50 protein-coding genes are annotated in these 57,671 nt (G+C 72.7%); 37 read left to right on the forward strand and 13 right to left on the reverse strand.

Features of this window, described 5'->3' with window-relative positions:
• Window positions 1-260 precede the first annotated feature (260 nt).
• Window positions 261-698, forward strand: a complete 438-nt coding sequence (locus tag ACGF13_RS17945; protein ID WP_392875811.1) for an ATP-binding protein — start codon at window positions 261-263, stop codon at window positions 696-698.
• Window positions 699-763: 65 nt separating this feature from the next.
• On the opposite strand, the gene idi is transcribed toward ACGF13_RS17945, so the two are convergent.
• Window positions 764-1,417 carry an isopentenyl-diphosphate Delta-isomerase gene (gene idi / locus ACGF13_RS17950; protein ID WP_392875581.1) on the reverse strand — a complete coding sequence of 218 codons (654 nt, stop codon included), beginning with the start codon at window positions 1,415-1,417 and terminating at the stop codon, window positions 764-766.
• A gap of 562 nt (window positions 1,418-1,979) precedes the next feature.
• Between idi and ACGF13_RS17955 the strand changes: the two genes are divergently transcribed.
• The 15 genes from ACGF13_RS17955 (at window position 1,980) to ACGF13_RS18025 (ending at window position 19,708) form a co-directional block, all read left to right on the forward strand.
• Window positions 1,980-2,735, forward strand: a complete 756-nt coding sequence (locus tag ACGF13_RS17955; RefSeq protein WP_392875584.1) for a sugar phosphate nucleotidyltransferase — start codon at window positions 1,980-1,982, stop codon at window positions 2,733-2,735.
• The gene (locus ACGF13_RS17960; RefSeq protein WP_392875587.1) at window positions 2,723-3,784 is read left to right on the forward strand and encodes an iron-containing alcohol dehydrogenase family protein; all 1,062 of its coding nucleotides are present in this window, start codon (window positions 2,723-2,725) and stop codon (window positions 3,782-3,784) included. Before ACGF13_RS17955 ends, ACGF13_RS17960 begins: the two co-directional genes overlap by 13 nt.
• Window positions 3,785-3,875: 91 nt before the next feature.
• On the forward strand, window positions 3,876-4,613 hold the full coding sequence (locus tag ACGF13_RS17965; RefSeq protein WP_392875814.1) for a CDP-alcohol phosphatidyltransferase family protein: 738 nt from the start codon (window positions 3,876-3,878) through the stop codon (window positions 4,611-4,613).
• 50 nt (window positions 4,614-4,663) lie between these two features.
• A complete protein-coding gene (locus tag ACGF13_RS17970; RefSeq protein ID WP_392875817.1) occupies window positions 4,664-5,509 on the forward strand; it encodes a glycosyltransferase family 2 protein in 846 nt (281 codons plus the stop codon).
• Between the two features lie 154 nt (window positions 5,510-5,663).
• Window positions 5,664-6,605, forward strand: coding sequence for an ABC transporter permease (locus ACGF13_RS17975; protein WP_392875590.1), 942 nt, complete (start codon window positions 5,664-5,666; stop codon window positions 6,603-6,605).
• Window positions 6,598-7,407 carry an ABC transporter ATP-binding protein gene (locus ACGF13_RS17980; RefSeq protein ID WP_392875593.1) on the forward strand — a complete coding sequence of 270 codons (810 nt, stop codon included), beginning with the start codon at window positions 6,598-6,600 and terminating at the stop codon, window positions 7,405-7,407. Before ACGF13_RS17975 ends, ACGF13_RS17980 begins: the two co-directional genes overlap by 8 nt.
• Before the next feature lie 291 nt (window positions 7,408-7,698).
• Complete coding sequence (gene hpnC, locus ACGF13_RS17985) at window positions 7,699-8,661, forward strand: squalene synthase HpnC (protein ID WP_392875596.1); 963 nt, start codon at window positions 7,699-7,701, stop codon at window positions 8,659-8,661.
• Window positions 8,662-8,702: 41 nt separating this feature from the next.
• Window positions 8,703-9,560 carry a presqualene diphosphate synthase HpnD gene (hpnD, locus tag ACGF13_RS17990; RefSeq protein WP_392875820.1) on the forward strand — a complete coding sequence of 286 codons (858 nt, stop codon included), beginning with the start codon at window positions 8,703-8,705 and terminating at the stop codon, window positions 9,558-9,560.
• 127 nt (window positions 9,561-9,687) lie between these two features.
• Entirely contained in the window at window positions 9,688-11,121 is a 1,434-nt protein-coding gene (gene hpnE, locus ACGF13_RS17995) for a hydroxysqualene dehydroxylase HpnE (RefSeq protein WP_392875599.1), read from the forward strand.
• A gap of 191 nt (window positions 11,122-11,312) precedes the next feature.
• A complete protein-coding gene (locus ACGF13_RS18000) occupies window positions 11,313-12,401 on the forward strand; it encodes a polyprenyl synthetase family protein (RefSeq protein WP_392875602.1) in 1,089 nt (362 codons plus the stop codon).
• Between the two features lie 7 nt (window positions 12,402-12,408).
• Entirely contained in the window at window positions 12,409-14,490 is a 2,082-nt protein-coding gene (gene shc / locus ACGF13_RS18005; protein WP_392875605.1) for a squalene--hopene cyclase, read from the forward strand.
• A complete protein-coding gene (locus tag ACGF13_RS18010) occupies window positions 14,487-15,239 on the forward strand; it encodes a 1-hydroxy-2-methyl-2-butenyl 4-diphosphate reductase (RefSeq protein ID WP_392875608.1) in 753 nt (250 codons plus the stop codon). Before shc ends, ACGF13_RS18010 begins: the two co-directional genes overlap by 4 nt.
• A 2-nt stretch (window positions 15,240-15,241) precedes the next feature.
• Complete coding sequence (gene hpnH / locus ACGF13_RS18015) at window positions 15,242-16,270, forward strand: adenosyl-hopene transferase HpnH (protein WP_392875611.1); 1,029 nt, start codon at window positions 15,242-15,244, stop codon at window positions 16,268-16,270.
• 137 nt (window positions 16,271-16,407) lie between these two features.
• The gene (dxs, locus tag ACGF13_RS18020) at window positions 16,408-18,318 is read left to right on the forward strand and encodes a 1-deoxy-D-xylulose-5-phosphate synthase (protein ID WP_392875614.1); all 1,911 of its coding nucleotides are present in this window, start codon (window positions 16,408-16,410) and stop codon (window positions 18,316-18,318) included.
• A complete protein-coding gene (locus tag ACGF13_RS18025) occupies window positions 18,308-19,708 on the forward strand; it encodes an aspartate aminotransferase family protein (protein WP_392875617.1) in 1,401 nt (466 codons plus the stop codon). The genes dxs and ACGF13_RS18025 overlap by 11 nt, the downstream gene beginning before the upstream one ends.
• 71 nt (window positions 19,709-19,779) lie before the next feature.
• On the opposite strand, the gene ACGF13_RS18030 is transcribed toward ACGF13_RS18025, so the two are convergent.
• Complete coding sequence (locus ACGF13_RS18030; RefSeq protein WP_392875620.1) at window positions 19,780-20,052, reverse strand: DUF6343 family protein; 273 nt, start codon at window positions 20,050-20,052, stop codon at window positions 19,780-19,782.
• A gap of 72 nt (window positions 20,053-20,124) precedes the next feature.
• Between ACGF13_RS18030 and ACGF13_RS18035 the strand changes: the two genes are divergently transcribed.
• Window positions 20,125-20,391, forward strand: a complete 267-nt coding sequence (locus ACGF13_RS18035) for an I78 family peptidase inhibitor (RefSeq protein WP_392875623.1) — start codon at window positions 20,125-20,127, stop codon at window positions 20,389-20,391.
• A 100-nt stretch (window positions 20,392-20,491) separates the two neighbouring features.
• Here ACGF13_RS18035 and ACGF13_RS18040 read toward each other — a convergent pair whose 3' ends face one another.
• On the reverse strand, window positions 20,492-21,154 hold the full coding sequence (locus tag ACGF13_RS18040) for a phosphatase PAP2 family protein (protein WP_392875626.1): 663 nt from the start codon (window positions 21,152-21,154) through the stop codon (window positions 20,492-20,494).
• Window positions 21,155-21,532: 378 nt separating this feature from the next.
• Window positions 21,533-22,300, reverse strand: a complete 768-nt coding sequence (gene fabG / locus ACGF13_RS18045) for a 3-oxoacyl-ACP reductase FabG (RefSeq protein ID WP_392875629.1) — start codon at window positions 22,298-22,300, stop codon at window positions 21,533-21,535.
• A 446-nt stretch (window positions 22,301-22,746) separates the two neighbouring features.
• Here fabG and ACGF13_RS18050 point away from each other — a divergent pair, with 446 nt between their 5' ends.
• On the forward strand, window positions 22,747-23,571 hold the full coding sequence (locus ACGF13_RS18050; protein ID WP_392875632.1) for a MarR family winged helix-turn-helix transcriptional regulator: 825 nt from the start codon (window positions 22,747-22,749) through the stop codon (window positions 23,569-23,571).
• Window positions 23,572-23,750: 179 nt separating this feature from the next.
• On the opposite strand, the gene ACGF13_RS18055 is transcribed toward ACGF13_RS18050, so the two are convergent.
• Window positions 23,751-24,617, reverse strand: a complete 867-nt coding sequence (locus tag ACGF13_RS18055) for an aldo/keto reductase (protein ID WP_392875635.1) — start codon at window positions 24,615-24,617, stop codon at window positions 23,751-23,753.
• A 695-nt stretch (window positions 24,618-25,312) separates the two neighbouring features.
• Here ACGF13_RS18055 and ACGF13_RS18060 point away from each other — a divergent pair.
• The 11 genes from ACGF13_RS18060 (at window position 25,313) to ACGF13_RS18110 (ending at window position 36,532) form a co-directional block, all read left to right on the forward strand.
• Complete coding sequence (locus tag ACGF13_RS18060) at window positions 25,313-27,088, forward strand: ABC transporter transmembrane domain-containing protein (protein ID WP_392875638.1); 1,776 nt, start codon at window positions 25,313-25,315, stop codon at window positions 27,086-27,088.
• Between the two features lie 43 nt (window positions 27,089-27,131).
• Window positions 27,132-28,904, forward strand: a complete 1,773-nt coding sequence (locus tag ACGF13_RS18065) for an ABC transporter ATP-binding protein (protein ID WP_392875641.1) — start codon at window positions 27,132-27,134, stop codon at window positions 28,902-28,904.
• A 168-nt stretch (window positions 28,905-29,072) separates the two neighbouring features.
• Entirely contained in the window at window positions 29,073-29,318 is a 246-nt protein-coding gene (locus tag ACGF13_RS18070) for a LapA family protein (protein ID WP_392875644.1), read from the forward strand.
• On the forward strand, window positions 29,315-30,094 hold the full coding sequence (locus ACGF13_RS18075; RefSeq protein ID WP_392875647.1) for an amino acid ABC transporter ATP-binding protein: 780 nt from the start codon (window positions 29,315-29,317) through the stop codon (window positions 30,092-30,094). Before ACGF13_RS18070 ends, ACGF13_RS18075 begins: the two co-directional genes overlap by 4 nt.
• Before the next feature lie 123 nt (window positions 30,095-30,217).
• A complete protein-coding gene (locus ACGF13_RS18080; RefSeq protein ID WP_392875650.1) occupies window positions 30,218-31,132 on the forward strand; it encodes a glutamate ABC transporter substrate-binding protein in 915 nt (304 codons plus the stop codon).
• A gap of 11 nt (window positions 31,133-31,143) precedes the next feature.
• The gene (locus ACGF13_RS18085) at window positions 31,144-31,788 is read left to right on the forward strand and encodes an amino acid ABC transporter permease (RefSeq protein WP_392875653.1); all 645 of its coding nucleotides are present in this window, start codon (window positions 31,144-31,146) and stop codon (window positions 31,786-31,788) included.
• The gene (locus ACGF13_RS18090; RefSeq protein ID WP_392875656.1) at window positions 31,785-32,654 is read left to right on the forward strand and encodes an amino acid ABC transporter permease; all 870 of its coding nucleotides are present in this window, start codon (window positions 31,785-31,787) and stop codon (window positions 32,652-32,654) included. Before ACGF13_RS18085 ends, ACGF13_RS18090 begins: the two co-directional genes overlap by 4 nt.
• A gap of 283 nt (window positions 32,655-32,937) precedes the next feature.
• On the forward strand, window positions 32,938-33,843 hold the full coding sequence (locus ACGF13_RS18095) for a LysR family transcriptional regulator (RefSeq protein WP_392875659.1): 906 nt from the start codon (window positions 32,938-32,940) through the stop codon (window positions 33,841-33,843).
• A gap of 89 nt (window positions 33,844-33,932) precedes the next feature.
• Window positions 33,933-34,514 carry a cysteine dioxygenase gene (locus ACGF13_RS18100; protein WP_392875662.1) on the forward strand — a complete coding sequence of 194 codons (582 nt, stop codon included), beginning with the start codon at window positions 33,933-33,935 and terminating at the stop codon, window positions 34,512-34,514.
• Between the two features lie 70 nt (window positions 34,515-34,584).
• Window positions 34,585-35,718, forward strand: a complete 1,134-nt coding sequence (locus tag ACGF13_RS18105; RefSeq protein WP_392875823.1) for a YeiH family protein — start codon at window positions 34,585-34,587, stop codon at window positions 35,716-35,718.
• Between the two features lie 103 nt (window positions 35,719-35,821).
• Complete coding sequence (locus tag ACGF13_RS18110; protein ID WP_392875665.1) at window positions 35,822-36,532, forward strand: spermidine synthase; 711 nt, start codon at window positions 35,822-35,824, stop codon at window positions 36,530-36,532.
• 183 nt (window positions 36,533-36,715) lie between these two features.
• Here the strand turns inward: ACGF13_RS18110 and ACGF13_RS18115 are convergent, their stop codons facing one another.
• The 3 genes from ACGF13_RS18115 to ACGF13_RS18125 all read right to left on the reverse strand — a co-directional run bounded on the left by ACGF13_RS18115 (window position 36,716) and on the right by ACGF13_RS18125 (window position 40,275).
• Complete coding sequence (locus ACGF13_RS18115; protein ID WP_392875668.1) at window positions 36,716-38,572, reverse strand: hypothetical protein; 1,857 nt, start codon at window positions 38,570-38,572, stop codon at window positions 36,716-36,718.
• A gap of 207 nt (window positions 38,573-38,779) precedes the next feature.
• Complete coding sequence (locus tag ACGF13_RS18120) at window positions 38,780-39,640, reverse strand: TetR/AcrR family transcriptional regulator (protein ID WP_392875671.1); 861 nt, start codon at window positions 39,638-39,640, stop codon at window positions 38,780-38,782.
• Window positions 39,641-39,735: 95 nt separating this feature from the next.
• Window positions 39,736-40,275 carry an NUDIX hydrolase gene (locus tag ACGF13_RS18125; protein ID WP_392875674.1) on the reverse strand — a complete coding sequence of 180 codons (540 nt, stop codon included), beginning with the start codon at window positions 40,273-40,275 and terminating at the stop codon, window positions 39,736-39,738.
• Window positions 40,276-40,396: 121 nt separating this feature from the next.
• Between ACGF13_RS18125 and ACGF13_RS18130 the strand changes: the two genes are divergently transcribed.
• Window positions 40,397-41,620, forward strand: a complete 1,224-nt coding sequence (locus ACGF13_RS18130) for a serine hydrolase (protein WP_392875677.1) — start codon at window positions 40,397-40,399, stop codon at window positions 41,618-41,620.
• A 72-nt stretch (window positions 41,621-41,692) separates the two neighbouring features.
• Here ACGF13_RS18130 and ACGF13_RS18135 read toward each other — a convergent pair whose 3' ends face one another.
• The 3 genes from ACGF13_RS18135 to ACGF13_RS18145 form a co-directional block, all read right to left on the reverse strand.
• A complete protein-coding gene (locus tag ACGF13_RS18135; RefSeq protein WP_392875680.1) occupies window positions 41,693-42,016 on the reverse strand; it encodes a nuclear transport factor 2 family protein in 324 nt (107 codons plus the stop codon).
• A gap of 292 nt (window positions 42,017-42,308) precedes the next feature.
• On the reverse strand, window positions 42,309-43,832 hold the full coding sequence (locus ACGF13_RS18140; protein WP_392875681.1) for an aldehyde dehydrogenase family protein: 1,524 nt from the start codon (window positions 43,830-43,832) through the stop codon (window positions 42,309-42,311).
• A 544-nt stretch (window positions 43,833-44,376) separates the two neighbouring features.
• Window positions 44,377-45,324: a terpene cyclase gene (locus ACGF13_RS18145; protein ID WP_392875684.1), complete on the reverse strand. Its 948-nt coding sequence runs from the start codon at window positions 45,322-45,324 to the stop codon at window positions 44,377-44,379.
• A gap of 310 nt (window positions 45,325-45,634) precedes the next feature.
• Between ACGF13_RS18145 and ACGF13_RS18150 the strand changes: the two genes are divergently transcribed.
• Together ACGF13_RS18150 and ACGF13_RS18155 are read left to right on the forward strand one after the other, a co-directional pair.
• Window positions 45,635-48,649 carry an ATP-binding protein gene (locus ACGF13_RS18150; protein WP_392875687.1) on the forward strand — a complete coding sequence of 1,005 codons (3,015 nt, stop codon included), beginning with the start codon at window positions 45,635-45,637 and terminating at the stop codon, window positions 48,647-48,649.
• A 310-nt stretch (window positions 48,650-48,959) separates the two neighbouring features.
• On the forward strand, window positions 48,960-50,027 hold the full coding sequence (locus ACGF13_RS18155; RefSeq protein WP_392875690.1) for an aldose epimerase family protein: 1,068 nt from the start codon (window positions 48,960-48,962) through the stop codon (window positions 50,025-50,027).
• Between the two features lie 74 nt (window positions 50,028-50,101).
• Here the strand turns inward: ACGF13_RS18155 and ACGF13_RS18160 are convergent, their stop codons facing one another.
• The gene (locus ACGF13_RS18160; RefSeq protein WP_392875693.1) at window positions 50,102-50,605 is read right to left on the reverse strand and encodes a GNAT family N-acetyltransferase; all 504 of its coding nucleotides are present in this window, start codon (window positions 50,603-50,605) and stop codon (window positions 50,102-50,104) included.
• Between the two features lie 312 nt (window positions 50,606-50,917).
• Here ACGF13_RS18160 and ACGF13_RS18165 point away from each other — a divergent pair, with 312 nt between their 5' ends.
• The 5 genes from ACGF13_RS18165 (at window position 50,918) to ACGF13_RS18185 (ending at window position 57,175) form a co-directional block, all read left to right on the forward strand.
• Entirely contained in the window at window positions 50,918-52,195 is a 1,278-nt protein-coding gene (locus ACGF13_RS18165) for an extracellular solute-binding protein (RefSeq protein ID WP_392875696.1), read from the forward strand.
• A 223-nt stretch (window positions 52,196-52,418) separates the two neighbouring features.
• Window positions 52,419-53,420, forward strand: coding sequence for a carbohydrate ABC transporter permease (locus tag ACGF13_RS18170; RefSeq protein ID WP_392875699.1), 1,002 nt, complete (start codon window positions 52,419-52,421; stop codon window positions 53,418-53,420).
• Between the two features lie 39 nt (window positions 53,421-53,459).
• Complete coding sequence (locus ACGF13_RS18175) at window positions 53,460-54,359, forward strand: sugar ABC transporter permease (protein ID WP_392875702.1); 900 nt, start codon at window positions 53,460-53,462, stop codon at window positions 54,357-54,359.
• Between the two features lie 73 nt (window positions 54,360-54,432).
• Complete coding sequence (locus tag ACGF13_RS18180; protein WP_392875705.1) at window positions 54,433-56,130, forward strand: glycoside hydrolase family 13 protein; 1,698 nt, start codon at window positions 54,433-54,435, stop codon at window positions 56,128-56,130.
• Window positions 56,131-56,155: 25 nt separating this feature from the next.
• The gene (locus ACGF13_RS18185) at window positions 56,156-57,175 is read left to right on the forward strand and encodes a LacI family DNA-binding transcriptional regulator (RefSeq protein WP_392875707.1); all 1,020 of its coding nucleotides are present in this window, start codon (window positions 56,156-56,158) and stop codon (window positions 57,173-57,175) included.
• A gap of 97 nt (window positions 57,176-57,272) precedes the next feature.
• Here ACGF13_RS18185 and ACGF13_RS18190 read toward each other — a convergent pair whose 3' ends face one another.
• Window positions 57,273-57,473: a hypothetical protein gene (locus tag ACGF13_RS18190; RefSeq protein WP_392875710.1), complete on the reverse strand. Its 201-nt coding sequence runs from the start codon at window positions 57,471-57,473 to the stop codon at window positions 57,273-57,275.
• Window positions 57,474-57,671 lie beyond the last annotated feature (198 nt).

Here is a 57,671-nt window from a genome sequence, read left to right on the forward strand (position 1 = left end):
GCGAAGGAACCGGTCGACTCCCGTCCCGTCCGCGGTCGGTTGAGGCCGGAACCGATCCGACACGGGCAACTTGTCGACGGTGCCACGGCCGTGGCGGCGGCTCTCCTAGCCTCTGTGGACCGAGGGCGCCATGAAGCGGATCGCCTGATTCCCGGGTCGCGGACGAAGGGCGGCTGGACGTGGAGCAGATCAGCGGAGCGGCGAAGGCCGAACCGAGACGCGGTGGGCGGGCGGAGGGCTCCGGCGTAGCCCGGGCCTCTGTGGGCCCCGCCGAGGGCGTGTGGCGCTTCCCTGCGCCCGCCACCGAGGCCTCGGTGCCGGTGACCCGGCACGCGGTGCGCGACCGCCTGCTGGCGCAGGGCCTGAACGGGGTGCGCTACCAGGAGCTGGTGGACGACCTGCTGCTGATCGTCTCGGAGCTGGTGAGCAACGCGGTGACGCACGCCGCCGAGCTGTCGCCCGAGGTGGTCACCGAGCTGTCGGTGCACCGGGCCTGGGTGCGCGTGTCGGTCGAGGACGGTGATCCGTACCGGCCGAAGGCGCTGGAGAACGACACCGGAAGTACCGGCGGGCGCGGCCTGCTGCTGGTGAAGAGCGTCACCCTGCAGGCCGGCGGGGTGTGCGACGTCGAACACACGGGGGAGGGCGGCAAGGTCATCTGGGCCTCGCTGCCCGTCCCCCCGGAGCCCGGACGCTGACCGGCCGACCGTCCGGCCAGGCCGCCGACCGCGTCGGCCCCAGCCGCCGGTCGGCTACCGGTCGGCTACCAGTCCCGCCCGGCGATCTCCCGGATGCCCGGCAGCGCGGCCTCGAAGACCGTCTCGAACCAGACCGAGAACGGCCGCTCCTCCCGCAGCTCCCGCAGTTCCTGTGCGGTCACGAAGGCGAAGTCGTCCACCTCCTCCGGGGCCGGCTGGACCGGAGCGGTGACCAGTCCCACGAACAGGTGGTTCCACTCCCGCTCGATCAGCCCGGACGCCTCGTCCGGCAGGTCGTAGCGGACGGTGCCCGCCTCGCACAGCAGCGCCGGTGCGACGCCCAGTTCCTCGGCGGTGCGCCGGGCGGCGGCGACGAACGGCGGTTCGTCCGGGTACGGGTGGCCGCAGCAGGTGTTCGACCAGACGCCGGGGGAGTGGTACTTGCCCAGTGCCCGGCGCTGGAGCAGCAGCCGGCCCTGGCGGTCGAACAGGAAGACCGAGAAGGCCCGGTGCAGCCGGCCCGGCTGCTGGTGGGCCCAGAGCTTCTCGCCGGTGCCGATGGTGACGCCCTCGTCGTCGACCAGTTCCAGCAGGATCTCGGCGCCGGGGTGGGCGGAGCCGGTGGCCCGGGCGTCGACCGTCACATCGGTCTCCACGTCGAGACCGGTGTCGATGTCGGCGGCGAAGTGCGTCGGGTCGGTCGGCAGACTCTGGGGCATGGGGCCTCTTTCGGGAACGGGAGCAACGGGAGCATCGGGCGTCTCCGACGCACCGGGTGGTGTGCGGCGGACACAGCTTGGGCACCGGCGCCGGCGTCGGGGTCCAGTCTGCCGTATGGGTGGCACTCGGCAGGGGTACCACGCACAACCGGACGGATCATGACCTGGAGGCGTCGGAAACCGGCCAGAGAAGGGCCCGGGAAGTCTCTGTAAGGGTCAGGAATTCGCAGAACCGTTCTACGTGCGTTCGGAGCCCGTTCGACCGCTCCGAGGCGTCCCCCGGCGAGGCCCGGGCGGGGCGCAGCGGTCCCACGGCCGCCCCGCCACCGCTCCGCCCGCCGCGCCGTCCACCCTCCTGCGGGCCGCCCCGCCTGCGGTCCGGGCCCGCGGGCGCGTTCTGGCCGGTCGCCCTGGTCGCCTACCATCACATACGACACGGTGCCCGGATCTGTGCCGGCACCGGCGCGCCGCCGCCCGGCCCGGTCGAACACCGGCCCGAGGACCGGTGGCGCCGCCCTCCGGCACGGCCTCCGGGCACAGCACGACGGATCAGGAGACCCGCATGATCGGCCTCGTTCTGGCAGCCGGCGCCGGCCGCCGACTGCGCCCGTACACCGACACCCTGCCCAAGGCGCTGGTGCCGGTCGACGGGGAGCGGACCGTCCTGGACCTCACGCTCGGCAACTTCGCCGAGGTCGGACTGCGTGACGCCGCGATCGTCGTCGGCTACCGCAAGGAGGCGGTGTACGACCGCAAGGACGCCCTGGAGAGCAAGTACGGCGTCAAGCTCCACCTGGTCGAGAACGACAAGGCCGAGGAGTGGAACAACGCGTACTCGCTCTGGTGCGCCCGCGAGCTGTTCGCCGAGGGCCTGCTGCTCGCCAACGGCGACACCGTCCACCCGGCCTCCGTCCAGCGCACCATGCTGGAGGGCAACCGGCGACTGACCGAGGCCGGCACCGCCCCCGGCATCCTGCTCGCCCTCGACACGGTGAAGAAGCTCGCCGACGAGGAGATGAAGGTCGTCGTCGACCCGGCCTCCGGGATGCGCCGGATCACCAAGCTGATGGAGCCGGCCGAGGCGACCGGCGAGTACATCGGCGTCACCGTGATCAACCCGTCCGCCGCCGCCGACCTCACCGACGCGCTGCGCGCCACCTACGAGCGCGACCCTCAGCTGTACTACGAGGACGGCTACCAGGAGATGGTGAACCGCGGCCTGCGGATCGACGTGCAGCCGATCGGCGAGGTCTCCTGGGTCGAGGTGGACAACCACGACGACCTGGCGAAGGCGCGGGAGATCGCGTGCCGGTACTGACCCGACTGGTCCCGTCGCCGCTGTTCGTCGAGATCCGCCCGGGCGCGCTGGACGCGCTCGGCGGCATTCTCGCGGACCAGCGGCTGTCGGCCTCGGGCCGGATCGCGGTCGCGATCAGCAACGGCTCCGGCTCGGCCATGCGCCGCCGCCTGGAGCCGGCCCTGCCCGGCGCCGACTGGTACAACGTGGACGACGGCAGCCTGGACAGCGCGGTGCGGCTGGCGGAGGCGATGCGCGGCGGGCACTACGACGCGATCGTCGGCCTCGGCGGCGGCAAGATCATCGACGCCGCCAAGTACGCCGCGGCCCGGGTCGGCCTGCCGCTGGTCGCGGTGGCCACCAACCTGGCCCACGACGGCATCTGCTCGCCGGTCTCCACCCTGGACAACGACGCGGGCCGCGGCTCCTACGGGGTGCCCAGCCCGATCGGCATCGTGGTCGACCTGGACGTGATCCGGCAGGCCCCGCAGCGCTTCGTGGCGGCCGGCGTGGGCGACGTCGTCTCCAACATCTCCGCGTGCGCGGACTGGGAGCTGTCACACGCGGTGACCGGCGAGCCGATGGACGGGCTGGCCGTGGCGATGGCCCGCTCGGCGGGCGAGAACCTGCTGCGGCACCCGGGGAGGACCCGGGACCAGGACCTCCTGACAGCGCTGGCCGAGGCCCTGGTACTGTCCGGCATCGCGATGAACATCGCGGGCAGCACCCGGCCCTCGTCGGGTGCCTGCCACGAGATCTCGCACGCCCTGGACGTGCTGTACCCCAAGCGGTCCGCCCAGCACGGCGAGCAGGTCGGCCTCGGCGCCGCCTTCGCCAGCTTCCTGCGGGGCGAGCGCGAGCTGACCGGTCTGATCGTGGAGCGCCTGGCGAGCCACGGACTGCCGGTGACCGCCGCCCAGATCGGCTTCAGCGAGGCGGAGTTCACCGAAGCGGTGCACTACGCTCCGAACACCCGACCGGGGCGCTTCACGATCCTCGAACACCTCGACCTCTCCCCTTCCGCAATCAGGGACGCGTACGCCGACTATGTCCAAGCCGTCAACAGCTGACCCCTCCACCGCGGGCGCCGGGCGTCCCCCGGTGGACCTGACCCGCCGGCCCTCGATCGAGGAGCTGCGCGCGGTGATCCACCCGGAGGGCATGCTCCAGCGCCGCAGCGCCGAGCACTGGGCCGGACGCCTGTACATGCGGAAGATCTCGCTGCGGATCACCCGCGTGCTGTCCACCATGACGGCGATCACGCCCAACGGCCTGACGTACCTGATGATGTTCACCGGCATCCTGGCCGGTGCCGCGCTGGTCGTGCCGGGCGTCGCGGGCGCTGTCCTGGGCGCTCTGCTGATCCAGGTCTACCTGCTGCTGGACTGCGTGGACGGCGAGGTGGCCCGCTGGCGCCGGCAGACCTCGCTCACCGGCGTCTACCTGGACCGGGTCGGCCACTACATGTCCGAGGCGGCGCTGCTGACCGGCCTCGGCCTGCGTGCCACCGACCTGCTGCACCGCGAGGGAGCCGGCTCGCACTGGGAGTGGGCCTTCCTCGGCACGCTGGCCGCGCTCGGCGCGATCCTGATCAAGTCCGAGACCGACCTGGTGGACGTGGCCCGGGCCCGCAGCGGCCTGACGGCCGTCGAGGACAGCGCCTCGGTGCCGCGCTCGTCCTCCGTCGCCAAGGCCCGCCGGGCGGCCTCCTTCCTGAAGTTCCACCGCCTGGTCGGCGCGGTCGAGGCCTCGCTGTTCATCCTGGCCGCCGGCGTCGCCGACGCCGTGCACGGCGGACTCCTCTTCACCCGGCTCGCGGTGGTCGTCCTGGCGGCGATCGCGATGCTCCAGACCGTGCTGCACCTGCTGAGCATCGTCCTCTCCAGCAGGCTCCGGTGAACGCGCGGACGGCCGCGGACGACTTCCGCCTCGGCGCCGTGATCATCACCATGGGCAACCGGCCCGCCGAGCTCAACGCCCTGATCGAAGCCGTCCGCGCCCAGGAGGGCCCGGCGGTCGAGCTGGCCGTGGTCGGCCAGGGCGCGAAGCTGCCCCCGCTGCCGGAGGGCGTGCGCAGCGTCGAGCTGCCGGAGAACCTCGGCATCCCGGGCGGGCGCAACGTCGGCATCGAGCTGTTCGGCCGGGACGGCGCGGAGGTCGACGCCGTCCTCTTCCTGGACGACGACGGGAACCTGCCGCGCACCGACTCGGCCCGGCTGCTGCGCGAGGCCTTCACCGCCGATCCGGAGCTGGGCATCGTCTCCTTCCGGATCGCCGACCCGGACACCGGGGTCACCCAGCGCCGCCACGTCCCGCGGCTGCGCGCCAGCGACCCGCTGCGCTCGTCCCGGGTGACGACGTTCCTGGGCGGCGCGAGCGCGGTGCGCTGCAAGGTGTTCGAGCAGGCCGGGCAGCTGCCCGCCGAGTTCTTCTACGCCCACGAGGAGACCGACCTCGCGTGGCGCGCGCTGGACGCCGGCTGGGCCATCGACTACCGGGCGGACGTGGTGCTGCACCACCCCACGACCTCGCCCGCCCGTCACGCGAGCTACTTCCACAACGTGGCCCGCAACCGGGTCTGGCTCGCGAGGCGGAACCTTCCGGCCCTGTTGGTGCCTCTCTATCTGGGAACCTGGTTCCTGCTGACCCTGGCCCGCCGCCCCTCCCCGGAGGCGCTGAAGGCCTGGTGGGGCGGATTCCGGGCGGGCTGGCGCGAACCCTGTGGTCCGCGGCGGCCCATGCGGTGGCGTACCGTCTGGCGACTGACCAGGCTGGGCCGACCACCGATCATCTGATCGCATCTGATGACATATGCATCGAATGATCGATCGCTGCGGCCGGTGTCCCCACACCGGTCGGCTCTCCCGAGACCCCAGTGGATCCCCATCGGCGCAGACCGGCGGACCCCGCCGACCGGCCGCCCCGACCGATCCCGCGTGAAGGACGAATGTGTCGACAGTGAGTGAACCCGTCAGCCTCTCGGCCCCCAGGGGGGCGGACGCGGGCCTGACCCCCAAGCAGCTTGCGGACAAGTACGGTCTGAAGGTGAGCGGCGCCCGTCCCGGCCTGTTCGCCTACTCCAAGCAGCTCTGGGCCCGGCGCCACTTCATCTGGGCCTTCGCCACCGCCCGCCTGGTGGCCCAGTACACCAACGCCAAGCTCGGCCAGCTGTGGCAGGTGGTGACCCCGCTGCTCAACTGCGCGGTGTTCTACCTGGTCTTCGGCGTGATCCTGGCGGGCAAGCAGGGCTTCCCGGACAACACCTACATCGCCTGGCTCTGCATCGGCGTGTTCGTCTTCCAGTTCACCCAGAACGCGGTGCAGACCGGCACCCGGGCGATCTCCGACAGCCTCGGGCTGATCCGGGCGCTGCACTTCCCCCGGGCCAGCCTCCCGATCGCGTTCACCGTGATCCAGCTCCAGCAGCTGCTGATCTCCATGGTGGTCCTGGTCGTCACCGTGATCGCCGCCGGCGTCACCCCGGGCCGGACCTGGCTGCTGATCATCCCGGCGCTGCTCCTGCAGACGCTCTTCAACACCGGCATCTCCCTGGTGATGGCCCGGATCGGCTCCAGGACCAGCGACATCTCCCAGCTGATCCCGTTCGTGATGCGTGCCTGGATGTTCCTGTCCGGTGTGATGTTCAGCATCCAGGACAAGATCACCCACTGGCCGCACTACGTCCAGACGCTGATGGCGGCGAACCCGGCGTCGGTCTACATGGACCTGCTGCGGCACGCCTTCGCGCCGGTCATCTACAACCCGCACCAGCCGGTGCACCAGACCCTCCCGCCGCACCTGTGGGTGTACGGCATCGCCTGGGGCGTGGGCATGTTCGTCGTCGGATACGTCTTCTTCTGGAAGGCAGAGGAGGAGTACGGCCGTGGCTGACATCGACCTGAGCACGAGCGCCGCCGTCCCGGACGCGGACGTGGCCCGCGAGCCCACCGTCGTCGTCGACGACGTGCACATCGTCTACAAGGTGCACGGCGCCGGCTCCGGCAAGGGCAGCGCCACCTCGGCGCTGAGCCGCATCATCAGCCGCAAGCGCGCCTCCGGCGTGCGCGAGGTGCACGCGGTCAGGGGCATCAGCTTCACCGCGTACAAGGGCGAGGCGATCGGCCTGATCGGCTCCAACGGCTCCGGCAAGTCGACCATGCTGGCCGCCATCGCGGGCCTGCTGCCGACCGAGAAGGGCGGCATCTACACCAACGGCCAGCCCTCGCTGCTGGGCGTCAACGCCGCGCTGATGAACGAGCTCACCGGTGAGCGCAACGTCATCCTCGGCTGCCTGGCGATGGGCATGACCCCGGCCCAGGTGAAGGCGCGCTACCAGGACATCGTCGACTTCTCGGGCATCAACGACAAGGGCGACTTCATCTCCCTGCCGATGCGCACCTACTCCTCCGGCATGGGCGCCCGGCTGCGCTTCTCGATCGCCGCCGCCAAGACCCACGACGTGCTGCTGATCGACGAGGCCCTCGCCACCGGCGACCAGGCCTTCCAGCAGCGCAGCAAGCGGCGGATCGACGAGCTGCGGGCGTCCGCCGGTACGGTCTTCCTGGTCAGCCACGACAACAACTCGATCCGCGAGGTCTGCGAGCGGACCATCTGGATCGAGGCCGGCGAGCTGGTCATGGACGGGCCGACCGAGGAGGTCGTCCAGCGCTACGAGCGCGGCGAGCGGCCGTAGCCTCCGGTACTTCCGCAGGGGCCGGTCCCGGATCCTCCGGGGCCGGCCCTTCGTCCTGCGCGCCCTCGCGCGCGCCGGGCGGCCCGCCGCCGCGGCGCGAGCGCCCCGTGCCCCGGGCGGGGCGGTCTTCTCCCGCGCGGCCCGGCGTGTCAGCCTGGTGGTGTCGGGGACGGTGTGCCCTGCGTGACGCCCGCGCTCGGACGCGTGTCCGAGTCGGGCCGGTCCTGCCACGCGGTGTAGAACGGGGGAGTGACAGCAGTGTCGGCTTCGGCCCAGCTCAGAGATACGCCGGTGAACGGTTCCGCGGGAGACACCCTCGACAAGGCGGGCGCGGAGAACTTCCCCGTCGCCCCGTTCTTCCTGCCCGCGGCCTGGCGCGACGACCTGATGGCGGTGTACGGCTTCGCCCGCCTGGTCGACGACGCCGGCGACGGCGACCTGGCCGACCCGGCCGCCACCGCCCGTCTGCTCGGGGTCGAGCAGACGCCCCCGGCCACCCCTTCGGACCACTCCGCCCCGCCCACCGCGCAGGAGACCGCCTTCCGGCTCGCCCTGCTCGACGGACTGGAGCAGGACCTCGACCGGGTGTTCGAGGCGGCCCTGCGCGCCGCCGGCGGCTCCGTGGCCGCCACGGACCGCCCCCGTCACCCGCTGCTGAGCGCGCTCGTCCCGCTGGTCGACCGGCACGGCCTGACCCCCGAGCCGTTCCGCCGTCTGATCGAGGCCAACCGGGTGGACCAGACCACCTCCCGCTACGCCACCTTCGAGGACCTGCTCGGCTACTGCACCCTGTCCGCCGACCCGGTCGGCCGCCTCGTGCTGGCCATCGCCGGCGTCTCCACCCCCGAGCGGACCGAGCTGTCGGACGCCGTGTGCAGCGGCCTCCAGGTGGTCGAACACATCCAGGACGTGGCCGAGGACCTGGCCCACGGCCGGATCTACCTGCCCGCCGAGGACCTGGCCCGCTTCGGAGTGACCGAGGCGGACCTGGCCGCCCCCCGCGCCGACGGCGCGGTCCGCGAGCTGATCGCCTTCGAGGTCGAGCGGGCCCGCACCCTGCTCGACCGCGGCGCACCATTGGTAGGTACGGTTCGGGGGAGGCTTCGACTGCTCCTCGCGGGATTCACCGCAGGCGGCTACGCGGCCCTGGCGGCCGTCGAGGACGCCGGGTACGACGTACTCGCCCGGCAGGCGAGGCCGGACAAGCGCCGCCTCGCAGCGAAGGCGGCGGCCATCTTCGCGAAGGGAAGGTGAACGCCCGCGTGGCGGCATCACCACTGGCGTCGGCCCAGGTCATGGCGGCGTACCGGTACTGCGAGGCAGTCACCGGACTGCAGGCGCGCAACTTCAGCTACGGCATCCGGCTGCTGCCCGAACCCAAGCGGCTGGCCATGTCGGCCCTGTACGCCCTGGCCCGCCGGGTGGACGACATCGGCGACGGCGACCTTCCGGACGACCGCAAGGCCGAGGCGCTGCTGCGCACCCGGGAACTGGTGGACGAGGTCCGCTCCGGGGTGGTCGCCGAGGACGACACCGACCCGATCAAGGTCGCCCTGGCCGACGCGGCCCGGCGCTTCCCGATCCCGCTCGGCGGCTTCGACGAGCTGATCGACGGCGTCGAGATGGACCTCAAGGGCGCCGAGTACCAGACCTACGAGGAGCTGAAGGTCTACTGCCGCTGCGTGGCGGGCGCGATCGGCCGGCTCTCGCTGGGCGTCTACGGCTGCGACGACCCCGAGCTCGGGGCGCGCCACGCGGACACCCTGGGCCTGGCGCTGCAGCTCACCAACATCCTGCGCGACCTGCGCGAGGACGCCCTCAACGGCCGGACCTACCTGCCGAGCGAGGACCTGGTCCGGTTCGGCTGCGAGCAGGGCTTCACCCTGCCCGAGCCGCCGGTCGGCGCGGACTTCACCGGCCTGGTGGCCTTCGAGGCCGCCCGCGCCCAGGCCGCGTTCGAGGAGGGCCTGCGGCTGCTGCCGATGCTCGACCGCCGCAGCCGCGCCTGCACCGCCGCGATGGCCGGGATCTACCACCGCCTGCTCGGCCGGATCGCCGCCGATCCGGAGTCCGTGCTGCGCGGCCGGGTCTCGCTGCCGGGCTGGGAGAAGGCGTACGTGGCGCTTTCCGGGCTCGCCGGGGGGCGTTCTTGATTCTCGCGAGAGTTCTGTCACGCTGTGTCAGCGCGGATCCACGTGCGGATAGTTTTGTGTTGAACGAACGAGGACCGGCTTCAGCGACCGCCCGCGGGCGGTCCACCGACTGCGAGGGGGAGGGCCGATGACCGGGCGAGCCGATGCCGCGCGCCCGGCCGCGGTCGTGGTCGGCGGCGGGCTGGCCGGGATCACCACCGCACTGCGCCTCGCCGAGGCGGGCCACCGGGTCACCCTCGCCGAGGCGCGGCCCCGGCTCGGCGGACTGGCCTTCTCCTTCCGGCGCGGCGAGCTGACCGTCGACAACGGCCAGCACGTCTACCTGCGCTGCTGCACCGCCTACCGCGGCCTGCTGGAGCGCCTCGGCGCCACCCGGCTGGTCCACCTCCAGGACCGCCTCGACATCCCGGTGCTCTCCGTCACCGGGCCGCCGGCCGCCCCCGTGCGCACCCTCGGCCGGCTGCGCCGGGCCGGCCTGCCCGTCCCGCTGCACCTGGCCGGCAGCCTGGCCCGCTACCCGCACCTGTCCCCGGCCGACCGCGCCCGGGTGGTCCGCGGCGCGCTCGCCCTGCGGGGCCTGGACCTCGCCGACCCGGCGCTGGACGAGGTCTCCTTCGGCGAGTGGCTGCGCCGCAACGGGCAGAACGCCGCCACCCAGGCCGCCCTGTGGGACCTGGTCGGCGTCGCCACCCTGAACGCCCGGGCCGACCGGGTGTCGCTGGCGCTCGCCGGGATGGTCTTCAAGACCGGCCTGCTCTCCGACCCGGGCGCCTCGGACATCGGCACCGCCGCCGTCCCGCTCGGCACGATCCACCACGACCGGGCGCTCGCCGAGCTGGAGCGGGCCGGCGTCCGGGTGCTGCTGCGGGCCCGGGTGGCCGAGCTGAAGCCGGCCGTCCCGCAGCACGCCGTCCGGCTGGAGGGCGGGGAACTGCTCACCGCCGACACCGTCGTGCTGGCCGGCGCCCAGGACAGCGCGGCCGCGCTGCTGCCGCCGGACGCGGTCCCCGGGCAGGAGCGGCTGGCCGGCTTCGGCACCACGCCGATCCTCAACGTGCACGTGATCTACGACCGCAAGGTGCTGCGCCGGCCGTTCTTCGCCGCGCTCGGCTCCCCGGTCCAGTGGGTCTTCGACCGCACCGCGCACTCCGGCCTGGCCGCCACCGCGCTGGGCCACGCCCACCCGGGCGCCCAGTACCTGGCGCTGTCCCAGTCCGCCGCGCAGGACGAGATCGACCTGCCGGTCGCCGAACTGCGCCGGCGCTACCTGCCCGAGCTGGGCCGGCTGCTGCCGGCCGCGGCCCGTGCCGAGGTGCTGGACTTCTTCGTCACCCGGGAACGCACCGCGACCTTCGACCCGGCCCCGGGCAACGGGGCGCTGCGCCCCTCCGCCCGCACCGACGTCCCCGGCCTGCTGCTGGCCGGCTCGTGGACGGCCACCGGCTGGCCCGCGACCATGGAGGGGGCCGTGCGCAGCGGCCACGCCGCGGCCGACGCCGCGCTCGCCGCGGCCGGCACCCGGGTGCCGGTGGACCGCGGCGACGGGAGGTGGCCCAGGTGACGGCGGGCCCCGACACCGGAGAGCCCGCCAGAGCCGACGGGCGTACCGTCGAGCGCATCGGCGCAACCACCGGCAACGGCCCGTACGGCCGCCCCGGTACCACTGGCACTGGCACTCGGTTCGACACCAGCCGCACCGACAGCACCCGGCCGCCCCGTGCGGTCCGGCACCACGAGGGAGAGGGAACGCACGTGGAGTCACGCACCGGCTTCGCCGTCGGAGGCACGGCGCACGCCGAACCGGTCTCGGTGCCGGAGCTGCTCGCCCGCAGCCGTACGCTCTGCACCCCGCCGCTACGGGCCGCCGTCGCCCGTTTGGCCGCACCCATGGACACCGTCGCCGCCTACCACTTCGGCTGGATCGACCGCGACGGCACCCCGGTGACGGGGGACGGCGGCAAGGCCGTGCGCCCGGCGCTGGCGCTGCTGTCCGCCCGGGCCGCGGGCGCGCCGGCCGAGGTGGGGGTGCCCGGCGGGGTCGCGGTTGAACTGGTGCACAACTTCTCCCTCCTCCATGATGATCTGATGGACGGTGACGAGACCCGACGGCACCGGGCCACCGCCTGGACGGTCTTCGGGCCGGCCCAGGCGATCCTGGTCGGCGACGCCCTGGCGACGCTCGGCACGGAGGTGCTGCTCGACGCCGCGGTGACCGGCGGCACGAGCGCCACCGACGCCGTGCGGGCCGTGCGGCTGCTCACCACGGCGACCCGCCGGCTGATCGACGGCCAGGCCATGGACGTCGCCTTCGAACAGCGCGACAGCGTCACGGTCGCCGAGTGCCTGGAGATGGAGGGCGGCAAGACGGCGGCACTGCTGGCCGCCGCCTCGGCGATCGGCGCCGTCCTGGCCGGCGCCGACGACAAGGTCTCCGACGCGCTCCAGCGCTACGGCCACCACCTGGGCCTGGCCTTCCAGGCGGTGGACGACCTGCTCGGCATCTGGGGCGCCACCGAGGTCACCGGCAAGCCGCACTGGGGCGACCTGCGCCAGCGCAAGAAGTCCCTGCCGGTGGCCGCCGCGCTGGCCGAGGGCGGAGCGGCCTCGCGCCGGCTCGCCGAGCAGCTGGCCGACCCGAAGGGACGTGGGGAGGAGAGCGAGCCCGAGCTCGCCGCCCGGGCCGCGCTGATCGAGGAGGCCGGCGGCCGTGCCTGGACCCAGGAGGAGGCCCGCCGCCAGCACACGACTGCCCTCGCCGCCCTGGACGAGGTGCCCATGACCGACGAGGTGCGGGAGCACTTCGTCGCACTCGCCGAATTCGTGGTGGTACGAGAGAGGTGACGTTACGTTGACAGCAACCGCGGACGGCCGGCTCGACCCTGAGTACGATTCCGAGCCGGTCGCGGTGGGCGACCGCCCCCCGACCCTGCTGGGTACGGGGCGGTGGCAGCCCGAGGACACCGACCAGCTACGGCCGGCCGGTGAGGCGGAGCTCCGACCGGCCGACGCGCGGGAGGCCCTGGCCCGCGCCACCACCCACCTGCTCTCCCTGCAGTCGTCCGAGGGCTGGTGGAAGGGTGACCTGGAGACCAACGTCACCATGGACGCCGAGGACTTACTGCTCCGCCAGTTCCTGGGGATCCGCACCGAGGAGCAGACCCGCGCCACCGCCGAGTGGATCCGCTCCCAGCAGCGCGAGGACGGCACCTGGTCCACCTTCCACGGCGGGCCGCCCGAACTGTCCACCACCGTCGAGGCCTACGTCGCCCTCAAACTGGCCGGCGACGACCCGGACGCCCCTCACATGCTGGCCGCCGCGCGCTACGTCCGCTCCGCCGGGGGCATCGCGGCCTCCCGGGTGTTCACCCGGATCTGGCTCGCCCTGTTCGGCTGGTGGCCCTGGGAGCGGCTGCCCGAGATGCCGCCCGAGATCATCTTCCTGCCCAAGTGGCTGCCGCTGAACATCTACGCCTTCGGCTGCTGGGCCCGCCAGACGATCGTCCCGCTGACCGTCGTCTCCTCCCACCGCCCGGTCCGTCCGGCCCCCTTCGCGCTCACCGAGCTGCACACCGACCCGGACGACCCGTACCCCCACCGGCCGCTCGCACCCGCCACCACCTGGGACGGCCTCTTCGAACGCCTCGACAAGGTGCTGCACGCCTACCACCGCCGGGCCTTCCGCCCGCTGCGCCGACTGGCCGTCTCGCAGGCCTGCCGCTGGATCGTCGAACGCCAGGAGGCCGACGGCTGCTGGGGCGGCATCCAGCCGCCCGCCGTCTACTCGCTGATCGCCCTGCACCTGGAGGGCTACGAGCTGGAGCACCCGGTGATGAAGGCCGGGCTCTCCTCCTTCGACCGCTTCACCGTGCACACCGAGGACGGCAAGCGCTGGCTGGAGGCCTGCCAGTCCCCGGTCTGGGACACCTGCCTGGCCACCATCGCCCTGGTCGACGGAGGGGTGCCGGCCGACCACCCGGCGCTGGTCTCCGCCGTCGACTGGATGCTCGGCGAGGAGATCCGCAAACCCGGCGACTGGGCCGTCCAGCGGCCCGCGCTCGCCCCCGGCGGCTGGGCCTTCGAGTTCGAGAACGACACCTACCCCGACATCGACGACACCGCCGAGGTGGTGCTCGCGCTGCGCCGGGTCGCCCACCCCGACCAGGGCAAGGTCGACGCGGCGATGGACCGGGGCGTGCTGTGGAACCTCGGCATGCAGTCCAAGAACGGCGCCTGGGGCGCCTTCGACGTGGACAACACCAGCACGCTGCCCAACAAGCTGCCGTTCTGCGACTTCGGCGAGGTGGTCGACCCGCCGTCCGCCGACGTCACCGCGCACGTGGTGGAGATGCTCGCCGAGACCGGCCGCGCCCGCGACCCCCGGACCAGGCGCGGCATCGAGTGGCTGCTGCGCAACCAGGAGGCGGACGGCTCCTGGTTCGGCCGCTGGGGCACCAACTACATCTACGGCACCGGCTCGGTGCTGCCCGCCCTGGTCGCGGCCGGCGTCCCCGACGAGCACCCGGCGATCCGCCGGGCGGTGCGCTGGCTGGAGGACCGGCAGAACACCGACGGCGGCTGGGGCGAGGACATGCGCTCCTACGACGACCCGGCGCGCTGGGCCGGGCGCGGCGACTCCACCGCCTCGCAGACCGCGTGGGCGCTGATGGCGCTGCTCGCGGCCGGCGAGGGGCCGCGGGAGCGGGCCAACCCGGCGGTGGAGCGCGGCGTGGAGTGGCTGGTGCGCACCCAGCTGCCCGAGGGCACCTGGGACGAACCGCAGTTCACCGGCACCGGCTTCCCGTGGGACTTCTCCATCAACTACCACCTGTACCGGCTGGTGTTCCCGGTCACCGCGCTCGGCCGCTACCTCCACGGCACCCCGGGCACGAGCCGGGCCGACGGGGCCCCGGCGATCGGAGCGGCGCGGTGACCACCGCGCCCCTGCTGGTGCTCTGCGCCCTGGGCCCCGAGGTCTGGGCCCTGCGCGGCGGTGACTGGCGGGGCGCGCCCGGCGGGCCCCCGGTGCTGGTGCGCACCGGGGTCGGCCGGCGGCGTGCCGGGCTGGCCGTCCGGCGGCTGCTCGGCTCCGCCCCCACCGGCTACGGCGCCGTGGTGGTGGCCGGCTTCGGTGCGGCGGTCGGCCCCGGCGTGCTGCCCGGCGACGTGGTCGCCGCCGACGGCGTGCGCGACGCCGAGGGCCACCTGTACCCGCTCGACTCCGGGGCGGAGCTCACCCGGGCGCTGAAGGAGCGCGGGCTGAGCGTGCACACCGGGGTCCACCACACCGCCGACCACGTGGTGCGCGGCATCGAGCGGCGGGCGCTGCACGTCCAGGGCGCGCTCGCGGTCGACATGGAGGCCGCCGCCGTCCTGGCCGCGCTGTGCGAGGTGCGGCCCGCTCTGCCGACGGCCGTCCTGCGGGTGGTGGTGGACACGCCCGAGCACGAACTGCTGCGGCCCGGCACCCTCCCGGCCGGGGTGCGCGCCTGGCGGACCCTGCGCGCGACGGTACCCGCCCTCGTCGACTGGTACCGGCACGAGCGCGCGCCGGGCCCCGTACGCCTGAACGGCTCCACAGATTCGAACGGCTCAATGGGTTCGAACGGTTCGACAGATCTGAACGGCTCCACAGACCTGAACCACCCCACATCCTCGACGCTCCCCCAGGAGGCGAGCTAGCCATGGCCATGCCGTTGCGCCAGACCGTGCGGGTCGGCACCTACCTCATGCAGCAGAAGCTGCTCAAGCGCCGGGACAAGTTCCCGCTGATCGTGGAGCTGGAGCCGCTCTTCGCCTGCAACCTCGCCTGCGAGGGCTGCGGCAAGATCCAGCACCCGGCGGGCGTGCTGAAGCAGCGGATGCCCGTCGCCCAGGCGGTCGGCGCGGTCCTGGAGTCGGGTGCCCCGATGGTCTCGATCGCCGGCGGCGAGCCGCTGATGCACCCGCAGATCGACGAGATCGTCCGGCAGCTGGTCGAACGCCGCAAGTACGTGTTCCTCTGCACCAACGCGCTGCTGCTGCGCAAGAAGATCGACAAGTTCAAGCCGTCGCCGTACTTCACGTTCGCCGTGCACATCGACGGCATGCGCGAACGGCACGACGAGTCGGTGGCCAAGGAGGGCACCTTCGACGAGGCGGTGGCCGCGATCAAGGAGGCCAAGCGGCGGGGCTTCCGGGTCACCACCAACAGCACCTTCTTCAACACCGACACCCCGCAGACCGTCATCGAGGTGCTGGACTACCTCAACGACGAGCTCAAGGTGGACGAGATGATGATCTCGCCCGCCTACGCCTACGAGAAGGCCCCCGACCAGGAGCACTTCCTCGGCGTCGAGCAGACCAGGGAGCTCTTCCGCAAGGCCTTCGCCGGCGGCAACCGCAACCGCTGGCGGCTCAACCACAGCCCGCTCTTCCTGGACTTCCTGGAGGGCAAGGCCGACTTCGAGTGCACCCCCTGGGGCATCCCCAACTACTCGCTGTTCGGCTGGCAGCGGCCCTGCTACCTGATGGCCGACGGCTACGTGCCGACCTACCGCGAGCTGGTCGAGAAGACCGACTGGAGCAAGTACGGCCGCGGCAGGGACCCGCGCTGCGAGAACTGCATGGCCCACTGCGGCTACGAGCCGACCGCCGTCCTCGCGACGATGGGCTCGCTCCAGCAGTCGCTGCGTGCCATCACCGAGACCGTCAGCGGCAACAAGGGCCGCTGAGCAGGGAGTTGACCCCAAGGTCGGCGCTCCGGCCCGGGCCCCGCGCCCGGGCCGGCTCCGCCCCCGAACCAGGTCCGGCCCCGAGCCCGGGCCGGGTGGAGGCACCACCGCACCGCTCCGAGTCGTGAGGTGTACCCATGTCACTGCTCTCCCGCGTCACGTCCCCGGCCGAGCTGCGCAAGCTCCCGGCGGTCGAACTCCCGCTGCTCGCCGACGAGATCCGCGACTTCCTGATCGACGCCGTCACCCGCACGGGCGGCCACCTCGGGCCCAACCTCGGCGTGGTGGAGCTCACCATCGCGCTGCACCGGGTCTTCGACTCGCCGTACGACCGGATCGTCTTCGACACCGGCCACCAGAGCTACGTCCACAAACTGCTCACCGGCCGCCAGGACTTCAGCCGGCTGCGGATGCGCGGCGGGCTCTCCGGGTACCCCTCGCGGGGCGAGTCCGAGCACGACCTGGTCGAGAACTCGCACGCCTCCACCGCGCTCTCCTACGCCGACGGCCTGGCCAAGGCCGCCCGACTGCTCGGCCAGCACGACCGGCACACCGTCGCCGTGATCGGCGACGGCGCGCTCACCGGCGGACTCGCCTGGGAGGCGCTCAACAACATCGCCGAGGCGCGCGACCGGCCGCTGGTCATCGTCGTCAACGACAACGAGCGCTCCTACGCCAGGACCATCGGCGGCCTCGCCAACCACCTGGCCACCCTGCGCACCACCCAGGGCTACGAGCGCTTCCTCGCCCTCGGCAAGGAGGCCCTGCAGCGCACCCCGCTGGTCGGCCAGCCGATCTTCGACGCGCTGCACGGCGCCAAGAAGGGCTTCAAGGACGCCTTCGCCCCACAGGGCATGTTCGAGGACCTCGGCCTCAAGTACCTCGGGCCGATCGACGGCCACGACCTGGGCGCGGTCGAACAGGCGCTGCGCCAGGCCCGCAACTTCGGCGGGCCGGTCATCGTGCACTGCCTGACCGTCAAGGGGCGCGGCTACCGGCCGGCCGAGCAGGACGAGGCCGACCGCTTCCACGCCGTCAACCCGATCGACCCGTACACCTGCCTGCCGATCTCGCCCAGCGGCGGCGTCTCCTGGACCTCGGTGTTCGGGGACGAGCTGCTCACCCTCGGCGCCGAGCGGCCGGACCTGGTGGCGATCACCGCGGCCATGCTCCAGCCGGTGGGCCTGGCCCCGTTCGCCAAGGCCTACCCGGAGCGGACCTTCGACGTCGGGATCGCCGAGCAGCACGCCGTCACCAGCGCGGCGGGGCTGGCCACCGGTGGGCTGCACCCGGTGGTCGCGGTGTACGCGACCTTCCTGAACCGGGCCTTCGACCAGGTGCTGATGGACGTCGCCCTGCACAGGCTGGGCGTCACCTTCGTCCTCGACCGCTCCGGGGTGACCGGGCCGGACGGCGCCTCCCACAACGGCATGTGGGACATGTCGATCCTCCAGGTCGTCCCCGGCCTGCGGCTCGCCGCGCCGCGCGACGCCGAACAGCTGCGCGCCCAGCTGCGCGAGGCCGTCGAGGTCAAGGACGCCCCGACCGTGGTGCGCTTCCCCAAGGGGAACATCGGGCCCGCGGTGCCGGCCGTCGAACGGATCGGAGCAGTGGACGTGCTGCTGCGCACCGGGCGGGCGCCGGAGATCCTGCTGGTCGCGGTCGGCACCACCGCCCCCGCCTGCCTGGACGCGGCCCGGCTGCTGCTCGCCGAGGGCTTCACCGCGACCGTGGTCGACCCGCGCTGGGTCAAACCCGTCGACCCGGTGCTGCCCGAACTGGCCGCCGCCCACCGGCTGGTGGTCACCGTCGAGGACAACGGCCGTACCGGGGGCGTCGGTTCGGCCGTCGCCCAGGCGCTGCGCGACGCCGACGTGGACGTGCCGGTGCGGGTACTCGGCCTGCCCCAGGAGTTCCTCGACCACGCCTCGCGCGGAGAGATCCTGGAGGAGGCCGGGCTGACCGGGACCGGGGTCGCCGCCCAGACCGCCGTCTTCGCCAAGAACCTGCTACCGACCCGAGGAGCGAACCCGCGCCATGCCGGCTGAACCAGACCGCCCCGCCTTCGACCTCGCCGCGCTGATCGCCGAACGCGGCGGCGAACGCTACGAGCTGCACGGCCGCTACCTCAACCCGCAGCTGCCGCGGATGCTGCACACCATCGGCTTCGACAAGTACTACGAGCGCGCCCGGGGCCAGTACTTCTACGACGCCGAGGGCAACGAGTACCTCGACATGCTGGCCGGCTTCGGCATCTTCGCGCTCGGCCGCCACCATCCCGTGGTGCGCTCGGCGGTCCAGCAGGTGATGGACCTCGACCTGCCCGACCTGGTCCGCTTCGACTGCTCGCCGCTGCCCGGGCTGCTGGCCGAGCGGCTGCTGTCGTACGCGCCCGGGCTGGACCGGGTGTTCTTCGGCAACAGCGGCACCGAGGCGGTGGAGACCGCGCTCAAGTTCGCCCGCTACGCCACCGGACGCCGGCGGATCCTCTACGCCGACCACGCCTTCCACGGGCTGACCACCGGCTCGCTCTCGGTCAACGGGGAGAGCGGCTTCCGCAAGGGCTTCGACCCGCTGCTGCCGGACACCGCCATCCCGCTCGGCGATCTCCGCGCGCTGGCCAAGGAGCTGAAGCGCGGCGACGTCGCGGGGCTGATCGTCGAGCCGATCCAGGGCAAGGGCGTCCAGGCGCCGCCGCCCGGCTGGCTGCGGGCCGCCCAGGCGCTGCTGCACGAGCACCGGGCACTGCTGATCTGCGACGAGGTGCAGACCGGCATCGGCCGCACCGGCGAGTTCTTCGCCTACCAGCACGAGGACGGCGTGCTGCCCGACCTGGTCTGCGCGGCCAAGGCGCTGTCCGGCGGGTACGTGCCGATCGGGGCCACGCTCGGCAAGAGCTGGATCTTCGAGAAGGTGTACTCCTCGATGGACCGGGTGCTGGTGCACTCGGCCAGCTTCGGGTCCAACGCCCAGGCCATGGCGGCCGGGCTGGCGACCCTGGAGGTGATGCGCGACGAGCAGGTGGTGGAGAACGCCCGCAAGGTCGGTGACCACTTCCGCGAACGGCTGGCCGCACTGGTCGACGAGTACGAGCTGCTCGCCGAGGTGCGCGGGCGCGGGCTGATGATCGGGATCGAGTTCGGCCGGCCCAAGTCGCTCAAGCTGCGCACCGGTTGGACCGCGCTCCAGGCGGCACGCAAGGGGCTGTTCGCGCAGATGGTGGTGGTGCCGCTGCTGCAGCGGCACCGCATCCTGACCCAGGTCTCCGGGGACCACCTGGAAGTGATCAAACTGATCCCGCCGCTGATCATCACCGAGCACGACGTGGACCGGTTCGTGGACGCATTCACCGCGATCATGGACGAGGCCCACCGGGGGAGCGGACTGATGTGGGACTTCGGGCGCACCCTGGTCAAGCAGGCCGTCGCCGGCCGCTGAGGCGGGGGCCGCGGGTGGCGCGGAGTGGGAAGCCGGCCCGGCCGGCTTCCCACTCCGTGGGAGACACCGCCTCAGAGCTCGGTCCGGCGGCGCCGGATAACCACCACGAGATCGACGACGGCGAACAGGGTGAGCAGGCCGCAGGCCACCGCGAACCCGGTGAGGGTGCCCCGGCTGGGTGCGCCGGAGGCGGGCGAGGCCGCCGCCCAGAGCGCGAAGCCCACCGTGGCCAGTGCGAACAGCGGCGTGAAGGTGAGCGAGAGCAGGTAGCGGAGCTTGAGGTCGCTGCGGGCGGTGGCCGGCTCGGTGCCGCTGCGCCACCGGCGCGGGGTGGTGGTGCGCATCCCTTCACCTCCGGACCGCACGGTCGGGCTACGATTCCAGCGTACGTCCGAGGGACCAGCCGGGGAGGCGCGATGTCGGGTTCGGACGCGGGTTCGGGAGCGGGTTCGGACGCGGCGGGCTCGGGCCCGGGCGCGGGTTCCGGCTCGGGTGAGATGGGTCCGGACGGCGAGGGGTACGCGGGGCTGCGGATCGAGCGGGCCCGGGAGCTGGCCCGGCGGCACGGTTGGGCGTCGGTCCGGGTGCTGGAGCCGGGGGACCTGATGACCATGGAGTACCGGTACGGGCGGCTCAACCTCGCGGTGCGCGACGGGGTGGTCGAGCGCAGCTGGGAGGGGTAGGTCCGGGGGCGCCGGGCCGGCTGCCGTCCGGGTCGGTGCGGGCCGGTTCGGGCGCAGGTCGGTGTGGGTTCGGGCGGCTCGGGTTCGGGATGGCCGGGGTTCAGCAGGGCAGGTGGCGGCGGGCGAAGCGCCGGTGGAGCCGCTGTTCGGCGGCGGCGACCAGGGGTTCCAGCAGCGGCAGGGAGAGCAGGACGAGCAGTCCGGCGGCCCAGCCGGCCAGGACGTCGGTGACCCAGTGGGTACCCAGGTAGACCGTGGTCAGGCCGATCGAGCAGGCGGTGGCGGCGGCGATCAGCGCGCCGGTGCGCCGCCAGCGGACGGCGAGGTAGGCGAGCACCCCCCAGGTGACCACCGCGTTGGCGGTGTGGCCGGAGGGGAAGATGGTGCCGCCGGAGAAGAGCTCGGGTGAGCCGACGTACTGGGCGTAGTGCGGGCCGAGCCGGCCGGTGACGATCTTGACCGCGCCGACGGTGACGTTGAGCAACAGCAGCGCGATGCCCATGACCAGCAGCGGGCGCACCCGGCCGAGGCGGCGGGCCCGCCAGCCGAGCCAGATGAAGGCGGCGATCGCCGAGGGGCCGCGCTGCCCGGCGACCACCCAGGTGTCGAGCAGCGGCTCCAGCCGGGGCCACCGCTCGTAGGGGCGCAGCAGCCGGACCGACCAGTCGAGGTCGACCAGCGCGGTGTTGAGCAGGACCCCGGCCAGCACCAGCAGGTAGCCGGCGAGGGTGACGGCGAGCAGGGCGGCCCGGCGCCGGCTCATCGGGGGCCAGCCGGGTTCGCGGGGATCGGGGCCGACCGGGGCGAGGGGCCGCGCGGGGGTGGTGGGGCGTTCCCGGCGGCCGGTTTCCGCGGTGGGACGCCCCGGCCCCTGGCGCGGAATGGGAGCGGGGGTACTTCTGGATTGCACGGGGTGACCTTACCCAGCCGGACAGGGCTATTCCGGTGGTAATTGTCATTTTCCCGGGAAATCGACAATCGGGTCGAATCGGGGCGGCTCGGGGGGTGATTTCCGCTATTCCGGGATCGAATGTCAGTGTGGTCATCGAATGCTTCTGCAAAAGCCCCGGTAAAGCAAGCGGAGCGGGAGGCCGGTGCGCCCGGCTTCCCACTCCGTGGTAACCCTGTGTAGGTTCCGTGCTCAGTCGAGGGGGCCGCCCGCGACGTAGATCACCTGGCCGGAGACGAAGCCGGCGTCCTCGCTCGCGAGGAACGAGATGGTGTGGGCGACGTCCTCAGGCAGACCGACCCGCTGGACCGGGATCTGGGAGGCCGCAGCCCGCTTGAAGTCTTCGAAGTCCATGCCGACCCGGGCGGCGGTGGCTGCTGTCATGTCCGTGGCAATGAAGCCCGGGGCGACCGCGTTGGCCGTGATGCCGAACTTGCCCAGCTCGATGGCCAAAGTCTTGGTGAAGCCCTGGAGACCGGCCTTGGCGGCCGAGTAGTTGGCCTGGCCGCGGTTGCCCTGGGCCGAGGAGGAGGACAGGTTGACGATGCGGCCGAAACCGGCGTCGACCATGTGCTTCTGCACTGCGCGGGTCATCAGGAAGGCGCCGCGGAGGTGAACGTTCATGACCGTGTCCCAGTCGGACTCGGACATCTTGAAGAGCAGGTTGTCGCGGAGCACGCCCGCGTTGTTCACCAGGACGACCGGGGCGCCGAGCTCGGCGGCCACCCGGTCGACGGCGGCCTGGACCTGCTCGGCGTCCGAGACGTCGGCGCCGACGGCCAGCGCCCGGCCGCCGGCGGCGGTGATCCGGTCGACGGTCTCCTTGCCCGCCGCCTCGTCCAGGTCCAGGACGGCGACCGCGTAGCCGTCGGCGGCCAGCCGGACGGCGGTGGCGGCGCCCAGACCGCGGGCGGCGCCGGTGACGACGGCGACCCGGGGGGCGGTGCTCTGCTCGGTCATGCTCGCTCTCGTCTCTCTCGGGGTTGCCTCCCGGGGAGAGCCCCCGGAGAGGGGTGGCCACACCCTACCGGCGGGTAGGGGGCACGGCCAGGGTGGAGAGACGCAGGTGACGGTGGGTAAGGACCGACCGGTCGGCTTTCTGCTGAGAACGGGTTACTGCAAGGCCTTCGCAGCCCGTAAATATGCCAATGTTGCCGAACCTGCGTCTACTATCCGCCCCTGCCTGCCAGCAAGGGCCCGCCGTTTGTATAGTGTCCGCCAGCAGCCACCGGCTGCACGGCTGGAGCGCCCTCCCTCATAGCTGGACGCCCACTCGCCGTTACTGCCCCACCCGGGTGTCCCACACACACCGGGTGTGACATCGGGACGGATACATGGTGCTGGGGGAGATCCCGACAACCCGCGTGTCTGCGCGACTTCAGCAGTCGCCCGGACACCTCATTCGCGTGGCACAGCAGGTTCACACCCGCTTGTGGTCCGAACACGTCGGAGCCGATCTCACGGCTCCGCAGTTCGCCGTGCTGCTGGTCCTGGCCCTGGAGCCGGGTGCGGACCAGCGGACGGTCGGCGAGCGTGCCTCGCTGGACAAGGCCACGATGGCCGAGATGGTCGCGCGGCTGGTCCGCCGCGGCCTGGTGCTGCGCAGGCGCGACCCGGCCGACGGCCGGCGCAAGCTGCTGGCGCTCTCGCAGAGCGGAGCCCAGGCGGTGCGCGAGGCCACCGGTGGTGTGGTCCGCGTGCAGCGCGTCCTGTTCGAGCCGCTCACGGCGGAGGAACAGGTCGAGATCGTCCGGGTGATGGCCAAGATAGCCAGGCTGGAGCCCGCGGCGGTCGCCGTCATCACCGACGCGCGGCCGATACTGGACGCCCAACGGGCGATCGGCTACCTGATCAGGGTGAGCCAGCAGGTGCACACCAAGCTCTGGTCGGAGCACGTGGGCGTCGAGCTCACGGCTCCGCAGTACGCGGTGCTGGACGCGCTGGAGCTGGAACCGGGCGCCGACCAGCGCACGGTCGGCGAGCTCGCCTCGCTGGACAAGGCCACGATGGCCGAGATGGTCAGCCGGCTGGTGCGCCGCGGTCTGGTGCAGCGTCGGCGCGACCCCTCGGACGGACGGCGCAACCTGCTCTCGCTCTCACCGGCGGGACAGGACCTGCTGCACCGCTCGGCCGCCGGGGTGGCCGAGGTCCAGCGGCTGCTGCTGGCGCCGCTGGAGGAGGGCGAGCACGAAGCCGCGCTCGCGCTCGTCGCGAAGGCGGCCAGGCTCTAGGTCAAATCTTCGCCGCAGTAGCCAAAACGATTCGCCAAAACGCTGAGGGTCCATGTCATGGGCTTTGGCGGATCGGGGCACACCGAAGGCCGCCCGCTCCCGTAGGGGTGCGGGCGGCCTTCGCGTGACCGGGCGTCAGGCGGTTCGGGGGCCCGGCTGCCGGGCCCCCGGGCCGGGCGTCAGTTCCAGTCGAACTCCTGCGGGTCCGGGCCGATCCGCTTGCCGGTGGCCACGGCGGCGATCGCCGTGAGGTCCTCGGCGTCCAGCTCGAAGCCGGCGACGTCCAGGTTCTCGCGGATCCGGGACGGGGTGACCGACTTCGGGATGGCGATCACGCCGCTCTGGAGGTGCCAGCGCAGCACCACCTGGGCGACGGTGCGGCCGTGCTTCTCGGCGATCTTCACCAGCGCGGGCTCGGCGAGGAGCTCCTTGCCCTGGCCCAGCGGGCTCCACGCCTCGGTGGCGATGCCGTGCTCGGCGTGGAAGGCGCGCAGCTCCGTCTGGGGGAAGTACGGGTGCAGCTCGACCTGGTTCAGGACCGGGGCGACGGTGGCCTCGTCGAGCAGGCGGGTCAGCTGCTCGGTGCCGAAGTTGGAGACGCCGATCGACCTGACCCGGCCGTCCGCCTTCAGCTGCTCGAACGCCTTCCAGATGTTCAGGTAGCTGTCGCCGTGCATCGGGCGCGGCCAGTGGATCAGGTAGAGGTCGAGCTGCTCGAGGCCGAGCTTGGCCAGCGAGGCGTCGAACTCGCGCAGCACCGCGTCGCGGCCCTGCTCGCCGGACCAGTCGCGGGTGCCCGAGTTCCACAGCTTGGTGGTGACGTAGAGGTCCTCGCGGGACACGCCGCCCGCCAGTGCCTCGGCGATCGCCGCGCCGGTGCCGGCCTCGTTCTCGTAGATGGCCGCCGTGTCGATGGAGCGGTAGCCCGCCTCGATCGCGGCGCGGACGGCCGGCGTGGCCTCGTCGTCCGGGACCTGCCACACGCCGAAGCCGAGCTGCGGGATCTGCGCGCCGTCGTTGAGGGTGACGGTGGGGATGGTGCTCACGGGAAGGGGTGCCCTCCTGATTGTCCTGTGGTTCCAGTGGGGGCAACTGGTGCCCCGGTGTGATTGTTCCCGCCGAACGGGCGAATCTTGAGTGAAGCTTTGCGAGGGTTTGCCCGGGGTGGCGGCCCCGCCGGTGGCGGGGCGGAGACCGCCCTGGTGGGGGACCGTCGGGGGGCCGTGAGGACCTCCGGCGGCGTGTGGGGGCTTGCGGACTCGCGTGCGGGGAGCGTGCGGAGGCTGTGCGCGGGGGCGTGCGGCCCGGCGCGCAGGGGGTGTGCGGGCCGTGGGGTGCGGCGGTGTGTGGGGTGCGGCGGTGTGCGGGGTGTGGCGTGCGGGGGTTGCGCGGGCCGTGGGGTGCGGGGGTGCGGGGGTGGGCGGCCGCGGTGGAAAAACCTGTTGCGCGGATCACACGAAGCTTGGCAGGCTCGCGGCCATGACCTCCTGACTTCCGGGCCCTTCGTGCCCATTCCATCTCCGTCCGGTGTCTCCTCCGGGCGCATCGCCGATGCCGCGCCGCCGCCGTGCCGCCGCGCCGCGCATCATCCGTCCGTCGGCTCCGGCCGCCTGCCGTTCGGCCGCCGCCCGCGCTGCGCGCACGCCATCGAGGCGTTCCGTGCGCCCTGTTCCCCCCGAACTCCCCGTACCCCGTGCGCCCGTGCACATCCGCACCCGCGCACCGCCCGCATCGGAGTGTCATGCTGCTCACCCCTCTGCCGCTGGCCGACCCCGGCAGTCCCGACCTCTCCTCACCCCTGGCCTTCCTGCGCTGGCTGCAGCGCAGCCAGCGACGCGGGCAACTGCTCGCCACCCTCTGGGCGCTGATCGAGATGGGGTGCCAGGCCGCCCTGCCGGTACCGCTCGGGATCGGCGTGCAGGCCGCCGTGGACGGCGACGCCGGCGGGATCTGGCGGTCCGGCGGGCTCCTCCTGCTGCTGGGCGCGGGTGCCTCGTTCGGGACGGTGCTGCTGCACCGCCAGGCGGTCTGGAACTGGATCCACGCGGCCACCCACGTCCGGCAGTTGGTGGCCCGGCAGGCCTCGCACCTGGGGGCCGGGCTGTCCCGCCGGATCGCCACCGGCGAGGTCGTCGCGGTCGGCAGCGGGGACGTCGAGCGGATCGGCTGGTACGTCGAGCTGGTCGCCCGGGTCCGGGCCGCGGTGATCGTCTGGCTGGCCGTGAGCGTGGCGGTGCTGACGGTCGATCCGGTGCTCGGGATCGGGGTGCTGCTCGGCGTCCCGGTGCTGGCGGCCTCCGTCTGGCCGCTGATCGGCCCGTTCGAGCGGCGCTACGAGCAGCAGCGCGCCCTCGGCGGCAAGGCCACCGAGCTGGCGGCCGACACCGTCGCGGGGCTGCGGGTGCTGCGCGGCATCGGCGGCGAGGAGCTGTTCCTGGAGCGGTATCGGGCCGCCTCCCAGAAGGTCCGCGCGGCGGCCGTCCGCTCGTCCCGGATCTGGTCGCTGATGCAGGCGCAGCAGGTGCTGCTGCCCGGGCTGTTCGTGGTCGGCGTCACCTGGTACGGCGCCCGGCTGGTGGCCGACGGCGAGCTCGCCGTCGGCACCCTGATCGCGGTGTACGGCGCGACGGCCTTCCTGGCCGCTCCGCTGCGCATCCTGGGCGAGGCGGCGCACGCCTGGAGCGTGGCCCGGGTCTCCGCCGGGCGGGCCGTGCGGGTGCTCTCGCTGGCCCGGACCGCCGGCACCGCCGAGGCCTCGCTGGCCAGGCCGGACAAGGCGGACCTGCACGACCCGGCGAGCGGGCTGACCGCGCGGGCCGGCGAGCTGACCGCGGTGGTCTGCGGGGACCCGGACTTCGCCGGGGCGCTGGCCGAACGGCTGGGCGGGCACGTCCCGCTGGCCGAGGGCGAACGGGCGCAGACCTCGGTGCGGCTCGGCGGTACGGAGCTGGACTCGGTGCCGCTGGCCGAGGCCAGGGCGGCGGTGCTGGTCCACGACAAGGAGCCGGTGCTGCTCTCCGGCACGCTGGCCGAGCTGTTCGACATCCCGTCCTCGGGGCGGGTCCCGGCCGCCGCGGCCCTGGCGGCGGCCCGGTCCGACGACGTGCTGGAAGCCCTGGTGGACGGCTCGCCCGAGTGCGGGGGCGACCCGATGCGCGCCCGGATCACCGAGCGCGGACGCTCGCTCTCCGGCGGGCAGCGCCAGCGGCTCGCGCTGGCCCGGGCCCTGCTGGCGGACCCGCCGGTGCTGGTGCTCGACGAGCCCACCAGCGCGGTGGACGCGCACACCGAGTCACGGATCGCCACCGGGCTGCGGGACACCAGGGCGGGCCGCACCACCGTGGTGTTCGCGACCAGCCCGCTGCTGCTCGACCAGGCGGACCGGGTGGTGCTGCTGCAGGAGGGCCGGGCCGTCGCGGCCGGGCGGCACCGCGAGCTGATGCGGACCGAGCCGGCCTACCGGGCCGTGGTCACCCGCGAGGAGGAAACGGCCCGTCCGGTGGGTGGGGCCGTATGAGGACCGCCGTCAAAATCCCTGCCACACACGCGAGGAGTACGTCATGAAGCCCCCCGTCCAGGAGGAACAGGGGCCCGCCGCCACCCTGCCGGTCGGTTCCCCGGCCGCCGTGCGCGAGTACCTGCTGCTGCTCGCGCGGCGGCACCGCGCCGGGTTCTCCGCGGTGGTGGTGCTGCACTCGACGGCCACCCTGGCCGGGCTGGTCGGGCCCTGGGTGCTCGGCCGCCTGGTCGAGTCGCTGGCCACCGGCACCGCCGGGTCCACCATCGCGGTGGCGGTCGCCTGGTACCTGCTGGCGCTGGTGGCCCAGGCGGCGTTCACCGGCTGGTCGCGGATGCGCGGCGCGGTGCTCGGCGAGCGGGTGCTGGCCGACCTGCGCGAGGACTTCCTGGTCCGCTCGGTGGCTCTGCCGACCGGCGTGCTGGAGCGGGCCGGCACCGGGGACCTGGTCTCCCGGGGCACCACCGACGTCGACCGGCTGGACAAGTCGGTGCGCGAGGCGGTGCCCGAACTCGCCGTCGCCGTGGTGTCGTTGCTGCTGGTGCTGGGTGCGCTGCTGGTCACCTCGCCACCGCTCGCGCTGACCGCGCTGATCGGGCTGCCACTGCTGCTGGCCAGCTCCCGCTGGTACTTCCGGCGCGCACCGCAGTCCTACCGCAGCGAGGCGGCCGGGTACGCGGCGGTGAGCAACGTGCTGGCCGAGACGGTCGACGCCGGGCGGACGGTCGAGGCGCTGCGGCTGGGCGACCAGCGGGTCCGGTTGACGGACCGCAAGCTGCGCGAGTGGCTGGCCTGGGAGCGGTACACCCTGTGGCTGCGCTCGGTCTGGTTCCCGACCATCGACGCGGTCTACACCACGGCGGTGCTCGCCACGCTGGTGCTCGGCGGGCTGTTCACCCTCCGAGGCTGGATCACCGTGGGCCAGTTGACCACCGGCGTGCTCTACGCGCAGATGCTGACCGGCCCGGTGGACCTGATCCTGCGCTGGTACGACGAGCTCCAGATCGGCCAGGCCTCACTGGCCCGGCTGGTCGGCGTGCGCGAGGTGCCCGAGCACGAGGGGGACGAGTCCGCCCGCCCGGACGGCCGTCGGGTCGAGGCCAAGGACGTCCGCTTCGGCTACCGCGAGGGCGCCGACGTCCTGCACGGGATCAGCCTGGACGTCGCCCCGGGCAGCCGGGTCGCGCTGGTCGGGCCGTCCGGGGCGGGCAAGTCCACCCTCGGCCGGCTGCTCGCCGGGATCTACGCCCCCGGCCGCGGCAGCGTGACCCTCGGCGGGGCGGCGCTGGCGCGGATGCCGGCCGAGCGGGTGCGCGCGGAGGTCGCGCTGGTGAACCAGGAGCACCACGTCTTCGTCGGTACCCTGCGGGACAACCTGCGGCTGGCCGCGCCCGACGCGGACGACACCGAGCTGCGGGCAGCGCTGGAAGCGGTGGACGCCGGGGCCTGGGTGGACGCCCTGCCGGAGGGGCTGGACACCGAGGTCGGCTCCGGCGGCACCTCGCTGACCCCGCCGCAGGCCCAGCAGCTGGCGCTGGCCCGGCTGGTGCTGGCCGATCCGCACACCCTGGTGCTGGACGAGGCCACCTCCCTGCTGGACCCGCGGGCCGCCCGCCACCTGGAGCGCTCGCTCTCCCGGGTGCTGGAGGGCCGGACGGTCATCGCCATCGCCCACCGGCTGCACACCGCGCACGACGCGGACGTGATCGCGGTGGTCGAGGACGGGCGGATCAGCGAGTACGGCAGCCACCCGGACCTGGTCGCGGCGGGCGGTCCGTACGCGGCGCTCTGGCGGTCCTGGCGGGACGAGCGGTAGCGGGAGGTCCGGGCCGGAGAGCTTCCGGACAGCTTCCGGACAGCTGCCGGGGAGCTTCCGGGGAGCTTTCAAACCCGTACGGGGCTCGATTACCCCGTACGGGTTACTCCCCGGCCCGGAATGGCGCGTAGTCGGGCAAATCGGCCGTCCGGCCCGCAGACTGCTCCGGTGACCAAGATTTCAGACGGCTCGTCCCGCTCCTCCCGCGGTGAGATCGGTGGGATTCCCACGCGGTACATCGGGATCGGCGTCATCGTCGTCCTCGCCGTGTGGTTCCTGTTCGCCAACCTCGACAGGGTGCAGATCCAGTTCTGGGTCTTCACCGTCACCGCGCCGCTCTGGATCGCGCTGCTGGCCACGCTGATCGCGGGCGTCGCGCTGGGCTGGCTGTTGAAGGGGCGGCGCAGCAAGTGACCGCGGCCCCCGGGCCGGCCCCGACCGGCGCCTCGGCCTTCACCCCGCTGATCGAGGTGCGCGGGGTCAACAAGCACTACGGGGACCTGCACGTCCTCCAGGACATCGACCTGACGGTCGGGCGCGGCGAGGTCGTCGTGGTCATCGGGCCGTCCGGCTCCGGCAAGTCCACCCTCTGCCGGGCGATCAACCGGCTGGAGCCGATCGAGGACGGCACCATCCTGATCGACGGCGAGCCGCTGCCCGAGGAGGGCAAGGGGCTGGCCAGGCTGCGCGCCGAGGTCGGCATGGTGTTCCAGTCCTTCAACCTGTTCGCGCACAAGACCGTGCTGCAGAACGTCTCACTCGCGCAGATCAAGGTCCGCGGGCGGCCCAGGGCCGAGGCGGACGAGAAGTCCCGCGCGCTGCTGGAGCGGGTGGGCCTCGCCTCGCACGCCGCCAAGTACCCGGCACAGCTCTCCGGCGGGCAGCAGCAGCGGGTCGCGATCGCCCGCGCGCTGGCGATGGAGCCCAAGGCGCTGCTGTTCGACGAGCCCACCTCGGCACTCGACCCCGAGATGATCAACGAGGTGCTGGACGTCATGCGCCAGCTCGCGAGCGAGGGCATGACGATGGTCGTGGTCACCCACGAGATGGGCTTCGCCCGGGCCTCCGCCAACCGGGTGGTGTTCATGGCCGACGGTCGGATCGTCGAGGACCGCGCCCCGGAGGACTTCTTCAGCGCTCCTGAGAGCGATCGCGCCCGGGACTTCCTGTCCAAGATCCTGAAGCACTGAGGCGGCGCCGTGAACCGTGAGACGACGCCCGCGGGTCGGCCCCTGACGACGTCCGTGGCGCCGCCGGTCGCGAGGCCCGTGACGACGTCGGTGACGAGGCCGGTGGTGCGGGCGGGGAGACCGGTGGCGAGGCCCGCCGCGCGGGCGGGGAGGCGGGTGCTCGCCGCCGTCCTGCTGCTCACCGCGCTGCTGGCGGGCTGCGGCAAGCCCGGCACCCCGCCGCCCAAGGGCCCGCAGCCCAGCGCGCTGCCCACCTACCAGGTGCAGGACGCCTCCGCGATCACCGGCTCGCCGACCCTGGACGCCGCCCGCCGCCGGGGCCACCTGGTGGTCGGCGCCAAGGAGGACCAGCCGTACCTGGGCCAGAAGAACCCGGCCACCGGCGAGTACTCCGGCTTCGACATCGAGATCGCCAAGATGGTCGGCGCCTCGCTGGGCTTCCCGCCGGACCGGATCCAGTTCAAGACCATCGCCTCGGCCAACCGCGAGACCGCCCTGCAGAACGGCCAGGTGGACTACTACGTCGGCACCTACACCATCAACGAGAACCGGAAGAAGCTGGTCGGCTTCGCCGGCCCGTACTTCATCGCCGGGCAGTCGCTGCTGGTGCGCAGGAACAACGACACCATCCACGGTCCGGAGGACCTGGACGGCAAGAAGGTCTGCTCGGCGGCCGGTTCGACGCCGTACCAGCGGATCCAGTCGCAGTTCCCGAAGGCCAGGCTGATCGGCTACGACACCTACTCGGCCTGCGTCGACAACCTGATCACCGACCAGGTCGACGCGGTGACCACGGACAACGCGATCCTGCTCGGCTACGCGGCCAAGGTGCCGGACGAGCTCAAGGTGGTCGGACCGCTGTTCTCCACCGAGCCGTACGGGATCGGGGTGCCGAAGGAGGACACCGTACTGCGCGGCGCGATCAACGACGCGCTGGAGCACCACATGCAGAACGGCGACTGGCAGAGGGCCTTCGAGGCGACCCTCGGCCTCTCCGGGGAGCCGGCGCCGACCCCGCCGCAGATCGACCGGTACTGAGAGGCCATGCCGTGAAGACGCTGACCGACAACTGGTCGACCTACTGGGAGGGCTTCCTCGGCACGCTCTCGCTGTTCCTGGTGAGCGCCGTGCTGGCGCTGGTGCTGGGTGTGCTGGTCGCGGGCTTCCGGGTCTCACCGGTCAAGCCGCTGCGGGTGTTCGGGACGCTGTGGGTGACGGTGCTGCGCAACACGCCGCTGACGCTGCTGTTCTTCATCGTGGTGCTGGGACTGCCCCGGTTCAACATCACCCTGCCCTTCTACACCTTCGCGGTGCTGGCGCTGGGCTGCTACACCTCGGCCTTCGTCTGCGAGTCGATGCGCTCGGGCATCAACACGGTGCCGACCGGGCAGGGGGAGGCGGCCCGCAGCCTCGGCATGAGCTTCGGGCAGACGATGGGCCTGGTGGTGCTGCCGCAGGCGTACCGGTCGGTGGTGGCACCACTCGGCAGTGTGATGATCGCGCTGGCGAAGAACACGGCGATCGCCGGTTCGTTCAGCGTCACCGAACTGCTGGGCACCTACCGGACCATCAACGAGCTGGGCTACAGCATTGTCTGGACCTTCGTCTGGATCGCCGTCGGTTACCTGATCATCACCCTGGCCATCAGCGCCGTCTTCAACCTGCTGGAACGACGAGTGGCGGTGTCCCGATGACCGTTGAATCCTCGGCGCTGTACGACATCCCCGGGCCGAAGGCGCTCGCCCGGCACCGGCTGTACGGCGGGATCGCGCTGCTGCTGATCGCGGCGCTGATCGGCTGGGTCGTCTACATGATGTTCCACACCCAGCAGTTCACGTACGAGAAGTGGATGGCCTTCGAGTACCGGGGCGTGCAGGAACTGCTGCTGCGCGGGCTCGGCAACACCCTCAAGGCCTTCGGCTGGACGGTACTGTTCGCGCTGCCCTTCGGCGCGCTGTTCGCGGCCGGGCGGCTCTCCGACCACCGGGTGGTGCGCTGGTTCGCCACCCTGGTGGTGGAGTTCTTCCGGGCCATGCCGGTGCTGGTGATGATCTTCTTCGTCTTCGTCGCGCTCAAGGTGCAGCCGCTCTGGGCGCTGGTGGCCGGCCTGGTGCTCTACAACGGCTCGGTGCTGGCCGAGGTGTTCCGGGCCGGCGTGCTCGCCGTGCCCAAGGGGCAGCGGGAGGCGGCGTACGCGCTCGGCATGCGCAAGACCCAGGTGATGTCCTACGTCCTGGTGCCGCAGGCCAACCGGGCGATGCTGCCGGCCATCATCAGCCAGCTTGTGGTCGCGCTCAAGGACACCTCGCTGGGGTTCCTGATCACCTACGAGGAGTTCCTGCACGCGGGCAAGCTGATCGCCACCAACCTGGACTACGACCTGCCGTTCATCCCGGTGGTCATGGTGATCGCGCCGGTCTACATCGGCATGTGTCTGCTGCTCTCCTGGCTCGCCCGCTTCGTGGAGCGGCGCAGCCGGCGCAGCCCGAGCGTGCGCGGCGGGGCGCCGGTGGTCAAGGCCGGGGTGGCGATGGGGCTGCCGCCCTCGGCGCAGCAGTGACGGTGCGGTGCTGAGACGGTGCGGCACCGAGACGGTGCGGCACCGAGAAGGACCGGTCCTGAGCAGGCCGGTTCGAGGCTGAACCATAGGTGCGGGTGGGGTCGGGGTCGATACCTCCAAATTCCTCTTATGATTCTCGGGCGCCCGGACGCGGCCGAAGCACGGCTGCGGCACAGCCGGGGCACGGCCGAAGTGCGGTCTCGGCACGGCCGGAATGTGGTCGACGCGCGGCCGGAGTGGGCTGCCGAAGGTGGACGAGCGGGTGGGAGGGATCATGGAGCCGGTGTTCGATTCGCGGCACATCAGGACGTTCCACGAGGTCGTCCGGGCCGGCTCCTACTCGGCCGCCGCCCGCGAACTCGGCTACACCCAGCCCGCCATCACCCAGCAGATGAAGGCGCTCGAACGCACCGTCGGCGTTCCGCTCTTCACCCGGGCGGGGCGCGGACTGCGGCTCACCGAGGCCGGCGAGGCGCTCTCCCGGCACGCCGAGCTGATCCTCGGCAGCATGTCGGCCGCCCAGCAGCAGCTCGCCGCGCTCGCCCGGCTGCGCGCCGGGCGGGTGCGGGTCTGCGCCTTTCCCAGCGCCAACGCCACCCTGATACCCGAGGCGATGGCCCGGCTGCTGGCCGAGCACCCCGGCGTGCGGGTGGAACTGCTGGAGGCCGAGCCGCCGGACTCCGTCCAGCGACTGCTGCGCGGGGAGTGCGACATCGCGCTGGCCTTCCGCTACCCGGGCGGGGCCACCGAGGTGCCGGAGGGCCTGGACGAGATCCCGCTGATGGAGGACCTGCTCACGGTGCTGCTGCCGGTCGGGCACCCGCTCGGCCGCCGGCACGCCGTACGGCTGGCCGACCTCGGCGGCGAACGCTGGATCGCCGGCTGTCCGCGGTGTCGTGCCAACCTGCTGCACGTCTGCGCGGAGGAGGGTTTCGCGCCGGACATCGTGTTCTCCACCGACGACAACCTCGCGGTGCAGTCGCTCGTCGCCGCCGGGGTCGGGATCGCGCTGATGCCGGCCCTGGTGCTCTCCTTCATGTGCCACCGCAAGGTCACCGGGCGGGCAGCCGAACCGCACCTGCGGCGGCAGGTGAGCGCGTACGTGCTGCGCGAGCACCGCCGGATCCCGGCCACCGGACTGGTGCTGGACCACCTGCGGCAGGCGGCGGCGAGCCGGGTCGGGTGCTGAGCAGCCCGACCGACATATAAGCGTTGATGGGGAGGTTGCTTACGAACCCTCCTTGGACGTGATAGGTCGATCCGTTCGAACCTGTGGGGATGACACCCTCAGCCACGGTCGGCAGCGGCCGACTCACCGAGCGGATGACCGCGCTGATCAGTGAGATCCGCGCCGTCGTGGACCGCGGGCTCCCGCCGGAGCTCACCGCCTACCTGGTCGGCGAACGCCTCGCCCCGCACCTGCACGCCGACCCGGACGGGCCGGACGCGCTGCTCACCGCCGCCCAGCGCGAGGGCGACCCGCAGCGCTACCGCCAGCACGTCCTGCACGCCGAGGAGGACGGCAGCTTCTCCGTCGTCGCCCTGGTCTGGCTGCCCGGACAGCAGACCCCGATCCACGACCACGTCTCCTGGTGCGTGGCCGGCGTCCACCAGGGACAGGAGAGCGAGACCCGCTACCGGCTGGTCTCCGAGGGCCCCACCGCCCGACTGGTCGAGACCGAGCACGTGGCCGGCCCTGCCGGCACCGTGGCCGCCTTCGCCCCGCCCGGCGACATCCACCTGGTGCGCAACTCCTGTAGCAGCACGGCGATCTCCATCCACGTCTACGGCGCGGACGTCTCGCGGCTCGGCACCAGCATCCGGCGGGTCTACCGGCTGCCCGCCGACCGGCAGCAGTGAGCGCGGCGTGGCACTGACTCTTCGGCAGACGCTTCGGCACCGCGCCGCCCGTACCCGTTCGCTGCCCCCGATGCGCGGGGACGCCCCCGGGCTGCTGCTCGCGGCGCTCGGAGTAGCCGCCGCTCTGGGCGTCCACGCGCTGGTACCGGCCGTGCCCGAGCTCACCGCCGCCGTCGTGCTCGGCATGGTGGCGGCGCACCTGCCGGGATTGCGGCCGGTGGTCCGCGGGATCGCCCGGCCCGGGCTGTCCACGGCCGGGAAGCGGCTGATGCGGCTCGGGATCGTCCTGCTCGGGCTCAAGCTCAGCCTGGACGACGTGCTCGGCCTCGGTTGGGCCACCGTCGCCATGGTGCTCGCCGTCGTCGCGGCCACCTTCGCGGGGACGCTCTGGCTGGGCCGGCGGCTCGGCCTGCCGGGGGACCAGCCGCTGCTGGTCGCCACCGGCTACTCGATCTGCGGGGCCTCGGCGATCGGCGCGGTCAGCCAGGCGGCGGGCAGCGAGGAGGAGGACGTCGCGGCCTCGGTAGCGCTGGTCACCCTGTGCGGGACGCTGGCGATCGCCGTGCTGCCACTGCTCCAGCACCCGCTCGGGCTCGGCGAGTTGGAGTTCGGGCGCTGGGTCGGGGCGAGCGTGCACGACGTCGGGCAGGTGGTCGCCACCGCGCAGACCGGCGGGCCGGGGGCGCTGCGGGAGGCGGTGCTGGTCAAGCTCATGCGCGTGGTGCTGCTGGCGCCGCTGGTCGCGGGGGTCGCCGTGGCGGTGCGGCGGAACCTGCGGGCGGCGCGGGTGGCGGCTTCGGTTTCGGTTTCGGCTTCGGCGGAGGTTCCGGTGGGGGCCTCGGTGGGTGCCCCGGCGGGGGCTTCCGCGGTCGGCGGCGCGGGCGACGGCGCGGGCGGGAAGTCGGGTGAGAAGCCGGGTGAGAAGTCGGTGAAGGCCGGCAGCCGTCCGCCGATCGTGCCGCTGTTCGTGGCGGGGTTCCTCGTGATGATCGTCCTGCGGACCACCGGAGTACTGCCCGAGCGGGCGCTCGGCCTGGCCGCGGACGCCCAGGAACTGCTGCTGGCCGCCGCGCTGTTCGGTCTCGGCAGCGCGGTCCACCTGCCGACCATGGCCCGCACCGGCGGGCGGATCGCCCTGCTCGGGCTCGGATCCTGGGTGGTCGTCGCGGGCGTCTCGTACGCGGGGGTGCTGGTCACGAACTGACGGGCCCGGACGCGGACTCGGCTATTGTCGGGCGGGTGCCCGCCCCGCCCCGTAACGGGGCGGCTCCGCAGCCGAGTTCACCCGAGTCCGCCAAGGAGGACGGATGACCACCGCACTGCCCGAACGCGACGGCCACGAGGCCGTTGTCACGCTCGACCGGCGGGAGGGCCCGTACGGCGAGGTGGTGCTCCGGCAACGCGGTCGGGACTTCGAGATCATCGCCAACGGCTGCTTCCTGATGGACACCGTCGACGGGCGCTCGGAGCGGCTGCTCATCCAGGCGGCGCTGGACGAGCTGGACCGTACGGGCCGCCCGGCCGAGCGCCCGTCGGTGCTGATCGGGGGCCTCGGGGTCGGCTTCTCGCTGGCGTACGCGGCGGCCGAGCCGCGCTGGGGGCGGATCGCCATCGTCGAGCGGGAGACCGCGATCATCGACTGGCACCGGACCGGCCCGCTCGGCGCCTTCTCGGACGGCGCCCTGGACGACGAGCGGGTCGAGGTGCTCTACACCGACCTGCTGGAGTACCTCGGGGCGGCGGACGGCGAGCGCTACGACGCGCTGTGCCTGGACATCGACAACGGACCGGACTGGACCGTCACCGAATCCAACGACGGGCTGTACGGCGCGGACGGACTCGCGGTGCTGTGGCACCGCCTGCGGTCGGGCGGGGTGCTGGCCGTGTGGAGCGCGCAGCCCTCGCCGGCCTTCGAGGAGGCGCTGCGGGCGGTGGGGTTCACGGACGTGGTGACGCACGAGATTCCGGTGGCCCGGGGGGTGCCGGACGTGGTGCACCTGGCCCGGCGGGCGGCTTGAGAGCGGAGGACCACTGGTAGGTAACGGATGACAGCTGTCAGCCGACAGCCGACAGGTAACAGATTTCAGATTTCGTTCGCTGAAATCTGAAACTTGTCAGCTGTTGCCTGTCACGTGTCACCCGTTCGTCGCGGCGGCGCGCAGCGGCTCCCCCGCACCAGCGGTTCCCCGTATCCCTCCGGCTCAGCCGAACGGGCGGTTCTCCGGTGCGGTGTTCGCTTCGTCCGTCTCGTCCGCCGGCTCCGGTTCGGCCGCCGACGCGTCCGCGAAGCCGTCCATGGCGAAGGGGTTGAAGTCCGGCGGCGGGACCATCACCGGGGTGCCCTTGCGCGGGGTCGGTTCCTGGGCGTCCGCGGGCTGCCCCGAACCCTGGTCCGTCGTTTCCGCTGCGGCGGGTGGGGCCTGGGCCGGGATGACGGGCGGGGTCGAGGGCGGTGGCGGGACGGCCGGGCCCTGGGCGGGCAGGGTGGTGCCGAACGGATCGGCCTTTTGCTCGGCCGCGACCGTGGTGCCGAACGGGTCGGCGATCGGAGCGGCAGCGGAGGGCTGGGTGGCGGGCGGGTCGCTCGCCACGTCCGGGACGCCGTCCATGGCGAAGGGGTTGAAGTCCGGCGGCGGGACCATCACCGGGGTGCCCTTCGGCCTGTCCGCGGCATCCTGCGCCGTCTCGTCCCCACCGGCGGGGGCCTCCGCCACCGGCGCGAAGGGGTTGAAGTCCGCGGGAGGCACCCGTACCGGCGTGCCACGCAGGTGCACGGGCTTCTCCGCCGGCTCCTCCTCGACGGCGGCGGGCTCAGGAACGGGCGCAGGAACAGGCTCAGGAAGGGGCGCCGGAGCCGGAGCAGGCGCCTGGGTCGGCACGGTGCCCACCGCGGTCGGCACGCCGTCCCAGCCGAACTGGATGCTCTTCAGCAGCTCCGCGAACGCCTCCGTGTACAGCTCCCAGTCCTCCGGCCGCGCCGTGGACAGCTGGGCGCACAGCACCGTCCCACCGTCCGGCAGCGGGACGAAGGCCTGGACGGCGGAGGTGACCACCCAGCGCCGCTGCCCGTCGGCGGCCAGCGGGCCCGGCACCGGGACGGTCCGGCCCTCGACCAGGACGGCGGCCGGCCCGGCCGGCAGCAGGACGGTCCACACCTCGGCGTGCCGCCGGACGGTGGCCAGCTCGGTGGCGAGCGCGGTGATCGGCAGCGGGTGCCGGGCGAGCGAGACGACGAGGGTGGCGTCCGAGTTGCGGCCGTCCAGCTCCAGGGCGCAGACGCCGGCGTAGACGACGCCCGCGTCGCGGATCAGGTCGGCCAGGGTGGCGGAGATCACCGCGAAGTCGCGCCGGGGCTCCGGGCCGGTGGCGCTGAACAGTTCCTCGGCGACCTCGGCCAGGTGTCGGGCCAGTTCGTCGGCGGCCGCCACGGTGGCCGGGGCGGCGCCGGTCCGGTCCGTGCCGTCCGGCAGCGGGGGCACCGCCCGGGCGGAGACGCCGGGCGGACCGTCCGGGGAGGTCAGCGAGTGGAAGCCGGGCGGCACGACCAGCCGGACCTCGGCGCCCGCGCCGGTGGGCAGTTCGACCGGCTGACGGGTCTGCTGCCCGGCCGCCAGCGCGGCCAGCGCGGGGGCGAACGGCGGACGCAGCTTGGCGTCGGCGAACTCGCCGGTGACCGGGAGCTGGAACAGCGCGGCCGAGGTGGTGCCCCGGTCGGCGATGGCACCGCGCACCGCGCCGCCGCCGTAGCGGGTCTGGAGCGCGGCGACCACCCGGTCGGTGAGCCGTGCGCCGGTGCCGGGACGGGCGGTGCCCGCGGTGGTCACCGTGCCGAGTCGGTCGACGGCGGTGTGCACCGGGCCGTTGGGGGCCAGCGGCAGGCCGAACAGTGCCTCGCCGGCCGGGTGTTCGCCCGTCCGCAGGGCGCTCAGCGAGGCCGCCGGGTGGCGCGAGGTGTGCTCGTCGAAGAGGGCGTCGGTGAGGGTGCCGAGGGTCGCGCAGACCTGCTCCGCTGCCGCGAAGGGGTTGGCCTCCACACTGAACTGGACGTCCTGGGTCAACTGGTGAGCCCCCCGCTCTGCTCCGTCTGCCGTCGGTGGTTCGAGTGGGACCGGGCGCGCCGCGGCGGCGTGCCGTCAGATCCCTGCTCATTCCTATCAGAGCCCACCGTCAGGACCGAACCGCAGGATGACCCGATGATCACGCGGCCGGCCGTCGCGGCGACGACCTCGGCCCCTCCCCGGTCACCGACCCGGCGACTGCTCCGGTCACTCCGCGGCGGCTCCGCCGGCCTGCGCGGACCCGTCGTCAGGGGCGCCGGCGGCGAGCGCGGTGACCGCCTCGACGATCCCGGGCACGGCGAACAGTCCCGCGAGGTCCCGCACCAGGCGCCCGGTCGGGCCGTCCGGGCGCTCGTCGGCGAAGAAGGAGGCCAGTTCGGCGGCGAGAGCCGGCTCGCGGGCGGCGGTGAGGGTGAGCGCCGCGACGAACTCCTGTACCAGGTGCAGCTGGAGCTCCTCCAGCGGCACCGAGCGTTCGGCCAGCCACTCCAGCGAGGTGATCTCGGCGTTGGCGATCCAGGCCCGGACGGTCAGCCGCAGCCCGACACTCGGCGCGGGGATCGCCAGGTGGGCCAGGATCTGCTCCTGCGCGGCCCGGCGTACCTCGTCGATCACCGCCGAGGTGCCCGCGCTGGCCGCCACCGAGCCGCCGCGCAGCAGCGCGGCGAAGCCCGGCCCGTGGCTCTGTACGAAGTCCAGATAGCGGCCCATCACCCGGTGCAGCCGTTCCGACAGCGGCCCTTCCATCGGCTCCTCGAACCGGGCCGACAGCTCCTTCCCGGCCCGCCGCAGCGACTCCTCGTACAGTGCCTGCTTGCCGGGGAAGTAGTGGTACACCAGCGGCCGGGAGGCGCCCGCGGCGGCGGCGATGTCGTCGATCGACACCTCCTCCGGCGGCCGCCGGGCGAACAGTTCCAGCGCCACGGCGATCAGTTGCTCCCGCCGCTCGCCCACGCTCAGCCGCCGGCGCGGCCGCTCGCCCGCCGGCCGGGCGGATCCGCCGGCGCCGGCGGCTGCGGAGGTCCGTGCTGCGTGGTCGGCCGTCGGTGACGGCGTACGGGAGGCCATGCGCGCCACCCTAGTTCGTCGAGGGCCGTCCGGTGGAGCCTGGGGCCCGGCGCGACCAGCCCGTGCACGGCTCCCGAGTCCCGCGGTCGCCGGGATCAGGCGGAGCGGAGGCCCAGATAGCGGCGGTAGGCCTCGACGCCGTCGGGGACGAACGAGTCACGGGTGAGGCGGTCGGCGAGTTCGGCGGGGGTGAGCCAGGCGTGCCAGGCGACCTCGGACTCCTGGGGGGAGACCGGGCCGTCCCACTCGGCCTCGTACATGTCGCACCACCAGGAGAGCCGGTCCTGGTCGAACCCGTCCTGCTCGAACCGGTCCTGCTCGAAGAGGAACTTGAACAGCGGGCGCGGGGCGATGCCGTGGACGCCGAGCTCCTCCTCGGCCTCCCGGACGGCGGCCTCGGCGTAGCTCTCGCCGGAGCCGACCACGCCGCCGACGAACATGTCGTACGCGCCGGGGGCGAACAGCTTGGTGTCGGTGCGGCGGTGGACGAAGATCCGTCCGGCCGGGTCACGGACCAGGATGAAGACGCAGCGGTGGGTGAGCCCGCGCCGGTACACCTCGCCGCGCGCGGCGGTCCCGATCACGCGGTCGTGCTCGTCGACGACGTCCAGCAGTTCCTCGGCAGGGTTGGTCATGGGGGACAGGTTAGGGTTTCCGGGCTCGGTTCGAACGAGTTCGGTCGAAGACGGTCGAATGACATCGAGAACGAACGTGAGTGGTACAGGAAACAACGGAACTGGTCGAGGACGGCGCGCGGTGGTGGAGATCTGGGGCGAGACGGCCGAGGGGTTCGAGCCCGTACGGGCGGCCTTCGCCCGCAACTTCGCCGACTACGGCGAGCTCGGCGCGGCCTTCGCGCTGTACGTGCGCGGCCGCAAGGTGGTCGACCTGTGGGGCGGCGACGCCCGGCCCGAGGTCGGCGGCCGTCCGGCGCCCGCGGTGCCGTGGACGGCGGACACCGCACAGGTGCTGCGTTCGGTCACCAAGGGCCTGACCGCCACCACCGCGCTGCTGCTGGCCGAGCGCGGCCTACTCGACCTGGACGCCCCGGTCGCCTCGTACTGGCCGGAGTTCGCGGTTGCCGGCAAGGGCCGGGTACCGGTGAGCTGGCTGCTCTCGCACCAGGCCGGGGTGCCCGCGCTGGACGTGCCGCTGCGGCTGGAGGACGTGCTCACCTGGGAGCGCGCGGCCGCCGCCGTCGCCGCGCAGGCGCCCGCCTGGGAGCCCGGCACCGCGCACGGCTACCACCCGTACACCTTCGGCTGGCTGGTCGGCGAGGTGGTGCGCCGGGTGAGCGGCCGGACGACAGGCCGGTACTTCGCCGAGGAGGTCGCCCGGCCGCTGGGGCTGGACCTGTGGATCGGGCTGCCGGCCGGCGCCGCGCCCAGGGTCGGCAAGCTGGTCGACCTGCCGGCCCCGGAGGCGGCCAGGACCGGTCCGAGCGGGCTGCGGCTGCGGCCCAAGCAGTCCGTCCGGGACGCCTACCAGGACCCGGCCTCGCTGACCGCCCGCTCCTTCGCGTCGGTACTCCCCGGCGTGGACCTCAACGACCCGGCGGTACAGGCCGCCGAGATCCCCGGCGCCGGCGGCATCGGCACGGCCCGGTCGCTGGCCCGGTTCTACGCGGCGCTGATCGGTGCGGCCGACCGCCAGGACGGCTCCGGCGCGCTGCTGCCGCCGCTGCTCGGCCCCGAGGTGCTGGCGCGCGCGGCCGGCCCTGCGGTGAGCGGTCCGGACCGGGTGCTGATCGTCAACTCCACCTTCGGCATGGGCTTCTGGCGGCACGGCCCGACCGCGCCGATGGCCTCCCCGGCGAGCTTCGGCCACCCGGGCCGGGGCGGGTCGCTCGGCTTCGCCGACCCCGACCTGGGGCTGGGCTTCGGCTACGTCACCAACGGCATGCAGCCGGGTGTCACCGGGGACGTCCGCTCGCGGAACCTGATCCGGGCGGTGCGGGGGTGCCTGGGGCTGGACCGGTAGGGCGCGTCGGACGGTCGGCGTCGCGCGCCCGGCGTCGGGAGCCCGGCGGGAACCGTCGGGCGCGCCCCGGGCTCAGGCCTGGCCGGTCTCGAAGCGGATGACCTTCCCGCCGTCCACGGTGAAGCGCCAGGCGGTGCGCATCTCGCCCCAGGTGTCGTTGGTGAAGTTGGCGACCAGCGCGCGGCCGCCGTCGGACTCGGTCTGGACGTCCATCCGACCGTGGGTGGTGAAGATCTCGCGGTCGATCCAGTCCGCCAGGTTCCGGTCGGAGCCGTCGTCGGACATGGTCGCGTCCTCGGCGAGCAGCCCGACGAAGGCCTCGCGGTCGCCCGCGTTGATCGCGGTGACGGCGGCGCGGACGACGGGGTCGCTGAGCTTGGCGGTGGCGATGGTCACGGGGACTCCCGGGAGGGTGAGGGGTTGGGGGAGTCCTGTCTACGGCGTTCGCGCGGGCTGTCCGGGCATGTCGGCGGCGCGTCGGTGAATCGGCCGCATTCCTGTGCTTTGATCCCCTGAACAGGCGATCCGCCCCGGAGCCCGCCACGGGGAGTGGCGAGGGAGCGGGAGGCCCCGGTGGGCCTCCCGCTCCGCTTTCCCGCCTGAGCGGTCCTCCCCGGTGCGCTGTTCCTCCCGGGTGTACGGGCCCGAGCGGGTCGTACGCGCCTTCCGGGGTGTCCGGGCCCCCGGCCTAGAAGAAGCCGACCGCGTCGGGGGAGTAGCTGACCAGCAGGTTCTTGGTCTGCTGGTAGTGCTCCAGGAGCGCCTTGTGGTTCTCCCGCCCGATGCCCGAGTTCTTGTAGCCGCCGAAGGCCGCGTGGGCCGGGTAGGCGTGGTAGCAGTTCGTCCAGACCCGGCCTGCCTGGATGGCGCGCCCGGCCCGGTGGGCGGTGTTGAGGCTGCGGGTCCAGACGCCCGCGCCGAGCCCGTACTGGGTGTCGTTGGCGAGGGCGACGGCGTGGTCGAAGCCGTCGAAGCGGGTGACCGAGACGACCGGCCCGAAGATCTCCTCCTGGAAGACCCGCATCGAGTTGTCGCCCTCGAAGACCGTCGGCGTCACGTAGTAGCCGCCGGCCAGCGCGCCGCCGAGGTCGGCCCGCTCGCCGCCCACCAGGACCTTGGCGCCCTCGTCCCGGCCGATCTCGAAGTAGGAGAGGATCTTCTTCAGCTGCTCGACGCTGGCCTGGGCGCCGACCTGGGTCTCGGTGTCCAGCGGGTTGCCCTGGCGCATCGCGCGCACCCGCGCCAGTCCGTCGCCGAGCAGCCGCTCGTAGACCGGGGACTCGATCAGCGCGCGGCTGGGGCAGGTGCAGACCTCGCCCTGGTTGAGGGCGAACATCGCGAAGCCCTCGACGGCCTTGTCGTAGAAGGCGTCGTCGGCGGCGGCGACGTCCGAGAAGAACACGTTGGGGCTCTTGCCGCCGAGCTCCAGCGTGACCGGGATCAGGTTGTCGGCCGCGGAGCGGGCGATCAGCCGGCCGGTGGTGGTCTCGCCGGTGAAGGAGATCTTGCGGACCCGGGTGCTGGCGGACAGCGGGGCGCCGGCCTCCTCGCCGAAGCCGGTGACGATGTTGACCACGCCGGGCGGCAGCAGGTCGGCGGTCAGCTCGGCGAGCAGCAGCACCGAGGCCGGGGTCTGCTCGGCGGGCTTGAGGACGACCGTGTTGCCGGCCGCGAGCGCCGGGGCGAGCTTCCAGATCGCCATCAGGATCGGGAAGTTCCACGGGATGATCTGGCCGACCACGCCCAGCGGCTCGTGGAAGTGGTACGCCACGGTGTCCTCGTCCAGCTGGGAGAGGCTGCCCTCCTGGGCGCGCAGCGCACCGGCGAAGTAGCGCAGGTGGTCGACGGCGAGCGGGAGGTCGGCGGCCAGCGTCTCGCGCACCGGCTTGCCGTTCTCCCAGCTCTCCGCGACGGCGAGCTGCTCCAGGTTCGCCTCCATCCGGTCGGCGATCCGCAGCAGGACCTGCGCCCGCTCGGCGGCCGGGGTGCGGCCCCAGGAGGGGGCGGCGGCGTGGGCCGCGTCCAGGGCGGCCTCGATGTCCTCGGCGGTGCCGCGGGCGACCTCGGTGAACACCTCGCCGGTGACCGGGGTCGGGTTGTCGAAGTACTCGCCGCGCAGCGGGGGCGTCCACCCGCCGCCGATCCAGTGCTCGTACCGGGACCGGTAGGCGACGATGCTGCCGGGGGTGCCGGGGGGTTGGTAGACCGTCATGCTGGGTGTCTCCTCGCTGCGTCGGGCACCGCCCGGTGCGGCTCGGGCCACGGGCGGCGCGCCGGGCCGCCCGGCAGGGGCGGTCCGGCGGAGGGTGCGGACACGCAATGGGACCGGCGCTCCGTCGGGGGCGCCCGTCGCGGAGCACGATAGCCGCCGGGCGCCCGGTGCGGCTACGGTCCGTGCGCCGGGCGGGTACGGAGGGTGCGCCTTCCGGTCGCTCTCGGGGGCGTGCGGGCGGGAGGGGCCGGTGCGGATCACCGCGGACGTCCCGGAGCGGGATCACCGCGGCTGCCCAGGGACGGATCACTGCGGCTGCCCCGGAACGGATCACTGCGGGGGCGCGTGTTCCGGTCGCGCCCCCGCATGCGTTGTCGCGCGCCGCCGCGTGAACGCGGGCCGCCCTCGTGGCGTGCCGCCGCACGCCGCCGTGCGTCGGGGGGACCGCCCCCGTGGCGTGCCGCCGCACGCCTCCGCGTGGCCGGGGCGGCACCCTCGGGGCGCGCCACCGCACGCCCGTCGGACGGCTCCGGGCGCGTGCCGGTCAGACCGTCTGGTACCGGCCGGTGCGGGCCTCCCAGCTGAGGTAGCCGGCCAGCCAGGTGAGCAGCCCGTCCGCGTACCGTTGGGCGATCGTCCCTTCGATCCGGGAGAGGCCCAACTCGCGGTGCACGTCCGGAAGTCTGTCGCGCAGCTCGGCGCAGCGGTCGACCATCAGCTGGGCCTCGGCGATGACCACGGCGCAGGCCTCCTCGGCCGAGCAGCGCCGCTCCCGCTGGACGATCATGACCAGGTTGTTCACGTCCCCGCGCGGCGCCTCCAGCGGGTAGGAGCGCACGTCGTTGCTGAGTGACGGTATGTCGGCCGCCAGCTGGCGGAGTTGGCGCAGCACCGGGTGGTGCAGGACGGCGGCCGGGACCTCGAACTGGCCCAGGCGCTCGACCATGTCGAAGATGGTCTCCATGGCCGCGGTGCCCCGTCGGAGTTCCAGGTAGCCGTCGCGGTCCGGCGGCCGGGTGGAGATCCGGCCGGCCGCCTCGGCCGGGTGACTGGCCAGGTAGTACTCCCAGTTGTAGGCGGCGCGGGCCTGCCAGCGGGCCGGCATGCCCTGCACGCTGCGGTTCCACAGGTCGGCGAAGGCGGTCTCGACCGGGGATCCCTGGTCGGGGCGGGCGCCGTGCAGGACGGCGATCAGTCGCTCGCAGATCGGGGCCACCTCGGCGGGGCGGCGGCCGAGCGGGCCGTCGAACTGGTCGTCGAAGAGGAAGTAGAAACCCATCAGGTCGGCGGCCAGGGCGAGTTCGTCCGGACCGGCGTCCGGGTAGCCGAGCGCCGCGAGGTCCACCACCTCCCAGTGCGCGTAGCCGGGGTGGTCGGCGTCGGGCAGCAGCGGATGGCGGATCAGCCAGTCCCGGTGCAGTTCGGTGGCGCGCTGGCCGTGCGGACTGCGGCGGTGCGGGAACGGAATCTGAAGTGAGGTGTCGTCAGACATCGGACTCCCGGTGCAGCGGAGGGTGGGGGCGCTTCTTATTCGAGCACTGTCGGTGTGGGGAGTTGACGCGGAGGGGCGCGAGTGCTGGGGGCGGATTTCGCAAGATCATCTGCGCCTCGAAGGCCGTAGGGTATCTGATGCAATGATCGGACGTTAGGGATATAGGGCGATTGCCCTCGACGGTACGCCCGAACCCCCACCGTCCGCCCCAGCCTGCACGAATGCCCCACGGGAAGGTCCGTGCGGCGCTAACCTCGGCTCCACGCAGTGATGGAGCTGTGACGCGAGCGGGCGAGGCGGAGGCGCGACGGTGACCGAGCAGGAGAACGCAATTCGGGCGGGTGCTGGTTCCGCCCCCGACGGCGACGTCACCGCGCCCCGGGTCCGGCTGCGAGACCGCGACGCCGAACTGCGCTCGGTGGAGGCCGCCGTCGACCGGCTCTGCCGCGGCTTCGCCGCCGGTGGCACCGAGATCGGCGACCTGCTCACGTTCTCCGGCCGCCCCGGCATCGGCAAGACCAGTCTGCTGCACGAGGTCCGGCGGCTCGCCAAGCTCCGCGACGGCGCCACCGTGCTGTTCGCCCGAGGCGGCGAGCGGCAGTTCAAGGAGCCGTACCACGTGCTGCGCCAGCTGCTCCAGCCCGTGCTCACCGACCTGAAGCCCGACGTGTTCAGCCAGGTCATGGGCACCTGGGAGGAGGTCGTCGGGCCGGCCATGGGCCTGAAGCAGCCCAAGGTCGGCGCCCGCCGCCTCGACCCGCAGGGTGTGCGCGACGGCCTCGACTACGTCATCACCCAGCTCGCGCCGCGCCGCGCCCCAATGGTGATGATCGTCGACGACCTGCACTGGGCGGACGGGGAGTCACTCTCCTGGCTGACCAAGTTCGCCATCCGATCGAGTGAACTTCCCGTCCTGCTCGTCTTCGCCTTCCGGGAGGACGAGAACGACTGGCCCGCCGAGACCCAGGACTTCCGCCGGGACGTCCTCGCGCTCAAGGGCCGCAAGCACGAACTCAACCGGCTCTCCCTCAACTCCGTCACCGACATGATCCGCGCCGAACTCGGCGACAAGGCCGAGGACGCCTTCTGCTACGAGTTCTGGAACGTCGTCAACGGCAACCCCTTCGAGGCCAACACCCTGCTCGACCAGGTCCGCGAGCAGGAACTCGAACCCGTCGAGGAGAACTCCCGGCAGCTGCGCGAACTCGCCGTCGACGCCGCCGGGATGACCCTCAAGAGCTGGCTGGACCGGCTCGGCGCCAGCACCCTGCGCTTCGCCTGGGCCTGCGCGATGCTGGGCACCGACATCCGGGTCGACCTCGCCACCCGGATCTCCACCCTGAGCACCGAGGGCGCCCGCGAGGCCATCAAGCAACTGCGCAAGCAGCGCGTGCTGACCCAGACCCCCAACGGGAACCTGGAGTTCGTCCACCCGCTGATCGCCAGCTCCATCTACAACACCATGCCGGACGCCACCCGACTCGGGATGCACGGCATCGCCGCCGCCGAGATCGAGAACGCCGGACTCGGCCTGCTCGCCGCCTCCCGCCACCTGGTCGAGACCCACTCCGGCGAGGGCGACGACCGGATCGTCAAGAAGCTGCGCCGCGCCGCCGTCGAACACCAGCTGATCGGCGCCCCCGAGGCCGCCCAGCGCTGTCTGCACCGCGCGCTCAACGAGCCGCCCGCCGACGAGATCAAGGCCGAGGTGCTGTACGAACTCGGCTGCTCCGCACTGCTCACCGACCCCGTCGCCACCGTCAACCAGCTCAAGCTGGCCCTCGACCCCGACGAGGTTCCGCTGCGCCCCGCACTGCGCGTGGACGCCACCTTCCGGCTCTCCGAGGTGCTCGCCCACGCCGGTGAGCTGGGCCAGGCCGCCGTGGTCTGCCAGGACGAGGCCGAGCTCACCGCCGACCCGGCCGCGCGCCAGCGGCTCCAGGCCGCCTCGTTCATGTGGCACGCCTTCCGCAAGTCCGAGGAGGACGGCCCCGGCCGCTCCGCCCGGCTCGGCGAGATGTGCCGCAACCTGGGCGGCCGGGAGGCGGCCGACCGGGCCGTGCTCGCCATGCGCGCCTGGGACCTCACCCTGCGCGGCGCCCCCTCCGCCGAGGCGCTCGCGCTCGCCGACGAGGTCCTCGACGTCGGCCGGCTCCCCAAGGGCCTCGGCTGGACCGACACCACCTGGGGCTTCGAACTGCCCTCGATGCTCGGCCTGACGTACATCTACAACGACCGCATCGCCCAGGCCGAAAGGCTGGCCGCGGACGCCATCATCCAGTTCGAGATCGCCGGTTGGAGCGGTGCCCACCGGGGCTTCGCCTACTTCCTGATGGGCCTGGCCCGGTTCCGCCGCGGCCTGCTCGCCGAGGCCGAGGACTTCCTGCGCCGGGCGTACCGCATCTCCGAGCGGATCGGGGAGAAGCTTCCGCTGGCCTGGGACGCGATCGGCGTGCTGGTCGACACCCTGATCGCCCGCGGCCGGGTCGACGAGGCCTGGAACCTGGCCAACGAGTTCGGCTTCCACCCGCCGTACCACTCCACGGCCATGGTGCTGCCGGACGCCGCCTCGCTGTACGGCAAGCTGCTGGTCGCCAAGGACAAGTACGCGGGCGCGGCCGCCGCGCTCACCGAGGCCGGCGCCCAACTGGAGGTCCGCGGCTGGCGCAACACCGTCTGGGCGCCCTGGGCCGGCCACCTCGCCGTCGCGATCGCGCGCGACGAGCCCGAGCGGGCCCGCGAGTACGCCCAGCAGGCGGTCATGGACGCCCGCGCCTTCGGCACCGCCTCGGCGATCGGCAGCGCGCTGCGCCTGCAGGCCAGGATCGAGGACGGCCAGGCGGCGGTCGAGCTGCTGGAGGACGCCGTGGCGTACCTCGGGCAGTCCCCGGCCGGCTACGAGCACGCCGTCGCGCTGGTCGACCTGGGCGCCGCGCTGCGCCGGGTCGGACGGCTGGACGACGCCCAGGAGTACCTGTACCAGGGCATCGAACTGGCCCAGCACTGCTCCGCGGAGGGGCTGGTCGACCGGGCCCGGCGGGAGCTGGCCAACTACGGCCTGCGGCCCAACCGGCTGGGGCTGCGCGACTTCCGGGAGACCATCGAGACGCTCAGCAGCGCGGAGTGGGAGGTCGCCAAGCGGGCCGTGCAGGGCGTGCCGCCGCAGCGGATCGCCGACGAGCTCGGGGTGCCGATCGGCCTGGTCAACCGTCGGCTGGCGGCGGTCTACCGCAAGGCGGGCAGCGGGCCGGACGGGCTGGCCTCGGCGCTCGGGCTGCCGCAGCAGCAGCGGGACGCGGGCTGGTTGGAGGACCTGGACGACTAGAACGGACGGCGCGTGGCGGGCGGTGGTCGGCGGGCGGCGCCGGGCGCGGCGTGGTGCGCCCGGTGGGGTCGCGGGTGGTGCCGGGTGGGGTCGGGGCGGTGCCTGACGGGTGCGTAGCCGGTGCCTGACGGGTGCCCAGGGGCCCAAGTGGTGGACGGTGGCGCGCGGGGCGGCGCGTGGGCGCGCGGAAGCGCCTGCGCCGCGCCCGCCGTCGCTAGGCTGACCGACACGGGGCTGCCGCGGCGCCCCCTCGACGGACCCGGAACCGGGCGGCCGCGGTGCGACCGGGCCGCCAGTGAGGAGCAGGCCAATGGCGAGCGAGGCCACCAGCGTGCGGCAGGAACCCCTGGAGCCCTCGGGCGCCGGCGCCGCGATCGGGCGCTGGACGCTCACGGCCGGTCCGTACGAGGCGAGCGTGCTCACCCTCGGCGCGACGCTGCACACCCTGAGCGCGCCGGACCGCGCCGGCCGCTGTGCCCAACTGCTGCTGTCCACCGACCGGTTGGCCGAGATCCTCGGCCCGGCCCGGCACTACGGCACGGTGGTGGGCCGGTACGCCAACCGGATCGACCGCTCGTCGGTCACCATCGACGGCGAGGAGCACCAGCTCGCCGGGACCGGTGGCGGCATGACCATCCACGGAGGTCCGGACGGCTTCGCGCACCGGATGTGGGAGGCCGAGCAGGTCGAGGGCGGGGTGCGGCTGGCGCTGCACAGCCCGGACGGGGACCAGGGCTTCCCGGGGGCGATGGACGTCACCGTCACGTACACCCTGGCCGCCTCCGGTGAGCTGGTGATCGCCTACCGCGCCGTCACCGGCAAGCCGACCGTCGTCAACCTGACCAACCACGCGTACTTCAACCTCTCGGGTGAAGGCAGTGGCGACGTCCTCGGCCACCTGCTCACCCTGGACGCCGACGCCTACACCCCGGCCGACGAGCGGCAGATCCCGTACGGCAGGACCGAGCCGGTGGCGGGCACGCCGTTCGACTTCACGGTGGCCACGCCGGTCGGCAAGTCGGTGCACGACGAGCACCCCCAGCTGACCGGGCCGGGGGGCTACGACCACAACTGGGTGCTGCGCGTCCGGCCCGCGGACGGCAGCCCGGCGCGGGCGGCGCGACTGGAGGACCCGGTCAGCGGCCGCACCCTGGAGGTGCTGACCACCGAGCCGGGCATCCAGGTCTACACGGCGAACAAGTTCCAGGGCGCGGTCACCGGCGCGAGGGGCGTCCCGTACGGGCCGTTCGCCGGGATCGCGCTGGAGACCCAGCACTTCCCGGACTCCCCGCACCACCCGGCGTTCCCCAGCACGGAGCTGCGGCCGGGGGAGGAGTTCCGTTCGACGACCGTGCTCCGGCTGGGGACCGACGGGTAGGGGCCGACCGGTGGGGCCGAGTCCTGCCGCCCGACCGGTGGGCCGGGCCCTGCCGCTCGACCGGTGGTTCGGTCCTACGGTTGCAGGTCCCGGCGCATGCAGAGCCGGGGCCAGCGGTCCAGACCGTGCTCGGCCTCCTTGCGGCGGATCTCGCGCAGGCCGGGGGTGAGTTCCTCCCCGGCCAGCGGGCGGAAGCCGCAGCGGGCGTAGTAGGGGGCGTTCCAGGGCACCTCGGCGAAGGTGGTGAGGGTGAGCGCGGGGGCGTCGGCGGTCTCGGCGAGGTGCTCGATCAGCGCCCGGCCGATGCCGCGGCGGGCGTGGTCGGGGTGTACGGAGACCTGTTCGATGTGGAGCGCGCCGTCCACCGGCTCGGCCAGCAGGTAGGCGGCGACGGTTCCGTCGGGGGCCTCGGCGACCAGGGCGACGCCCCGGTCCAGGTAGTGCGCCAGCTCCTGCGGCGCGGGAGGTTCGTCCTCGGCGATCTCGGGCATGCCGATCGCGGCGAAGGGTGCGCCGGCGGCCCGCTCCAGCTCGGTGAGCAGCGGAAGTTCGTCCCTGGTGACGGCTCTGATTCGCATGCGTCCAGTCTGCTGCAGGCCGCTTTCGGCCACGGACGGTGGTTTCGTCGGCCAGTCCACAGTGGGGCGAATCGGACGAACTCGGGCAATCGGTGCTGCCATCAACTACCGTGTGGCAACGTCAAGGACACGCGGGCGTAACGATCGCGGTTTCTTGCAGAAACTTTCTGCAAGGACTTTCCGTCCTTCTTGTGCCGCTGTTAACTTCCTTCCCGAGCCCGACGGCAGCAACGGTGCGGTCGGTACGAGGCAGCCACATTATGCGCCTGTCTCCGAACATCTCGGGCACCCCCACCCTCCCAAGGAGTTCTCATGCGGCGTGGCATCGCGGCCTCTGCCCTCGTTGTGGCCCTCGCGGTCTCGATGGCTGCCTGTAGCAGCAGCGGCTCCAGCTCCGACGGCAAGGCCGACGGGCCGGTCACCCTCACGTACTGGGACACGTCGAACGCCACCAACGAGGCGCCGAACTACCAGGAGCTCGTCAAGAAGTTCGAGGCTGCGAACCCGAACGTCAAGGTCGACTTCGTCAACGTCCCGTTCGACCAGGCGCAGAACAAGCTGCAGACCGCCATGGGGGCCAAGGGCGCTCCGGACGTGTTCCGCTCCGAGGTCGGCTGGACCGCCGCCTTCGCCAAGGCCGGCTACCTCGAGCCGCTGGACGGCACCCCGGCCGCCGCCGACACCTCCGCCTTCCAGCCGAGCCTGATCCAGCAGGCCAAGTACGAGGGCAAGCTGTACGGCGTCCCGCTGGTGACCGACACCCTCGGCCTGATGTACAACAAGGAGCTGTTCGCCAAGGCGGGCATCACCGAGGCGCCGAAGACCTGGGACGAGCTGAAGACCGACGCCGCCGCCGTCAAGGACAAGGCCGGCGTGGACGGCTTCTGGCTGAAGGCCGCGGACGGCTACTACGCGCTGCCGTTCCTGTTCGGCGAGGGCACCGACACCGTCGACGCCGCCGGCAAGAAGATCACCATCACCTCGCCGGAGGCCGTCAAGGCCGTCGAGACCTACAAGACGATGTTCACCTCGCCCGGCACCGCCAAGGCCGACGTGACCACCGACGCCTACGCGCACATGATGGACGCCTTCAACAGCGGCAAGGTCGCGGCGATCATCCAGGGCCCCTGGGAGATCACCAACGTCTACAAGGGCTCGGCCTTCGCGGACAAGAGCAACCTCGGCATCGCCGCCGTCCCGGGAGGCTCTGCCGGCAAGGGCGGCGCCCCGACCGGTGGTCACAACATCTCCGTCTACGCGGGCGCCGACAAGGCCCACAAGGCCGCCGCGGAGAAGTTCGCCGCCTTCATGACCTCGGCCGAGAGCCAGGCGTTCATCGCGCAGAAGAACGCCACCCTGCCGACCCGCTCCGACGCCTTCACCGCCGACGTCAAGGCCGACCCGGGCATCGCCGGCTTCCAGGCCGTGCTGAGCAGCGCCAAGCCGCGCCCCGAACTGCCCGAGTACAGCTCGCTGCTGGCCTCGCTGAACACCAACCTGGGCAAGGTCGTCCAGGGTACGAGCACCCAGGACGCGCTGAACACCGTCGCCACCGACTACGCCAAGCTCCTGCCGGGCTTCGCCAAGTAGTCCCTGTGCCCGGCCCGCCGGCCGACGGGTGACGGGTGACGGTGGACGGGTGACGGCGGACGCGGGACGGCGAACGAACAACAGAGAACAGATTTCATCATCTGTCAGTTGTCATCTGTTCGCTGCCCGCCGTCCGCTGCCTCCCGCCACCGCCACCCGCCACCCCTCCGGCGAGCCGGGCCGTCGGCTCTCCCCCGAGAATCCCCCCGAGAAGGTGCAAACGATGTCAGTCGCCGTGCAGGGCGCCACCGACAAGGGCAGCCGGGAGCGCGAGCAGCGTCCGGGCCTGCTGGAACGCGTTAAGCGCTCCTACTCCAAGCACTGGTACGCCTACGCGATGATCGCGCCGGTCGTGCTGGTGCTCGGCGTGCTGGTGCTCTACCCGCTCGCCGAGGGCATCTGGCTCACCCTCACCGACGCCAACAGCCTCAACGTGGCCCGCAAGATCGGCGTCAACGAGATCCCGGCGAGCTACGAGTTCGTCGGCTTCCACAACTACGCCGACATCCTGTGGGGCCCCGGCTCGTACGACCGCTTCTGGTCGCACTTCGTCTGGACCATCGCCTGGACGGCCGTCTGCGTCTTCCTGCACTACACCCTCGGCCTCGGCCTCGCGCTGCTGCTCAACCAGAAGATGCGCGGTCGCGCCGCCTACCGGATGCTGCTCATCCTGCCCTGGGCCGTACCGACCTTCGTGACCGTCTTCTCCTGGCGCCTGATGCTCGCCGACGGCGGCGTCGTCAACGGCCTCCTCTCCTTCCTGCACCTGCCCGAGCCGGGCTGGCTCACCGACCCGTGGGCGCAGAAGGCGGCCGCGATCATGGTGAACACCTGGGCCGGCGTGCCGTTCATGATGATCTCGCTGCTCGGCGGTCTCCAGTCGATCCCGGCCGAGCTGTACGAGGCCGCCGAGATGGACGGCGCCACCGCCTGGCAGCGCTTCCGGTACGTCACCCTGCCCGGGCTGCGCTCCGTCTCCTCCACGGTCGTGCTGCTCGGCGTGATCTGGACGTTCAACCAGTTCAACGTGATCTTCCTGCTGTTCGGCACCGGCGCCCCCGACGCCCAGCTGCTGGTCACCTGGGCGTACCGGCTCGGCTTCGGCCAGATCCCCCGGGACTACGCGCAGTCCGCCGCCTACGGCGTGATCCTGCTGTCCATCCTGATCGTCTTCACCGCCTTCTACCGGCGCTGGCTCGCTCGCAACGAGCAGGCCAACGGCTGAGGCCCCGGACCCAGTTGACCCACGAAGGCAGGTAACCCGATGAGCACCACCACCGAAGTCCCGGCCCGCGCGGCGGCCCCGGCCGCCCGGCCCGCCAAGGTCCGCCGCCGCGGCGAGCGCAGCCCGCTGGCCCGGGCACTGTCCCACGGCACCCTGATCCTGGCCGGCCTGATCGCGCTGTTCCCGGTCGCGTGGATCCTGTTCGTCTCGCTCGGCCCGGACAAGACCGACTACCTCCACCCCGGCCAGATCTTCGACAAGCTGACGCTGTCGAACTACCAGCACGTGCTGTCCGACACCGACTTCTTCACCTGGTTCGGCAACGCCCTGCTGGTCTCCGGCATCACCACCGTGTTCGGCGTGATGCTCGCCGCCACCACCGGCTACGCCGTGTCCCGGATGAAGTTCCCCGGGCACAAGCCGCTGATGTGGTCGCTGCTGGTCACCCAGATGTTCCCGATCGCGGTGCTGATCGTGCCGATGTACACGATGCTCTCCGAACTCGGCCTGCTGGACAGCTACACCGGCCTGATCCTGGTCTACTCGACCACCACCGTGCCGTACTGCGCCTGGCTGCTGAAGGGCTACTTCGACACCATCCCGGTCGAGATCGACGAGGCCGGCCGGGTCGACGGGCTCAGCCCGTTCGGCACCTTCTGGCGGCTGGTGCTGCCGCTCGCCCGCCCGGGCCTGGCGGTGGCGGCCTTCTACTCCTTCCTCACCTACTGGGCCGAGGTGCCGTTCGCCTCCACGTTCATGCTCAGCTCCGACAAGTACACGTTGGCCGTGGGCCTCCAGACCTTCGTCAGCGAGCACGACGCCCAGTGGAACCTGATGGCCGCGACCGCCGTGCTGATCGCGATCCCGTCCGCGGCCTTCTTCTACCTGGTGCAGCGCCACCTGGTCACCGGACTGACCGCCGGTGCCTCCAAGTCGTAGCGCGCCGCCGCGTCGTCACGCGCCTCCACATCCCAGCGCCTTCCGCTCCTCTAGTCCCCAAGGGATACCGTCCATGACCCAGAACCTGGCCGACACCTCCCGGCCTGCCGCCGACACCGCTCACGAGGCGAACGTCAGCGCGTCCAGAGGCTGGTGGCGGGACGCGGTCATCTACCAGGTGTACCCGCGCAGCTTCGCCGACTCCAACGGCGACGGCATGGGCGACCTGCCCGGCATCCGCAGCCGCCTGCCCTACCTGCGCGACCTCGGGGTGGACGCGGTCTGGCTCTCGCCGTTCTACGCCTCGCCGCAGGCGGACGCCGGCTACGACGTCGCCGACTACCGCGCGGTGGACCCGATGTTCGGCACCCTGCTGGACGCCGACGCCCTCATCCGGGACGCCCACGACCTGGGCCTGCGGATCATCGTCGACCTCGTCCCCAACCACTCCTCGGACCAGCACGAGTGGTTCCAGCGCGCGCTGCGCGAGGGCCCCGGCTCCCCGCTGCGCGAGCGCTACCACTTCCGCCCCGGCAAGGGCGAGCAGGGCGAACTGCCGCCCAACGACTGGGAGTCCATCTTCGGCGGCCCGGCCTGGACCCGCACCGAGAACCCGGACGGCACCCCCGGCGACTGGTACCTGCACCTGTTCGCCCCGGAGCAGCCCGACTTCAACTGGGAGAACCCGGCCGTCGCCGACGAGTTCCGCTCGATCCTGCGGTTCTGGCTCGACATGGGCGTGGACGGCTTCCGCATCGACGTCGCCCACGGCCTGGTCAAGGCCCCCGGCCTGCCCGACCTCGGCGGCTCCGACCAGCTCAAGCTGCTCGGCAACGACGTCATGCCGTTCTTCGACCAGGACGGTGTGCACGAGATCTACCGCAGCTGGCGCGGGATCCTCGACGAGTACCCGGGCCAGCGGATCGGCGTCGCCGAGGCCTGGACCCCGACCGTCCAGCGCACCGCCAACTACGTCCGCCCGGACGAGCTGCACCAGGCCTTCAACTTCCAGTACCTGGGCACCGACTGGGACGCCACCGCGCTGCGCGAGGTGATCGACCTCTCGCTCGACTCGATGCGCCCGGTCGACGCCCCCACCACCTGGGTGCTGTCCAACCACGACGTCACCCGGCACGCCACCCGGTTCGCCAACGAACCCGGCCTCGGCACCCAGATCCGCACCCCCGGCGACCGCGAACTCGGCCTGCGCCGCGCCCGCGCCGCCACCCTGCTGATGCTCGCGCTGCCCGGCTCGGCGTACGTCTACCAGGGCGAGGAGCTCGGCCTGCCGGACGTCACCGACCTGCCCGACGAGGTCCGCCAGGACCCGTCGTTCTTCCGCCAGGCCGGCCAGGACGGCTACCGCGACGGCTGCCGCGTCCCGATCCCGTGGTCCGGCGCCGAGGCCCCGTACGGCTTCGGCCCGGTGGCCGGCGGACCGTCCTGGCTGCCGCAGCCGGCCGAGTGGGCCGGGCTGAGCGTCGAGGCGCAGACCGGCGACCCGACCTCCACCCTGGAGCTCTACCGCAGCGCGCTGGCCGTCCGCCGGGCCCAGCCCGACCTCGGCGCCGGCACCGGGGTCGAGTGGCTGGAGAGCCCCGAGGGCACCCTGGCGTTCCGCCGCGGCGCCTTCGTCTGCACCGTGAACACCACCGGGGAGCCGGTGCGGATCGCGGCCCCGGGCACGCTGTTGCTCGCCTCGGCCGACCTCGTGGTGGACGGCGGCGAGACGGTGCTCGCACCGGACAGCACCGGCTGGTGGGCGGTCTGACGTGGTTGGAATAGGCTCTGGGACCGTGACTACGGCGCGACTCTCAGACATCGCGGCGCAGGCGGGGGTCAGCGAAGCCACCGTCTCCCGCGTGCTCAACGGCAAGGCGAACGTTTCCGCCGCCACCCGGCAGACCGTTCTGGCGGCGCTGGACGTGCTCGGGTACGAGCGGCCGACCCGCCTGCGCCAGCGCAGCGCCGGGCTGATCGGTCTGATCACGCCGGAGCTGAGCAACCCGATCTTCCCGGCGCTGGCCCAGGTGATCGAGCAGGTGCTCAGCCGGCACGGCTACACCCCGGTGCTGTGCACCCAGACGCCGGGCGGGTCCACCGAGGACGAACTGGTGGACATGCTGGTGGACCGGGGAGTGGCGGGCATCGTCTTCGTCTCCGGGCTGCACGCCGACTCCACCGCCGACCACGACCGCTACGCCCGGCTGGCCGGGCGTGGGGTGCCGTTCGTGCTGATCAACGGCTACAGCGAGAAGATCGACGCGCCGTTCATCTCGCCGGACGACCGGGCCGCGATGTGGATGGCCGTCCAGCACCTGGCCGAACTCGGGCACGAGCGGATCGGGTTGGCCGTCGGGCAGCGCCGGTACGTGCCGGTGCTGCGCAAGATCGAGGGCTTCACGGCGGCGATGCGCGAGGTGCTCGGGCACAGCGCGGAATCGGCCGAGAACCTCGTCCACCACACGCTGTTCAGCGTGGAGGGCGGGCACGCGGCGGCCGGCGCGCTGCTCGACAAGGGCTGCACGGCGATCGTCTGCGGGAGCGACATGATGGCGCTCGGGGCGATCCGGGCGGTGCGCCAGCGCGGGCTGTCGGTGCCGCAGGACGTGTCGGTGGTCGGGTTCGACGACTCGCCGCTGATCGCCTTCACGGAGCCGCCGCTGACCACGATCCGCCAGCCGGTCGAGGCGATGGCCACGGCGGCGGTGGACGCGCTGCTGGAGGAGGTCGGCGGAAACGCCGCCCAGCGGGGCGAGTTCATGTTCCAGCCGGAGCTGGTGATGCGCGGGTCCACGGGGGCCTGCGCGCGCTGAATCCCGGCGGCCGCGGCCGACGCGCGGGCCCCGGAGGGCGGTTGCCCTCCGGGGCCCTTCGGCGTGCGCGCGGCCGGTCGTGGCGGCCGTCGGGTGGTCAGCCCTCCTGGGTGGTCGGCCGGTCGGCGGTCAGACGGTGCCCGTCGGCCGCGTCGCCGGTCCGGGTCTCGGTGCGGCGGCCGCGGGCCAGGTAGTCGCGCAGGACCAGTTCGACGGCGTCCTGGGGGTTCTTGGTGCCGGAGAGCATCATCACGTCGATCGCGAGGTTCGCGTCGAGGGTGACGGTGACCTGGGCCATGTGGACTCCTCCTCGGGTGTCCTCGGGTGTCCTCGGGTGCAGAGCAGCAGCATGCCCGTTGGAGCGGGGATCCACCACGGGGATACGGCCGGAGGTACGCCGGAACCCCCGGGGGGAGCGACCAGACTCTCCCCGGGGGCGTGGGTGGTCAGCGTTCGGGCGACAGCTGACAGATGATGAAATCTGTTACCTGTTACC

Source organism: Kitasatospora sp. NPDC048286 (assembly GCF_043201735.1).
Taxonomy (GTDB): domain Bacteria; phylum Actinomycetota; class Actinomycetes; order Streptomycetales; family Streptomycetaceae; genus Kitasatospora.

Bases quoted from the DNA above. Each gene is read 5' to 3' on its own strand.
- ACGF13_RS18040 (WP_392875626.1), bottom strand. From the start codon at position 21,154: ATGAGCCGGCGCCGGGCCGCCCTGCTCGCCGTCACCCTCGCCGGCTAC.
- hpnD (WP_392875820.1), top strand. From the start codon at position 8,703: ATGGCGGCGTACCGGTACTGCGAGGCAGTCACCGGACTGCAGGCGCGC.
- fabG (WP_392875629.1), bottom strand. From the start codon at position 22,300: ATGACCGAGCAGAGCACCGCCCCCCGGGTCGCCGTCGTCACCGGCGCC.
- ACGF13_RS17955 (WP_392875584.1), top strand. From the start codon at position 1,980: ATGATCGGCCTCGTTCTGGCAGCCGGCGCCGGCCGCCGACTGCGCCCG.
- hpnH (WP_392875611.1), top strand. From the start codon at position 15,242: ATGGCCATGCCGTTGCGCCAGACCGTGCGGGTCGGCACCTACCTCATG.
- ACGF13_RS18100 (WP_392875662.1), top strand. From the start codon at position 33,933: ATGACACCCTCAGCCACGGTCGGCAGCGGCCGACTCACCGAGCGGATG.
- ACGF13_RS18180 (WP_392875705.1), top strand. From the start codon at position 54,433: ATGACCCAGAACCTGGCCGACACCTCCCGGCCTGCCGCCGACACCGCT.
- ACGF13_RS18190 (WP_392875710.1), bottom strand. From the start codon at position 57,473: ATGGCCCAGGTCACCGTCACCCTCGACGCGAACCTCGCGATCGACGTG.
- ACGF13_RS18170 (WP_392875699.1), top strand. From the start codon at position 52,419: ATGTCAGTCGCCGTGCAGGGCGCCACCGACAAGGGCAGCCGGGAGCGC.
- ACGF13_RS18035 (WP_392875623.1), top strand. From the start codon at position 20,125: ATGTCGGGTTCGGACGCGGGTTCGGGAGCGGGTTCGGACGCGGCGGGC.
- ACGF13_RS18060 (WP_392875638.1), top strand. From the start codon at position 25,313: ATGCTGCTCACCCCTCTGCCGCTGGCCGACCCCGGCAGTCCCGACCTC.
- ACGF13_RS18140 (WP_392875681.1), bottom strand. From the start codon at position 43,832: ATGACGGTCTACCAACCCCCCGGCACCCCCGGCAGCATCGTCGCCTAC.
- dxs (WP_392875614.1), top strand. From the start codon at position 16,408: ATGTCACTGCTCTCCCGCGTCACGTCCCCGGCCGAGCTGCGCAAGCTC.
- ACGF13_RS18090 (WP_392875656.1), top strand. From the start codon at position 31,785: ATGACCGTTGAATCCTCGGCGCTGTACGACATCCCCGGGCCGAAGGCG.
- idi (WP_392875581.1), bottom strand. From the start codon at position 1,417: ATGCCCCAGAGTCTGCCGACCGACCCGACGCACTTCGCCGCCGACATC.
- hpnE (WP_392875599.1), top strand. From the start codon at position 9,688: ATGACCGGGCGAGCCGATGCCGCGCGCCCGGCCGCGGTCGTGGTCGGC.
- ACGF13_RS18145 (WP_392875684.1), bottom strand. From the start codon at position 45,324: ATGTCTGACGACACCTCACTTCAGATTCCGTTCCCGCACCGCCGCAGT.
- ACGF13_RS18105 (WP_392875823.1), top strand. From the start codon at position 34,585: ATGCGCGGGGACGCCCCCGGGCTGCTGCTCGCGGCGCTCGGAGTAGCC.
- ACGF13_RS17965 (WP_392875814.1), top strand. From the start codon at position 3,876: ATGCTCCAGCGCCGCAGCGCCGAGCACTGGGCCGGACGCCTGTACATG.
- ACGF13_RS18155 (WP_392875690.1), top strand. From the start codon at position 48,960: ATGGCGAGCGAGGCCACCAGCGTGCGGCAGGAACCCCTGGAGCCCTCG.
- ACGF13_RS18120 (WP_392875671.1), bottom strand. From the start codon at position 39,640: ATGGCCTCCCGTACGCCGTCACCGACGGCCGACCACGCAGCACGGACC.
- ACGF13_RS18160 (WP_392875693.1), bottom strand. From the start codon at position 50,605: ATGCGAATCAGAGCCGTCACCAGGGACGAACTTCCGCTGCTCACCGAG.
- ACGF13_RS18125 (WP_392875674.1), bottom strand. From the start codon at position 40,275: ATGACCAACCCTGCCGAGGAACTGCTGGACGTCGTCGACGAGCACGAC.
- ACGF13_RS18110 (WP_392875665.1), top strand. From the start codon at position 35,822: ATGACCACCGCACTGCCCGAACGCGACGGCCACGAGGCCGTTGTCACG.
- ACGF13_RS18065 (WP_392875641.1), top strand. From the start codon at position 27,132: ATGAAGCCCCCCGTCCAGGAGGAACAGGGGCCCGCCGCCACCCTGCCG.
- ACGF13_RS17970 (WP_392875817.1), top strand. From the start codon at position 4,664: ATGGGCAACCGGCCCGCCGAGCTCAACGCCCTGATCGAAGCCGTCCGC.
- ACGF13_RS18165 (WP_392875696.1), top strand. From the start codon at position 50,918: ATGCGGCGTGGCATCGCGGCCTCTGCCCTCGTTGTGGCCCTCGCGGTC.
- ACGF13_RS18025 (WP_392875617.1), top strand. From the start codon at position 18,308: ATGCCGGCTGAACCAGACCGCCCCGCCTTCGACCTCGCCGCGCTGATC.
- ACGF13_RS18175 (WP_392875702.1), top strand. From the start codon at position 53,460: ATGAGCACCACCACCGAAGTCCCGGCCCGCGCGGCGGCCCCGGCCGCC.
- ACGF13_RS18030 (WP_392875620.1), bottom strand. From the start codon at position 20,052: ATGCGCACCACCACCCCGCGCCGGTGGCGCAGCGGCACCGAGCCGGCC.